This is a genomic window from Lentzea flava (genome assembly GCF_014648475.1).
GTDB classification, from domain to species: Bacteria; Actinomycetota; Actinomycetes; order Mycobacteriales; family Pseudonocardiaceae; genus Lentzea; species Lentzea flava.
Window position 1 is genome coordinate 1 of sequence record NZ_BMRE01000024.1, and the last position, 57,103, is coordinate 57,103.

The 57,103-nt window shown below is 69.1% G+C and carries 54 protein-coding genes and 1 pseudogene (1 of these 55 cut by a window edge); 32 read left to right on the forward strand and 23 right to left on the reverse strand.

Translation table 11 applies throughout. The features are described 5' to 3' along the window. Positions 1-89: 89 nt before the first annotated feature. Positions 90-1,424 carry a DUF349 domain-containing protein gene (locus IEZ09_RS25130; RefSeq protein ID WP_189256218.1) on the reverse strand — a complete coding sequence of 445 codons (1,335 nt, stop codon included), beginning with the start codon at positions 1,422-1,424 and terminating at the stop codon, positions 90-92. A 170-nt stretch (positions 1,425-1,594) separates the two neighbouring features. Here IEZ09_RS25130 and IEZ09_RS25135 point away from each other — a divergent pair, with 170 nt between their 5' ends. From IEZ09_RS25135 to dapF, 3 genes are read left to right on the forward strand one after another with little or no spacing between them, the layout of a single operon-like run. Next, positions 1,595-2,275, forward strand: coding sequence for a class III extradiol dioxygenase subunit B-like domain-containing protein (locus tag IEZ09_RS25135; protein ID WP_189256219.1), 681 nt, complete (start codon positions 1,595-1,597; stop codon positions 2,273-2,275). Beyond that, positions 2,272-3,180, forward strand: coding sequence for a tRNA (adenosine(37)-N6)-dimethylallyltransferase MiaA (miaA, locus tag IEZ09_RS25140; RefSeq protein WP_189256220.1), 909 nt, complete (start codon positions 2,272-2,274; stop codon positions 3,178-3,180). The genes IEZ09_RS25135 and miaA overlap by 4 nt, the downstream gene beginning before the upstream one ends. Beyond that, entirely contained in the window at positions 3,168-3,989 is an 822-nt protein-coding gene (gene dapF / locus IEZ09_RS25145) for a diaminopimelate epimerase (RefSeq protein ID WP_189256221.1), read from the forward strand. Before miaA ends, dapF begins: the two co-directional genes overlap by 13 nt. Positions 3,990-4,012: 23 nt before the next feature. Here dapF and IEZ09_RS25150 read toward each other — a convergent pair whose 3' ends face one another. Continuing rightward, positions 4,013-4,909 carry an SMP-30/gluconolactonase/LRE family protein gene (locus IEZ09_RS25150; RefSeq protein WP_189256222.1) on the reverse strand — a complete coding sequence of 299 codons (897 nt, stop codon included), beginning with the start codon at positions 4,907-4,909 and terminating at the stop codon, positions 4,013-4,015. Beyond that, positions 4,902-6,143 carry an MFS transporter gene (locus tag IEZ09_RS25155; RefSeq protein ID WP_189256223.1) on the reverse strand — a complete coding sequence of 414 codons (1,242 nt, stop codon included), beginning with the start codon at positions 6,141-6,143 and terminating at the stop codon, positions 4,902-4,904. Before IEZ09_RS25155 ends, IEZ09_RS25150 begins: the two co-directional genes overlap by 8 nt. Before the next feature lie 54 nt (positions 6,144-6,197). On the opposite strand from IEZ09_RS25155, the gene IEZ09_RS25160 reads away from it, so the two are divergent. The 3 genes from IEZ09_RS25160 to IEZ09_RS25170 are packed head-to-tail and all read left to right on the forward strand — an operon-like array spanning position 6,198 to position 9,134. Then, the gene (locus tag IEZ09_RS25160; RefSeq protein ID WP_229812935.1) at positions 6,198-6,698 is read left to right on the forward strand and encodes an ArsR/SmtB family transcription factor; all 501 of its coding nucleotides are present in this window, start codon (positions 6,198-6,200) and stop codon (positions 6,696-6,698) included. Positions 6,699-6,723: 25 nt separating this feature from the next. After that, positions 6,724-8,184: a GTPase HflX gene (gene hflX, locus IEZ09_RS25165; protein WP_189256224.1), complete on the forward strand. Its 1,461-nt coding sequence runs from the start codon at positions 6,724-6,726 to the stop codon at positions 8,182-8,184. 35 nt (positions 8,185-8,219) lie between these two features. Next, entirely contained in the window at positions 8,220-9,134 is a 915-nt protein-coding gene (locus tag IEZ09_RS25170) for an SdiA-regulated/phytase-like domain-containing protein (protein WP_189256225.1), read from the forward strand. Between the two features lie 35 nt (positions 9,135-9,169). On the opposite strand, the gene IEZ09_RS25175 is transcribed toward IEZ09_RS25170, so the two are convergent. Continuing rightward, positions 9,170-10,279 carry a cytochrome P450 gene (locus tag IEZ09_RS25175; RefSeq protein WP_229812936.1) on the reverse strand — a complete coding sequence of 370 codons (1,110 nt, stop codon included), beginning with the start codon at positions 10,277-10,279 and terminating at the stop codon, positions 9,170-9,172. A gap of 109 nt (positions 10,280-10,388) precedes the next feature. Here IEZ09_RS25175 and IEZ09_RS25180 point away from each other — a divergent pair, with 109 nt between their 5' ends. Further along, a complete protein-coding gene (locus IEZ09_RS25180) occupies positions 10,389-11,150 on the forward strand; it encodes a GbsR/MarR family transcriptional regulator (RefSeq protein WP_189256226.1) in 762 nt (253 codons plus the stop codon). Here the strand turns inward: IEZ09_RS25180 and lexA are convergent. Beyond that, positions 11,125-11,802: a transcriptional repressor LexA gene (lexA, locus tag IEZ09_RS25185; RefSeq protein ID WP_030464922.1), complete on the reverse strand. Its 678-nt coding sequence runs from the start codon at positions 11,800-11,802 to the stop codon at positions 11,125-11,127. The genes IEZ09_RS25180 and lexA overlap by 26 nt on opposite strands. Before the next feature lie 234 nt (positions 11,803-12,036). Here lexA and IEZ09_RS25190 point away from each other — a divergent pair, with 234 nt between their 5' ends. Further along, positions 12,037-12,309 carry a hypothetical protein gene (locus IEZ09_RS25190; protein WP_189256227.1) on the forward strand — a complete coding sequence of 91 codons (273 nt, stop codon included), beginning with the start codon at positions 12,037-12,039 and terminating at the stop codon, positions 12,307-12,309. A gap of 122 nt (positions 12,310-12,431) precedes the next feature. After that, complete coding sequence (locus tag IEZ09_RS25195; protein WP_189256228.1) at positions 12,432-13,787, forward strand: chymotrypsin family serine protease; 1,356 nt, start codon at positions 12,432-12,434, stop codon at positions 13,785-13,787. Positions 13,788-13,877: 90 nt separating this feature from the next. On the opposite strand, the gene IEZ09_RS25200 is transcribed toward IEZ09_RS25195, so the two are convergent. Next, the gene (locus tag IEZ09_RS25200; RefSeq protein ID WP_229812937.1) at positions 13,878-16,922 is read right to left on the reverse strand and encodes an AfsR/SARP family transcriptional regulator; all 3,045 of its coding nucleotides are present in this window, start codon (positions 16,920-16,922) and stop codon (positions 13,878-13,880) included. Continuing rightward, on the reverse strand, positions 16,895-17,314 hold the full coding sequence (locus tag IEZ09_RS25205; RefSeq protein ID WP_189256229.1) for a hypothetical protein: 420 nt from the start codon (positions 17,312-17,314) through the stop codon (positions 16,895-16,897). Before IEZ09_RS25205 ends, IEZ09_RS25200 begins: the two co-directional genes overlap by 28 nt. A gap of 307 nt (positions 17,315-17,621) precedes the next feature. Between IEZ09_RS25205 and nrdR the strand changes: the two genes are divergently transcribed. The 3 genes from nrdR to IEZ09_RS25220 all read left to right on the forward strand — a co-directional run bounded on the left by nrdR (position 17,622) and on the right by IEZ09_RS25220 (position 21,612). Further along, positions 17,622-18,098 carry a transcriptional regulator NrdR gene (gene nrdR, locus IEZ09_RS25210; RefSeq protein ID WP_189256230.1) on the forward strand — a complete coding sequence of 159 codons (477 nt, stop codon included), beginning with the start codon at positions 17,622-17,624 and terminating at the stop codon, positions 18,096-18,098. A gap of 64 nt (positions 18,099-18,162) precedes the next feature. After that, entirely contained in the window at positions 18,163-20,985 is a 2,823-nt protein-coding gene (locus tag IEZ09_RS25215; protein ID WP_229812938.1) for a vitamin B12-dependent ribonucleotide reductase, read from the forward strand. 75 nt (positions 20,986-21,060) lie between these two features. Then, positions 21,061-21,612, forward strand: a complete 552-nt coding sequence (locus tag IEZ09_RS25220) for a hypothetical protein (protein ID WP_189256231.1) — start codon at positions 21,061-21,063, stop codon at positions 21,610-21,612. On the opposite strand, the gene IEZ09_RS25225 is transcribed toward IEZ09_RS25220, so the two are convergent. Further along, complete coding sequence (locus tag IEZ09_RS25225; protein WP_189256232.1) at positions 21,587-22,375, reverse strand: LysR family transcriptional regulator; 789 nt, start codon at positions 22,373-22,375, stop codon at positions 21,587-21,589. The genes IEZ09_RS25220 and IEZ09_RS25225 overlap by 26 nt on opposite strands. Before the next feature lie 70 nt (positions 22,376-22,445). Here IEZ09_RS25225 and IEZ09_RS25230 point away from each other — a divergent pair, with 70 nt between their 5' ends. Both IEZ09_RS25230 and IEZ09_RS46755 read left to right on the forward strand, forming a co-directional pair. Beyond that, complete coding sequence (locus tag IEZ09_RS25230) at positions 22,446-23,123, forward strand: SDR family oxidoreductase (protein ID WP_189256233.1); 678 nt, start codon at positions 22,446-22,448, stop codon at positions 23,121-23,123. A gap of 49 nt (positions 23,124-23,172) precedes the next feature. Further along, positions 23,173-23,430: an ADP-ribosylglycohydrolase family protein gene (locus IEZ09_RS46755; RefSeq protein WP_229812939.1), complete on the forward strand. Its 258-nt coding sequence runs from the start codon at positions 23,173-23,175 to the stop codon at positions 23,428-23,430. Here IEZ09_RS46755 and IEZ09_RS25240 read toward each other — a convergent pair. Continuing rightward, on the reverse strand, positions 23,427-23,885 hold the full coding sequence (locus IEZ09_RS25240) for a CGNR zinc finger domain-containing protein (protein WP_189256234.1): 459 nt from the start codon (positions 23,883-23,885) through the stop codon (positions 23,427-23,429). The two genes, IEZ09_RS46755 and IEZ09_RS25240, sit on opposite strands and share 4 nt — an antisense overlap. A gap of 45 nt (positions 23,886-23,930) precedes the next feature. On the opposite strand from IEZ09_RS25240, the gene IEZ09_RS25245 reads away from it, so the two are divergent. Genes IEZ09_RS25245 through IEZ09_RS25255 form a run of 3 tightly spaced genes read left to right on the forward strand, consistent with a single transcriptional unit; the run spans position 23,931 to position 27,999 of the window. Beyond that, on the forward strand, positions 23,931-24,767 hold the full coding sequence (locus IEZ09_RS25245) for an alpha/beta fold hydrolase (protein ID WP_189256235.1): 837 nt from the start codon (positions 23,931-23,933) through the stop codon (positions 24,765-24,767). Between the two features lie 51 nt (positions 24,768-24,818). Then, on the forward strand, positions 24,819-27,314 hold the full coding sequence (locus IEZ09_RS25250) for a PEP/pyruvate-binding domain-containing protein (protein ID WP_189256236.1): 2,496 nt from the start codon (positions 24,819-24,821) through the stop codon (positions 27,312-27,314). 28 nt (positions 27,315-27,342) lie between these two features. Continuing rightward, positions 27,343-27,999, forward strand: a complete 657-nt coding sequence (locus IEZ09_RS25255; protein WP_189256237.1) for an EcsC family protein — start codon at positions 27,343-27,345, stop codon at positions 27,997-27,999. On the opposite strand, the gene IEZ09_RS25260 is transcribed toward IEZ09_RS25255, so the two are convergent. Then, positions 27,996-28,754, reverse strand: coding sequence for a bestrophin-like domain (locus tag IEZ09_RS25260; protein ID WP_189256238.1), 759 nt, complete (start codon positions 28,752-28,754; stop codon positions 27,996-27,998). The genes IEZ09_RS25255 and IEZ09_RS25260 overlap by 4 nt on opposite strands. A 318-nt stretch (positions 28,755-29,072) precedes the next feature. Between IEZ09_RS25260 and IEZ09_RS25265 the strand changes: the two genes are divergently transcribed. From IEZ09_RS25265 to IEZ09_RS25290, 6 genes are all read left to right on the forward strand, one after another. Next, on the forward strand, positions 29,073-30,029 hold the full coding sequence (locus IEZ09_RS25265) for a DUF6923 family protein (protein WP_189256239.1): 957 nt from the start codon (positions 29,073-29,075) through the stop codon (positions 30,027-30,029). 186 nt (positions 30,030-30,215) lie between these two features. After that, positions 30,216-30,377, forward strand: coding sequence for a hypothetical protein (locus IEZ09_RS25270; protein WP_189256240.1), 162 nt, complete (start codon positions 30,216-30,218; stop codon positions 30,375-30,377). Positions 30,378-30,519: 142 nt separating this feature from the next. Next, the gene (locus tag IEZ09_RS25275; RefSeq protein ID WP_189256241.1) at positions 30,520-30,948 is read left to right on the forward strand and encodes a CBS domain-containing protein; all 429 of its coding nucleotides are present in this window, start codon (positions 30,520-30,522) and stop codon (positions 30,946-30,948) included. 147 nt (positions 30,949-31,095) lie between these two features. Beyond that, entirely contained in the window at positions 31,096-31,866 is a 771-nt protein-coding gene (locus IEZ09_RS25280) for a Tat pathway signal sequence domain protein (protein WP_189256242.1), read from the forward strand. Next, entirely contained in the window at positions 31,866-32,831 is a 966-nt protein-coding gene (locus tag IEZ09_RS25285) for a DUF3500 domain-containing protein (protein ID WP_189256243.1), read from the forward strand. Before IEZ09_RS25280 ends, IEZ09_RS25285 begins: the two co-directional genes overlap by 1 nt. Next, positions 32,809-33,462, forward strand: a complete 654-nt coding sequence (locus IEZ09_RS25290; protein ID WP_229812940.1) for an endonuclease V — start codon at positions 32,809-32,811, stop codon at positions 33,460-33,462. The genes IEZ09_RS25285 and IEZ09_RS25290 overlap by 23 nt, the downstream gene beginning before the upstream one ends. On the opposite strand, the gene lspA is transcribed toward IEZ09_RS25290, so the two are convergent. From lspA to IEZ09_RS25305, 3 genes are all read right to left on the reverse strand, one after another. Beyond that, entirely contained in the window at positions 33,434-33,919 is a 486-nt protein-coding gene (gene lspA, locus IEZ09_RS25295; RefSeq protein WP_189256244.1) for a signal peptidase II, read from the reverse strand. The two genes, IEZ09_RS25290 and lspA, sit on opposite strands and share 29 nt — an antisense overlap. 38 nt (positions 33,920-33,957) lie before the next feature. After that, a complete protein-coding gene (locus tag IEZ09_RS25300) occupies positions 33,958-34,449 on the reverse strand; it encodes a YybH family protein (RefSeq protein WP_189256245.1) in 492 nt (163 codons plus the stop codon). A gap of 68 nt (positions 34,450-34,517) precedes the next feature. Next, entirely contained in the window at positions 34,518-35,813 is a 1,296-nt protein-coding gene (locus IEZ09_RS25305; protein WP_189256246.1) for a 6-phospho-beta-glucosidase, read from the reverse strand. A 313-nt stretch (positions 35,814-36,126) separates the two neighbouring features. Between IEZ09_RS25305 and IEZ09_RS25310 the strand changes: the two genes are divergently transcribed. Then, complete coding sequence (locus IEZ09_RS25310; protein ID WP_308202424.1) at positions 36,127-38,151, forward strand: helicase domain-containing protein; 2,025 nt, start codon at positions 36,127-36,129, stop codon at positions 38,149-38,151. On the opposite strand, the gene cutA is transcribed toward IEZ09_RS25310, so the two are convergent. Next, positions 38,134-38,448, reverse strand: a complete 315-nt coding sequence (gene cutA, locus IEZ09_RS25315) for a divalent-cation tolerance protein CutA (RefSeq protein WP_189256248.1) — start codon at positions 38,446-38,448, stop codon at positions 38,134-38,136. The genes IEZ09_RS25310 and cutA overlap by 18 nt on opposite strands. Further along, entirely contained in the window at positions 38,445-39,446 is a 1,002-nt protein-coding gene (add, locus tag IEZ09_RS25320; RefSeq protein WP_229812942.1) for an adenosine deaminase, read from the reverse strand. Before add ends, cutA begins: the two co-directional genes overlap by 4 nt. A gap of 107 nt (positions 39,447-39,553) precedes the next feature. On the opposite strand from add, the pseudogene IEZ09_RS25325 reads away from it, so the two are divergent. Both IEZ09_RS25325 and IEZ09_RS25330 read left to right on the forward strand, forming a co-directional pair. Beyond that, positions 39,554-41,350: pseudogene (locus tag IEZ09_RS25325) on the forward strand (Xaa-Pro dipeptidyl-peptidase); the annotation flags it as partial. 259 nt (positions 41,351-41,609) lie between these two features. After that, on the forward strand, positions 41,610-42,578 hold the full coding sequence (locus tag IEZ09_RS25330; protein ID WP_189256249.1) for a DUF4192 domain-containing protein: 969 nt from the start codon (positions 41,610-41,612) through the stop codon (positions 42,576-42,578). Here the strand turns inward: IEZ09_RS25330 and IEZ09_RS25335 are convergent. The 4 genes from IEZ09_RS25335 to IEZ09_RS25350 are packed head-to-tail and all read right to left on the reverse strand — an operon-like array spanning position 42,548 to position 47,424. Further along, positions 42,548-44,551, reverse strand: coding sequence for a S9 family peptidase (locus tag IEZ09_RS25335; protein WP_189256250.1), 2,004 nt, complete (start codon positions 44,549-44,551; stop codon positions 42,548-42,550). The two genes, IEZ09_RS25330 and IEZ09_RS25335, sit on opposite strands and share 31 nt — an antisense overlap. A gap of 6 nt (positions 44,552-44,557) precedes the next feature. Further along, a complete protein-coding gene (galE, locus tag IEZ09_RS25340) occupies positions 44,558-45,520 on the reverse strand; it encodes a UDP-glucose 4-epimerase GalE (RefSeq protein WP_189256251.1) in 963 nt (320 codons plus the stop codon). Between the two features lie 36 nt (positions 45,521-45,556). Then, positions 45,557-46,732, reverse strand: coding sequence for a galactokinase (galK, locus tag IEZ09_RS25345; protein ID WP_229812943.1), 1,176 nt, complete (start codon positions 46,730-46,732; stop codon positions 45,557-45,559). Continuing rightward, positions 46,729-47,424: an iron-dependent transcriptional repressor DtxR gene (locus tag IEZ09_RS25350; protein ID WP_189256252.1), complete on the reverse strand. Its 696-nt coding sequence runs from the start codon at positions 47,422-47,424 to the stop codon at positions 46,729-46,731. The genes galK and IEZ09_RS25350 overlap by 4 nt, the downstream gene beginning before the upstream one ends. Before the next feature lie 78 nt (positions 47,425-47,502). Here IEZ09_RS25350 and IEZ09_RS25355 point away from each other — a divergent pair, with 78 nt between their 5' ends. Beyond that, the gene (locus tag IEZ09_RS25355; protein WP_189256253.1) at positions 47,503-48,342 is read left to right on the forward strand and encodes a sulfurtransferase; all 840 of its coding nucleotides are present in this window, start codon (positions 47,503-47,505) and stop codon (positions 48,340-48,342) included. A gap of 22 nt (positions 48,343-48,364) precedes the next feature. Here IEZ09_RS25355 and IEZ09_RS25360 read toward each other — a convergent pair whose 3' ends face one another. Next, a complete protein-coding gene (locus IEZ09_RS25360; RefSeq protein WP_189256254.1) occupies positions 48,365-48,943 on the reverse strand; it encodes a DUF3558 domain-containing protein in 579 nt (192 codons plus the stop codon). Between the two features lie 191 nt (positions 48,944-49,134). On the opposite strand from IEZ09_RS25360, the gene IEZ09_RS25365 reads away from it, so the two are divergent. The 5 genes from IEZ09_RS25365 (at position 49,135) to IEZ09_RS25385 (ending at position 55,444) form a co-directional block, all read left to right on the forward strand. Next, positions 49,135-50,307 (forward strand): acetoin utilization protein AcuC, encoded by a 1,173-nt coding sequence (locus tag IEZ09_RS25365; protein ID WP_189256255.1) that lies wholly within the window; start codon positions 49,135-49,137, stop codon positions 50,305-50,307. A 6-nt stretch (positions 50,308-50,313) separates the two neighbouring features. Beyond that, positions 50,314-52,938, forward strand: coding sequence for a bifunctional acetate--CoA ligase family protein/GNAT family N-acetyltransferase (locus tag IEZ09_RS25370; protein ID WP_189256256.1), 2,625 nt, complete (start codon positions 50,314-50,316; stop codon positions 52,936-52,938). Between the two features lie 145 nt (positions 52,939-53,083). Further along, entirely contained in the window at positions 53,084-53,917 is an 834-nt protein-coding gene (locus IEZ09_RS25375; RefSeq protein WP_189256257.1) for a glutamate ABC transporter substrate-binding protein, read from the forward strand. Between the two features lie 31 nt (positions 53,918-53,948). Beyond that, positions 53,949-54,716 carry a GntR family transcriptional regulator gene (locus IEZ09_RS25380; RefSeq protein WP_189256258.1) on the forward strand — a complete coding sequence of 256 codons (768 nt, stop codon included), beginning with the start codon at positions 53,949-53,951 and terminating at the stop codon, positions 54,714-54,716. A 332-nt stretch (positions 54,717-55,048) separates the two neighbouring features. After that, on the forward strand, positions 55,049-55,444 hold the full coding sequence (locus IEZ09_RS25385) for a hypothetical protein (RefSeq protein WP_229812945.1): 396 nt from the start codon (positions 55,049-55,051) through the stop codon (positions 55,442-55,444). A gap of 63 nt (positions 55,445-55,507) precedes the next feature. On the opposite strand, the gene IEZ09_RS25390 is transcribed toward IEZ09_RS25385, so the two are convergent. The 3 genes from IEZ09_RS25390 to IEZ09_RS25400 all read right to left on the reverse strand — a co-directional run. Next, on the reverse strand, positions 55,508-55,993 hold the full coding sequence (locus IEZ09_RS25390) for a hypothetical protein (RefSeq protein WP_189256259.1): 486 nt from the start codon (positions 55,991-55,993) through the stop codon (positions 55,508-55,510). Next, entirely contained in the window at positions 55,986-56,579 is a 594-nt protein-coding gene (locus IEZ09_RS25395) for a hypothetical protein (RefSeq protein WP_189256260.1), read from the reverse strand. The genes IEZ09_RS25390 and IEZ09_RS25395 overlap by 8 nt, the downstream gene beginning before the upstream one ends. Positions 56,580-56,648: 69 nt before the next feature. Then, a protein-coding gene (locus IEZ09_RS25400) for an RtcB family protein (RefSeq protein ID WP_189256261.1) crosses the window boundary here: on the reverse strand, positions 56,649-57,103 show its end. 724 nt of this gene lie beyond the right edge of the window; 455 of the gene's 1,179 nt are visible here — the last part of the coding sequence; its start codon lies beyond the right edge, outside the window — the gene reads right to left on this strand; its stop codon occupies positions 56,649-56,651.

Here is a 57,103-nt window from a genome sequence, read left to right on the forward strand (position 1 = left end):
TCTCGAAGTCCATCGCAACCCCTCAACTGAGGTGTTGCGACGACCACTAGAACCCAAGCCCTGAGAGGGGGCCTCCGGCGTTGGACGGTCTAGCGGGTCGCCAGCGCCTGCTCGGCGGCGGCGAGCCACTCGCGCCACTGTGCGGCCTGCGCCTCGGCCTGCTCCGTGCGGCGCTTGTCGCCCGCGGCACGGGCCTTCGCGGCCTGCGCCTCGAACTGCTCCACGCGCTCGCGGAACTGCGCCACGCGGGCCTCGGCCTCGGGGTCGGAACGACGCCACTGCGCGTCGACCGCGCCGCGGACCTTCTCCTCGATCGCCCGCAGCTTGCCCTCGAGCTCGCGGATGCGCTCGCGCGGCACCTTGCCGATCGCGTCCCAGCGCTCCTGGATCTTGTAGAGGTGCTGGCGCGCGGCCTCGAGGTCGGTCGACGGGTCGATCGTCTCGGCCTCGGCGAGCAGCTCCTCCTTCAGCTTCGCGTTCGCCGCGAACTCGGCGTCGCGCTCGCTGAAGGCCTCGGAGCGCCGCTGGAAGAACGCGTCCTGCGCGGCGCGGAACCGCTGCCACAGCGCGTCGTCGGCCTCCTTGGGCGCACGCCCGGCGGCCTTCCACTCGACCATGAGCTCCTTGTAGCGACCGGCCGTGGGGCCCCAGTCGTCGGAGTCGACGAGCTTCTCGGCCTCCTCGACCAGCGCCTGCTTGGCGGACTTCGCCACCGAGCGCTGGCGGTCGAGATCGGCGAAGTGCGAGCCGCGACGGCGGTTGAACGCGTCGCGCGCCTTCGAGAACCGGCGCCACAGCTGCTCGTCGGTCTTGCGGTCGACGCCGCGGATGGTCTTCCACTCGTCGAGGATCGCGCGCAGCCGGTCGCCCGCGACCTTCCACTGGGTCGACTCGTTCGCGATCGTCTCGGCCTCTTCGACCAGCGCCTGCTTGCGCGCCACGGACTGGGCTCGGGCGGCCTCCTTGGCCTCCTTCGCCTTCTCCATGCCCGCCTCGGCCTGCTCGAGCACGAAGTCGACGCGCTTGGCCAGCGCCGCGAGGTCGCCGACCACGGCCGCCTCGGCGAGCTGCTCCTTGACGTGCTTCGCGCTGGTCAGGGCGTGCTTCGGGTCGCCGGCGCCCGACTGGAGCCGCGTCACCAGCAGCTCGACCTCGGTGCGCAGGTCGTCGAACCGGCGCGCGAAGTGCGCGAGGCCCTCGACCGGCTCGCCCGCCTGCCACGACCCGACGGCGCGCTCGCCGTCCTCGGTCTTCACGTACACGGTGCCGTCGGCGTCCACGCGCCCCCAGCGGTCAGGGTGGTCCGACGCCACGGGGACGGCCGGAGGCGTCGCCTGCACGGTCTCCTTCGGCGTTTCCTCGACTCCACCCTCGGCCGGAGCGGTCTCCGCCGCGACCTCCGGTGTGCTGTCCTGCTCCGACATCGCCGGTTCCTCCCATCTGACGCCCGTGCCTGCCACGGGCGCCCCGCCACTGGCGGGGCCGATGCAATACGGGCGCTGGAGGGTCTCCCGTCCCCAGTTCCCCGCGCGCATTCAAACAGGTCAGAGCTCGACTCGGTACTGGGAGTCCACGATAGGTAGCCTCATTCGTCGTGATCACCCGTGCCGCGGTGGTGCCGCACCCACCACTTCTGGTGCCAGAACTGGTCGCGGGAGCCGCCGCAGAAACCGAGCCCGTGCGGGCCGCAACCCTTGCCGCAGCAGGGAAATTGCCCGGTCCGTGGGTCGCCGTCGCAGTCGACGACAGCGGCCCGGCGACGGTCGTGCCACCGCTGTCGGGAACTTTTCTCGGTTATGGGGTCGACGTGCCCGTGTCACTCGGCGGTGACGGGATTCCAGACCCCCGGATTCCGTTGCCAGTGCTAATCACCGCGTGGCTGCGGGAACAGTGCGCAGCCGAGGTGTCACGCATTGAGCTCGTGCCCCGTGACCTGCCACCTTCCGACTGTGTCTCGTTTGGACAACAACTCGCTTCCGAGGACGCCGGACTGCTGATCCTCGGTGACGGCTCCACCAGACACGGCCTGCGTTCGCCAGGTTCCCACGACGAGCGTTCGGGACCTTTCGACTCGCACGTGCACGACCTGATGGCCGCCGCCGACACCGACGGCCTGCTCGACCTCGACCCCGAACTCGCCCGGGAGCTGGGCGCGCAGGGCCGTGCGGCGTGGCAGATCCTCGCCGGCGTGCCCGGACCGTGGCGCTGTGTCAGCGCCGAGTTCTTCGCACCGTTCGGCGTGGGCTACCACGTCGCCGTCTGGGAGCGTCCGTGATCACCCCCATCGCTGTCGTCGGCCCCACCGCGACCGGCAAGTCCGACCTGGCCGTCGCGCTCGCCGAACGGTTCGGGGGAGAGGTCGTCAACGCCGACGCCATGCAGCTCTACCGCGGCATGGACATCGGCACCGCGAAGATGACGATGGCCGAACGCCGCGGCATCCCGCACCACCTGCTCGACGTCCTCGACGTCACCGAGACCGCGTCGGTCGCCGCCTACCAGCGCGAGACGCGCGCCGTCATCGAACGCCTGCTCGCCGCCGGCCGCCCGCCGATCCTCGTCGGCGGATCCGGCCTCTACGTGCAGGCCGTGCTGGACGACCTGAAGTTCCCCGGCACCGACGACGCGGTGCGGGAGCGCTACGAGGCCGAGCTGGCCGCCGTCGGCCCCGAGGCGTTGCACCGGCGCCTGCAGGAGCTCGACCCGGCCGCCGCGATCGCGATCCTGCCCTCGAACGGACGCCGCATCGTGCGCGCGCTGGAGGTCATCGAGCTGACCGGCGAGCCGTTCTCCGCGAACCTCCCCAAACCCGGCCCCGCCCGCTACGGCACCGTCCAGATCGGCATCGACCGCGAGGTGTCCGAACTGGACACCCGCGTGGACCTGCGCGTGGACCTGATGTTCGCCGCCGGCCTGGAAGACGAGGTGCGCGCTCTCGTGAAGCTCGGCCTGCGCGAAGGCAAGACCGCCTCGCGCGCACTCGGCTACCAGCAGGTGCTGTCCGCAATGGACGGAGCGTGCACGATCGACTTCGCCGTGGAGGAGACCAAACGCGCCACCCGCCGGTTCGTGCGCAGGCAGCGGTCGTGGTTCCGGCGTGACCAGCGCATCACCTGGTTGGACGGTGCGCGCCCCGATCTCGTCGAAGCCGCCGGTAACCTGGTGCCGTGGAGTTCGTGAAGGGGCACGGCACGGAGAACGACTTCGTCATCCTGCCCGACCTCGATGACCAGCTGGACCTGACTCCCGCGCGCGTCCAGGCGCTGTGCGACCGGCAGCGCGGCCTCGGCGCCGACGGAGTGCTGCGCGTCGTGCGCACCAGTGGCGTTTCCGGCGGCAAGTGGTTCATGGACTACCGCAACGCCGACGGCTCCATCGCCGAGATGTGCGGCAACGGCCTGCGCGTCTTCGCCCGCTACCTCGTCGACGCGGGCCACCAGCCGCAGGGCGAGTTCGTGGTGGGCACGCGGGCAGGCGACAGGACCGTGGTGACCCATCCGGACGGCTCCGTCACGAACGACATGGGCCCCGCGCGGGTCACCGGCACGTCCATCGCCGCGGTCGACGGCCACGGCATCGGCGGCTTCGCGGTCGACGTCGGCAACCCGCACCTCGCCTGCGTCACCGACACCCCGGTCGACGGCTTCGACCTCACCGTGCCGCCCGGCTTCGACCCGGTGATGTTCCCGCACGGCGTCAACGTCGAGCTGATCAACGTCCTCGACCCCGACACGCCGCGGGGTGGTGCTCTCAGGATGCGCGTGTACGAACGAGGCGTCGGCGAGACCCGCTCGTGCGGCACCGGCACCGTCGCGTCCGTCGCCTCGTGGCTCGCGGGCCAGGGCAGGACGACGGGCTCCGCGACCGTCGACGTCCTCGGCGGCCAGGTGTTCGTCACGATCGAGCCGACGACGTCCACGCTCACCGGACCTGCCGTGCTCGTCGCGCGCGGCGAACTCGACAAGTCCTGGTGGGACGCCCTCGCCTGAACTGATATACCGCAGCCGGTATATCAGCCGAGGTCGTAGACCTCGATCTTCCCGAGCCGTTCCTGCTTGACCACGTCCGGATGCGAGTCCGGCGCCGTCAGGCACACGAGCGTGTCGCCGACGACCGCGACGGCGAAGCAGATCTGCGTCGTCTCCACCCGGTGCGTGACCTTGCCGCCCTCGGTGACGCGGAACGCCGCCGCCTGCAACGCCGGCGCCACCCACACCCCGTCGCCGCCCGTGCTCGACGTGTCCGCCGCGATCCCGTCCGGCGCGATCCCGAACTCCTTCACATCGGCCCACACCCTGCGGTTTTGCAACGATCCGTTTCGGTCGACCGAAAACGAAGTGAGCCTGAATGCAAGGGTCTCGGCGACGACCAGGATGGTGCCGCTCTCCGACTCGCCCGTCGGGTCGGGCAGCAGGGCCATGCCGTTGGGGAACTTGAGGTCCTCGGCGGCGACGCCGACGGAGCCGTCGGGCTGGACGAGCGCGAGCGCGGCGCCCTGTGGTTCGTAGTCCGGCTCCAGCAGGCGCGGAATGCCGACCTCGGTGATGAGGCCGTGCAGGTCGAAGCCGAAGTTGCCGACGTACGCGCGGCCCTCGCCGTAGACGAGCATGTCGTTCGCGTGGAAGGTCGCGACATCCGATATATCGGCGTGGAGGACGAGGTCGTCCCCTTCGAGGCGGCGCACGGTGTGGTCGAGCATGGACACGACGAGCATGCGTCCGTCGGGCAGCCAGCCGAGCCCGGACGGCTGGCCGTCGAAGGCGACGACGACCTCGTCGTCGCCCGTCGCGAGGTCGAGGGCGTGCACCTCGCCCGCGTAGAAGTCGGAGTAGTAGAGCCGGCCGTCGGGGCCGCGCCGTGGTCCTTCGCCGAAGTGGAGACCGTCGCGAACAACCTTCGTGTCAACCATGGGCGTCGACGCTAGTTACGGCCGGCAGGTCACGCATCGTCCGCAACGGTGAGAACAGCACCCACGCCACCCCGGCGATGGAGCCGATGAGCGACACCCACAGCGTCGGCACGATGCCGATCCACGAGCCGAGCCCGCCGCCCAGGAGCGCGCCCAGCGGCGTCGTGCCCCACACCACCCAGCGGATCGAGGCGTTCATCCGGCCGAGCAGGTGGTCCGGGCAGATCGCCTGCCGGTAGCTCACCTGGCCGATGTTGTAGACGACGATCCCGAACACGTTCACCGCGAGGCCGGCCATCGGGAGCACGAGGCCCCAGCCGTCCGAGATGAACGGCAGCGCGAGGGTGAGCGGCCAGGTCACCAGCGGGACGAGCCAGATCATCCTGGCCTGCCCGACCGCGAGGCCGATCTTGTTCGCGAACGCGGCGCCGAGCACACCGCCGACACCGCCCGCGCTGAGCACCAGGCCGGCCGTTCCCTCGCTCAGCCGCACGGTCTGCAGCAGGAACAACACCATTACGGCCTGCTGGATGCCGTGGAAGAAGTTCGACGTGCCGGTGCAGGCCACGATCTTGCGCAGGGTGGTGTTGCCGAAGACGAACCGCAGTCCCTCCATGACCTCGCGACGCAGGTGCGGGTCGGCGTGGCGTTCGGGCGCCGGCTCCACGGTCTTGATCCGGACCAGGAAGAACGCCGAGCTGAGGTAGCCGATCCCGGTGGCGAGAACGCTGTTCGCCGCGCCGAGGAACTGCGCCGCGTAGCCGCCGATCGCCGGTCCCGACACCTCCGCGACCGACAGGCTGGCCTGCAGCTTCGAGTTGCCCTCGAGGAGCTGGCCGCGTCCGACCAGCGACGGCAGGTACGACTGGTAGGCGACGTCGAAGAACACCGTGCACACACCCACCGCGAGGCTCACCACGATCAGTTGCGGCAGGTCGAGCAGGCCCAGCCACCACGCGACCGGCACGCTCAGCAGCAGTGCGGCGCGGGTGACGTCCATCGCGATCATCAACGGCTTGCGCCGCATCCGGTCGACCCACACGCCCGCGGGCAGTCCGATCAGCAGGAACGCGATCATGCTCGCCGCGGCGAGCAGGCCCATCTCGAAGGGTGTCGCGTTCAGCACACCCGCCGCGAGCAGCGGGATCACCGTCATGCCGACACTCGAGCCGAACTGGCTGATCGTGTCGCCCATCCAGAGTCTGCGGAAGTCGGGGTGCCCCCAAAGCGCCATGCCGAGGAGTCTGCGCTGAGTGATTGGAAACTGTCAATCACTTAGACTGGGTCCGTGCCTCTCTCCAGCAAGCGGCGTCCCGCGACGAAGGAAGAAGCCGCAGCTCTCAGCTCTGACCTGCGGCTGCGGATGATCCGCATGACGTTCGACCGGCCGTTGACGAACAAGGAGCTGGCGCAGCGGCTCGGCAAGGACCCGGCCACGACGCTGCACCACGTGCGCAAGCTCGTGGCCGCCGGGTTCCTCGAAGCCATGCCGCCCCGCGCGGGCAACCGGGGGGCCAAGGAGATCCCCTATCGGTCGACAGGCCTGTCGTGGCAGCTCGACAACAGCGAAAATATGGTCGCCGTCGGCGAAGCGATGCTGCACGCTTTTCTCGGCGAGGTTGCCGACATCGGGCTCGAGGACGTGGATCAGAGCCGCCTGGTCGTCACCGTCGACCCGGAGGAACTAAAGCAGCGGCTCGCGACGTTGATGGATGAGCTGGCCGCGCAACCGGTCAAGCCGGAAGTTCCCCGTGTGGCGATCTACCTCGCGGTGTATCCGGGGGACTGACGGTCCATGGGACGATGAAGGGCAAATGACGGAAAACATCCAGAGCACAGAGTTCGACCCGCAGTTCGACGACCCCACGTGGGAAGAGGACTTCTCGACGGGTGACTACGAACTCGCCGAACGCGCCGCACTGCGCCGTGTCGCCGGGTTGTCCACCGAGCTCGAGGACATCACCGAGGTCGAGTACCGGCAGCTTCGCCTGGAGCGGGTCGTGCTCGTCGGGGTGTGGACCGAGGGCACGGCCGCGGACTCCGACGCATCACTCGCCGAACTCGCCCGCCTCGCCGAAACCGCTGGTTCCGAGGTGCTCGAGGGCGTCGTGCAGCGGCGCGACAAGCCGGACCCCGCGACGTACATCGGCTCCGGCAAGGTGGCCGAGCTGCGTGACGTGGTGCAGGCGACCGGCGCGGACACGGTGATCTGCGACGGTGAGCTCTCACCTGGCCAGCTGCGTCAGCTGGAGGAGAGGCTCAAGGTCAAGGTCATCGACCGGACCGCGCTCATCCTGGACATCTTCGCGCAGCACGCGCGGTCCAAGGAGGGCAAGGCGCAGGTCGAGCTGGCCCAGCTGCAGTACCTGATGCCGCGCCTGCGCGGCTGGGGTGAGACGTTGTCGCGGCAGGCCGGTGGTCGTGCCGGCGGCGGCAACGGCGGCGTGGGTCTGCGCGGTCCCGGTGAAACCAAGATCGAGACCGACCGGCGCCGGATCCGCGCGCGCATCGCCAAGCTGCGCCGCGAGATCGCCGCCATCGGCGTCATCCGCGAGACCAAGCGGAGCCGCCGCACGGCGAACGAGATCCCGAGCGTCGCCATCGCGGGCTACACGAACGCGGGCAAGTCCTCGCTGCTCAACGCACTGACGAACGCCGGTGTCCTGGTGGAGGACGCGCTGTTCGCCACCCTCGACCCGACGACCCGCCGCGCGGTGACCCCGGAGGGCCTGCCGTACACGCTGACGGACACGGTCGGCTTCGTCCGGCACCTGCCGCACCAGCTGGTCGAGGCGTTCCGCTCGACGCTGGAGGAGGTCGGCCAGGCCGACCTGCTCGTGCACGTGGTCGACGGCTCCGACGGCATGCCGGAGAAGCAGGTCAGCGCCGTGCGCGAGGTCATCGCGGAGATCAACGAGGAGACCGGCACGCCGATGCCGCGCGAGCTGCTCGTCGTGAACAAGATCGACGCGGTGGGCGACCTGGGCCTCGCCCGGCTGCGGCACCTGTTCCCGGACGCGTCGTTCGTGTCGGCGCACTCCGGCCTCGGCATCGAGGAGCTGCGGGTCCGCATCGCCGAGCTCATGCCACGCCCCGAGGTCGTGGTCGAGGCCCTCGTGCCGTACGCGCGCGGCGAGGTCGTCGCCCGCGTGCACCGCGACGGCGAGGTGCTGTCCGAGAAGCACACGGAGTCGGGCACGCTGCTCAGCGCCCGCGTGCGCCCGGACCTCGCCGGCGTGCTCGAGGAGTTCGCGACGAACGGGACACCTGCTTGATCCCGCTTCCACCGGTGGACGTGTGCCCGGTAACCATGCAGGAGCTCTCCGGGCTCACGTCCGACGGCAAGCAGTTCTTCGCCGTCAGCGACAGCGACAACGGCACGCTGCGCATCCAGGTCCTCGGGCGCGACTGCGTCGTGAAACGCACGATCACCGCGCCCGTCGACCCGTTCGACGTCGAAGACCTGGCGATGACGCCGGACGGCACCCTCTGGGCCTCCGATACCGGCGACAACAACAAGTCCCGCTCCACGGTCGCCCTGCACAAGGTCTCGCCTTCGGGCGCCGTGGAGCGGTTCCGCGTCACCTATCCGGACGGCAAACACGACGCCGAGGCGTTGTTCATCGACAAGTCCGGCACCCCGTACATCGTCACCAAGGAGCCTCTTGGCTCCGCACTGGTATATCGCCCCACGGCCTCGCTCCGAACCGATATATCAGTCCCGTTGGAGCAGGTGGCGCGCGTGACGCTGTCCACCACGGACACCCCGGGCGGCCCCCTGGAAGGCACCCTCGACTCGCGCCTGGTGACCGGCGCCGCCTCCATGGCCGACGGCTCCGTCATCGCCGTGCGCACCTACACCGACGCCTACCTCTACCCGGTCCCCGACGGTGACGTCGTCAAGGCCCTGTCCGGCGACCCGGTCCGCGTCCCGCTGCCCAACGAACCCCAAGGCGAGGCCATCGCCTTCGACCCGGACGGCACCCTGCTCTCCGCCTCGGAAGGCGCGGGCACCCCGATCCGCGCGGTCGCCGGAGCCGCCGCGCTGGCCAAGCCACCCGCCCCGACGACCACCGCTCCGCCACCGGCAGCCGACCAGCCCCAGGCTTCCCCGCAGCCGACCTCCTCGAACGGCTGGCAGAACTGGCCCCTGGCCCTGACCCTCGGCGGCATCGTCCTGATCGCCGCCCTCGTCATCGGCCTGCGCCTCCGCCGCCGCGCCTGACCACGGGGGTGTTGGCTCGGCGGGCCTCCGGGTGATCAGTCCCAGGCGACCGGCATGCGTTCCAGGCCGCCGATCACGAGGCTCGCGCGGTGGGGGAGTTCGTCCTCGGGGACGGCGAGGCGCAGCTTCGGAAACCGGGTGAAGAGGCCGGGGAAGGCGATCTTCAGCTCGATCCGGGCGAGGTGCTGGCCGATGCACTGGTGGATGCCGTGGCCGAACGCCAGGTGCCCGGTTGCGCCGCGGGCGAGGTCGAGCACGCCGGGATCGGCGTAGCGGGCCGGGTCGTGGTTCGCGGACCGCAGTTCGACGAGGACGGTGTCACCTTTGCGGACGTGGACGCCGTCGACCTCGACGTCTTCCAACGCGGTGCGCACGGTGGCGGGCGTCAGACTGATATATCGCAGGAGCTCTTCGACGGCGGCGTCGGGATTCGCGAGCATCGCGTCCACCCGCGCCGGGTCGCGGAGCAGTTCCAGCGTGCCGAGTGACAGCATGTTCGTCGTCGTGTCGAGGCCGCCGCCGAGCAACGCCATGCCCATGGCCGCCATCTCGTCGTCGGTGAGATCGGTGCCCGCGTTGACGAGATCGCTCAGCACGTCGTCGGTCGGTCGCGCCCGCTTCGCCTCGACCATTTCCAGCATGAACTGCTGGAGCCGGCCGAAGGCGGCGAACATCGCCTCGGCCTCGCCGGCGTCCGCGCCGCTGCCGCCGGCCAGGAGCACGGCGTCCTGCTGGAACTCCGTGCGGCGCTCGTAGGGGACGCCCAGCAGCTCGCAGATCATCAAGGCCGGAACGGGCACCGCGAAGTGCTCCACCAGGTCCGCGGGCGAGCCCTGTGCCGCGAGCTCCTCCAGGTGGTCGGCCGTGATGGCTTCGAGGCGTTCGGCGAGCAGCCGCATCCGGCGGACCGTGAACTGACCGGTCAGCTTGCTGCGGTAGCGGGTGTGGTCGGGCGGGTCGTGGTCGGTGAACGCGCCGGGCGGTGACGGCGGCGCGTCGCCGGGGCTGCCCGGACCGAACGGGTTGTGCATCAGGTCCGGGCGGATGCTGAAGCGGTTGTCGGCGAGCACCGCGCGCACGGTTGTGTGGTCGTGCGCTCGCCAGCCGGCGTGCCCGTCCGGGTACGTCATCGGGCTGAGTGGCATTGCCTCCCCCTTGCAACGAGGTCTTTCCCCTTCTTGCAAGCTAAAAACGTTTGCGGACGAAGTCAAAAGACTCATTGCAATGGCTTGGAGTGCAAGGCACGATGAGGTTGTGCCTGGTAAGCGGCTAGATGAAGAAGAACGGCAGCTCATCGCCCAGTGGCTGTGGGACGGCCTGGGGTACTCCGAAATCGGGAGGCGGTTGCAAAGGCCGGCCTCGACGATCCAGCGCGAAGTCGTCCGCAACGGCGGCCACAACAACTACCGGCCGGCTGCAGCGCACCGGGCGGCAAGCGAGCGGGCGATGCGGCGGATCGCCGCCGTGGACGACCTCGACGTCGACGAGGAGGCGTACTCGTTCGGGCGCAGTCCCGGCGAGGTGCAGGAGTTCCACCTGAGGCTGGTCGCGTCGTTCGCGCAGACGGGCATCCCGAAGACGGCCGCGCGGATCCTGGCCGAGATCTTCATGGTCGACAAGGGCAGCCTGTCGGCGACCGAGCTGGTGCTGCGGTTGTCGGTGAGTCCCGGCACCGTGTCGCGGTCCACGAGGTACCTGCAGGACCTCGGTCTGCTGCGCAGCGAGCGCGACGGCAAGCGCATGCGCTACTTCCTCGACGACGACCTCTGGTACCGGGCGTGGCTGAGCAGCGCCCAGCGCAACTCCGTGTGGGCGAACACCGCGCTCGAGGGTGCCGAGATCTTCGGTGTCGACACCCCCGTCGGCGCGCGCCTCAAGGACATGGGGCAGTTCTTCGCGTTCGTCGTGGTGGACATGGAGTCCACCAGGAAGAAGTGGCTCGACTTCTTCGAGAAGAAGAAGGCCGCTCGCGAGAAAGCCGGGACACCAGCTACGGGAGACGCCGAAGCACGGTGACGACCTTGCCGAGGATCGTGGCCTCGTCGCCGTTGATCGGCTGGTAGGCCGGGTTGTGCGGCATCAGCCAGACGTGGCCGTCCTTGCGCTTGAACGTCTTCACGGTCGCCTCGCCGTCGATCATGGCGGCGACGATCTCGCCCTGGTCGGCGGTCGGCTGCTTGCGGATGACGACCCAGTCGCCGTCGGTGATGGCGGCGTCGATCATCGAGTCACCGACGACGCGCAGCAGGAACAGCTCGCCCTCGCCGACGATCTCGCGCGGCAGCGGGAACACGTCCTCGATCGACTCCTCCGCGAGAATCGGGCCACCGGCCGCGATCCGGCCGACCATCGGCACGTACGCGGGCGTCGGCTTGGACATCGGGTCGAGGCCCGGGTCGATCTCGGCGGGCAGCATGCCCACCGCGCGCGGGCGGTTCGGGTCGCGCCGCAGGAAGCCCTTCCGCTCCAGCGCGCGCAGCTGGTATGCGACCGATGAGGTCGAGGTGAGGCCCACGGCCTCGCCGATCTCGCGCACGCTCGGCGGGTAGCCGAAGCGGTCGACCCAGTCGCGGATCACGTCGAGCACCTTGCGCTGACGCAGGGTCAGGCCGGCGTTTCCCGCGATCTCGCTCACCTCTGTCTCCACAAGAGCGGGATCCGGGTCGATCGTCTTGCCTGCCACGGTCGCTGTCCTCCTCGCCGCCCCCAGTTCGAATGGGATTTCGGCCTCCGTCGATCTTCGTGGTCGACGGTAGTCGTGTTTGCTGCACAGATCAAACACCTGTTCGAGGTATTTGGGCGCGTGTTGTGGCGTCCTGCGGGTCGGTCTGGTAGAAATTCGCACGGACGTTCGATCGAACCCTTGTTCGATCATGGTGCTTGACCTGCGATGGAGGGCGTCATGGCGGTAGTCGTCGAGAAGCGGTTGCGCGTTGTCGAGGACGCGGACGTCGCAGCGGGACGTCCACTCCGTTCGGGTCCCCGTGTCATGCCGCGTCGCCCGGCGACCAAACCGCGCCCGGTCGCGGTGCCGTCCTCACGCGACTCCAGCTCGTGCGAGGTCCGGCCGAAGCGCGAGTCCGCGCTCGAACTCCTCGCCGTCGGCGTGCTGAGCGCGTTGACGATCATCGCTCTCGGCGTGCTCTACCTCCAGCAGGCCGGCGTCACCCCGTAGGACCGAAGCGAAACCGAAGCCTCACGGAAGTGGCCCTGTCCACCATTCGGTGCGACAGACGAGACCACCCCCGGAGGCATCATGGCGAGACAGACCCACCCCGGTGACCAGCTGACGTCGCGGTGAGACGCGCGATCGCCGGCGTGGTGCTCGCGGTGAGCGCCACCGGCGCCGTTCCCGCGCACGCCGCTCCCGTCACCGCGGATCAGCCCGCGACCGGTACCGCGGTCGCCGTCATCACGCACGATCCCCGTGAGGACGAGGCGCCGCTGCCGGACTCCACGCGCGCCGCCCTCGACATCGCGATGGACCGCGCGCTGGCCAACCCGGCCGAGTTCTCGGTGCCCTACGCGGAGTTCGACACCGTCGTCGCACCGGTGAGGACGACGGCGGCCCAGGCGGCCGTCGATGCCGCGAGCGCGGCCATGACCGTCGCGGCGAGCCCTCTGGGGTTGGGCTCGGACGACGGCAGCATTCCCGACGACGGCGTCGCCGAGAAGCCCGCCGCGGAGGCCAACGCGTTCTCCGCGCAGCAGGCCGGTCCGACGATGACGGTGCGTCCGCACGTGTCGAAGGTGCGCTACAGCCTCGCCGAGCTCGACCAGGTGCAGCAGGAGGTGCTGCAGACCTCCCTGCCCGGCGGCGACAAGCTGCGCACCGCGTACGTCGACGCGCCGAACAACCGCGTGCTGGTGAAGGCGTCGGAAGTGACGCAGGAACTGCGGGAGGCCCTGGCCGCGCGGTACGGAGCCGACCGGGTGGCGCTCTACCTGGTGCCGGGCATGGCCGAGCCGGTGCTCAAGGACAACCGGCAGGACGACTCCAGCCCGTACTACGGCGGTGCCTATTTCGATTACTGCACAACGGCTTTCGGCTGGGTGCACGAGGGCAAGTCGTACATCCTGACCGCGGGCCACTGCACGTCGCTGAACACGTCCGCGAGCAACAACAACGGCACCATGGGCACGGTCACCGCGGACAACTGGAACAACAACACCGGCTCCGTGAAATGGAACGGCCAGAGCTACTACTCGGGTGACGTTTCCACGATCAAGATGTCGTCCGGCAAAGCGTCGAGCCACCGCGTTTATCGCGGCGGCACGAATTCCGGGCAGTCCCGCGCCGTCACGGACAAGTGGCGCAACCGGTCCGGCAACGGCGACCGCTACTGCGTGAGCGGCCAGAGGACCGGCGAGATGTGCGGCTGGAAGGTCATCTCCACGTACGTCACCGTTCGCTTCAGCGGCAACAAGGTCCTGCGCAACGCCACCGAAGGCCACCGCGACGGCACGTGCACCAGGGGCGGTGACTCCGGCGCGCCCATCTACACGATCCGCAGCGACGGCGGTGTCGCGGCCAAGGGCGTGCTCAGCGGCGGCAGCTCCAACACCAGCGGCAGCTGCTGGGACTACTTCACCGACACCTCGCTCGCGGAGAAGGCGCTCGCCGGAGTGCTCCGCGTCCAGGCTCCCCGCTAGAAACACCGAGAGGGAAACGAGAATGAGCATCGGACGAGGCATGACCTGAACACGAGCACGGTCGTGGGCGGGTGGGTGCGCTGACCCCGCTCACGACCGCGCGGTGAGGCCTTCCAGGGTGCGCGTCGCGCGCGCGACGCCGGTGACGTGTCCGGTGTCGCGCCAGATGTGCAGGGCCTCCCGCGCCGCGTGTCCGGCCTGCGCGCCCCCTCCGGAGGCAGCCTCCACGGCGGCGACGGCGAGCAGGGCATCCGCCTCCAGGAGCCGGAACCCGCCTGCGCGCGCCACGTCGAGGGCAGCGGCCGCGTGCGGCCGCGCCGCCGCCGGATCGGTCCCGGCGAGGACGTGGGCGAGCGCGGCGGACGCCTCTGCCTCCAGACCGCGCAGGCCGGACCGCGTGGCGATCTCCAACGCCCGCACCAGGTGTTGCCGTTCGGACGTCGCGCGGCCGAGCCCGATCAGCGCGACGGCCTCTGCCTGCTGGTCACCGTCCTGCCGGGCGCACTCCAGCGCCTCGGCGGCGGTCCTGCGGGCGGTGTCGTGGTCGTCACGCGCCAGGTGCACGGCGCACAGCCCGCTGAGCGCCGTCGCCTCACCGAAGCGGGATCCCTGCTCGCGGAACGACTCCAGCGCGAGCAGCAGCGTGTGCTCGGCGTCCGCGACGTCGCCGAGCGCCAGCAGTACCGACCCCAGGTCCGCCAGGTTGGCGGCCTCCCAGAAAGCGAGAGAATCCTTGCGACACAACCGGACCGACTCGTCGAGGCACTTCCTGGCCTCGGTCAGCCTGCCGAGCTGCCGGTAGTGACAGCTCAATGAGTTCAGCGCATGACTCTCACCTGACCGGTTGCCGAGCTCGCGGAACAGCTCGATCGCGCGCTGGCTGTGCTCGACCGCCTCGGCGAGCCTGCCCGTCCAGTCCAGCATCGACCCGAGGTTCGACACGGCCGTCGCCTCGCACTCGCGCCAGCCGCACCTGCGACTGGCCCGCGCCGCCTCCTCGGTGTGCGCGACGCCGTCGGTGTGCCGTCCCTCGCGGAACGCGGCGCCGCCCATCGTCAGGCGCAGCAACGCTTCCGCGGCGTGCGCCCCGTGCCTCCTGGCCGCGGGCAGCAGCACCGACGCGAGTTCCAGCCACTCCGCGCGCCTGCCGTGGTCGTGGAAGAACCGCCGCACCGCGTCGGCCAGGTACCACACCTGCGGGCGCGGACCGATCAACGCGGCCTTCCGCAACGCCGCCACCAGGTTGGGCGCTTCCAAGTCCAGCCACGCCACGGCTTCCGCGCTGGTCGCGAACCGCACAGGGCTCTGGGCGGGTTCGTCGTCGCGGGGCAGCGACACGACTCGCTTGCCCAGCTCCGCAACGGCCGCGTCGGCGGTCGCGAGGTAGCCGGCGAACAACCTCTCCCACGCGGGCGTGGTCTCCTCTGTGTCCGAGCGTTCCTCGGCGTAGCGGCGCACCAGGTCGTGGAACCGGTAGCGGCCCGGCGCATGCGCCTCGACCAGGTTCGCGGCACTCAGACCGCGCAGCAACCGCGTCGCCACGCCGGCGCCGGTGCCGAGCAGCGCGGCCGCGTCGTGCGGCGTGAAGTCCGGTCCCGGCACGACGCCGAGCAGCCGGAACAGCCGCTGCTGGTCGGCAGGAAGTGCTTGGTAGGACACGGAGAACGCCGTGGCGACCGCGCTCTGCTCCGCGCCGTCGAAGGCGAGCAGCGGATCGGCGCGCAGCTCCGCGACAGCTGAAGCGATGCTCGTGCCCACGTTGGCCGCGGCGATGCGCAACGCCAGCGGGTGGTGCCCGCACACCTCGGCGAGTTCCGCCGCGGCAGCGGGTTCGGCGGCCACGCGGTCCGCGCCGAGCGCCGCGACGAGCAGCGCGTGCGAGTCCTGGCCGGGGAGCTGCGTCAGGGTGATCGTGCGGGCACCGGTGCGGGCGACCAGGTCGCTCAGCCGGTGTCTGCTGGTCACCAGCACGCGGCCGGACGACGGCAGCAGCGGCAGCACCTGGGCGGCGTCACGCGCGTTGTCCAGCACCACCAACGCCTTGCGGTCCGCGAGCAGCGACCGGAACAGTCCACTTTGGTCGTCCGATTCGGACGGTGCGGCGCCGAGCGCGCGCAGCAGCTGCGCCAGTGCGGCGGTCGGGCTGAGCGGTTCGTCGTCGGCGTCGAACCCGCGCAGGTTCACGTACAGCTGCCCGTCGGGGTAGCGGTCGCGGGCCGCGTGCGCCCACCGCACGGCGAGCGCGGTCTTCCCGACCCCGGCGGTGCCGGTGATCAGCCACACGCCGTCCCCGCCGTCCTCCAGCGCGGCCAGCTCGGCGGCCCGGCCGGCGAAACCCCTTGCGGCCAGCGGGAGTTCGGCTGGCCGGACCTCGGTGAACGCTTGGACGGGAGCCCGTTCCTCGCCGCGCAGGACGCGCTGCTGTGCGTCCCGCAGCGCCTGTCCCGGCTCGATGCCGAGCTCGGACACCAGCAGGTCGTGTCCCCGCGAGTAGACGTCCAGCGCCTCCGCGGTCCGCCCGCACCGGTGCAGCGCGAGCATCAGCGCCGCGCGCGGCCGTTCCCGATACGGGTGCTCGTCGACGAGCTTGCGCAGGTCACCGATCGCTTCCGCGTGGCGGCCCTCGGCGATCTGGAGCTCGTGCAGTTCCTCGACGACCGCGAGCCGTCGTTCGACCAGCGCGGGGCGTTCGAGTTCGGCCAGCTCGTCGCTCACGCCGTCCAGCGGCGTGCCCGTCCACAACGTGAGCGCCTCGCGCAGCCGTGCAATGGCGGCGTCGCCGGTCAGCGTCCTGGCGTGGGCGACGGCCTCGTCGAACAGGTCGAGGTCGCGTTCGCCGGGCGCGACCTCGATCGAGTAGCCGGACGCACCGCGCGTGATCACGTCGGCGCCGAGCAGCTTGCGCAGGTCCGACACGTGCACCTGCAGCCGCCCGCGGGCGCTGCGCGGCGCCTGCTCACCCCAGGTCAGGTCGATCAGCCGGTCCTCCGGCACGACCCGGCCGGGGCTGAGCAGCAGCGCCGCCAGCACCGACGCCTGTTTCTGCCCGGCCGGGCGCACCGGCCCGGCCGGACCGAGGACCGTGACCGGTCCGAGCAGGAGATACCTCAGCGCAGGTCCGCCTCGGCCGTGCACTTCTCACCGCTGCGGTCGGCGAACCTCACCTCGAGCCACGCCCGTCCCGACCGCGGCACCTTCGTGCCGTTGACGGGCACCTCGCCGGCCTCGTCCGAGCTCAGCCCGGTCGTCGACCGCGTGAACAGCGTGGTCTGCGCCGTGCCGACGCGGTGGTGGACCTGGACGTGCATCGCGCCGGTGTCGGCGATGTACGGGCCGGCCGCGCCCCTGCCCTTCCGCAGCCGGTACTCCGTGCCGATGTCGTAGGTCAGCGTGAACCTGCCGCTGAAGGCTCCCTCCGTGCACTTGGCGGTCACCGAACCGGTGGCGGCCTGTGCCGCCGGTGTCAGTGCGCCGCCCGCGGCGACCAACAGGGCCAGCAGAGCGGCCCTCTTCACCCCAGACCCCAAGACGATCTCCCTCATCTCGTTGCGCCACCCGAGTGACGTGTCACAGGAATATCACGCGGGCGGGGGCTGCTGGGGTTGCTCGTCAGTCACGCGCCGGTGTCGGTGCGTAGTAGCCGCAGTTCACCTCGGATTCCTCCATCCGAGTGTCGCCCGACACGCCGTGTCGAGTTGCAACCTCTTGCGTTGCGATCTAGGTTCTACCCCTACATCTAGTGGTTACACCGTTGTAAGTAGTCCACAGGTTGTGGGTAACCCAACCACGTGCGGCTGCTGCGGCCGGTGCTGCGCCGGGGAGGGGTGAACAGGCGTGCGGTGTCCGTTTTGCCGTCATTCGGACTCACGGGTGGTCGACTCCCGTGAGGTCGACGAGGGACAGGTGATCCGTCGCCGGCGCTCCTGCAACAGCTGCAGCCGCCGGTTCACCACGGTCGAGGAGGCGGTCCTCGCCGTGGTCAAGCGCTCCGGGGTGACGGAGCCGTTCAGCCGCGACAAGGTCGTCGTGGGCGTGCGCAGGGCGTGCCAGGGCCGCCCGGTCGACGAGGACGCGTTCCAGCAGCTCGCCCAGCGAGTGGAAGAGTCGATCCGGTCGACGGGATGTGCGGAAATCCCGAGTCACGAGGTGGGCCTCGCCATTCTCGGCCCCCTGCGCGAGCTCGACGAGGTCGCCTACCTCCGCTTCGCGAGCGTCTACAGGTCCTTCTCGTCCGTCGAGGACTTCGAGAAGGAAATTCTTGATCTTCGCACTGCTCGGGCTCGAGCGGCCTCCGAACAGCCCGAGCAATGATGCGCGCGCAGCGATGCGCGCGAACCAGCCTTTTGTCTACGCACCAGCACGAGGGAGATCCACCGTGACCGAGACGGTCGGCGGTTCAGCCAAGAAGACTGCCGCACGGGCGGCTGCCAAGCCTGCCGCGCTGAAGGTCCAGCGCGTCTACACCACCGAAGGCCGCCACCCCTACGACGAGGTCACCTGGGAGCGCCGCGACGTCGTCATGACGAACTGGCGTGACGGGTCGGTGAACTTCGAGCAGCGCGGTGTCGAGTTCCCCGAGTTCTGGTCGGTGAACGCCACCAACATCGTCACCAGCAAGTACTTCCGCGGTGCCGTCGGCAGCGAGAAGCGCGAGCAGTCGCTGCGCCAGCTGATCGACCGCGTGGTGAAGACCTACGTGGGCGCGGGCAAGGAGCACGGCTACTTCGCCTCCGAGCAGGACGCGGAGATCTTCGAGCACGAGCTCACCTACATGCTTCTGCACCAGGTGTTCAGCTTCAACTCGCCGGTGTGGTTCAACGTGGGCACCAGCTCGCCGCAGCAGGTCAGCGCGTGCTTCATCCTCGCGGTCGACGACACGATGGAGTCGATCCTGAACTGGTACCGCGAGGAGGGCCTGATCTTCAAGGGCGGCTCCGGTGCCGGCCTGAACCTCTCGCGCATCCGTTCCTCCAAGGAGCTGCTGTCCTCCGGCGGCACCGCGTCCGGCCCGGTGTCGTTCATGCGCGGCGCCGACGCGTCCGCGGGCACCATCAAGTCCGGTGGCGCCACCCGCCGTGCCGCGAAGATGGTCGTGCTCGACGTCGACCACCCGGACGTCGAGGAGTTCATCGAGACGAAGGCGAAGGAAGAGCACAAGATCCGCGCTCTGCGCGACGCCGGGTTCGACATGGACCTCGGTGGCGCGGACATCGTGTCGGTGCAGTACCAGAACGCGAACAACTCCGTGCGCGTCTCGGACGAGTTCATGCACGCCTACGAGAACGGCACCGACTTCGGCCTGCGTGCCCGCCAGACCGGCGAGGTGATCGAGCGCGTCGACGCGAAGTCGCTGTTCCACAAGCTCGCGCAGGCCGCGTGGGAGTGCGCGGACCCCGGCATCCAGTACGACGACACGATCAACGACTGGCACACCTGCCCCGAGTCGGGCCGCATCACCGCGTCCAACCCGTGCTCGGAGTACATGCACCTGGACAACTCCAGCTGCAACCTCGCGTCGCTGAACCTGATGAAGTTCCTCGGTGACGACGGCAAGTTCGACGCCGTCACGTTCGCCAAGGCCGTCGAGCTGATCATCACCGCGATGGACATCTCGATCTGCTTCGCGGACTTCCCGACCGAGCCGATCGCGGACACCACCCGCAAGTTCCGCCAGCTCGGCATCGGCTACGCCAACCTGGGCGCGCTGCTGATGGCGACGGGCCACGCCTACGACTCCGAGGGTGGCCGCGCGCTCGCCGCGACCATCACCTCGTTGATGACCGGTGTGTCCTACCGCCGTTCCGCGGAGCTCGCGGGCATCGTCGGCCCGTACGAGGGCTACAAGCGCAACGCCACCGCGCACCAGCGCGTCATGCGCAAGCACGCCGCCGCCAACGACCTGATCCGCACCTACCACGCGAACGACTCGTCGGTGCACAAGGTCGCGACCGAGGCGTGGCAGCAGGCGCTGGAGATCGGCGCGAAGAACGGCTGGCGCAACGCCCAGGCGTCCGTGCTGGCGCCGACCGGCACCATCGGCCTGATGATGGACTGCGACACCACCGGTATCGAGCCGGACCTGGCCCTGGTCAAGTTCAAGAAGCTCGTCGGCGGCGGCTCGATGCAGATCGTCAACCAGACCGTGCCGCGCGCGCTGAAGGCGTTGGGCTACCAGGAAGAGCAGATCGAGGCGATCGTCGAGTACATCGGCGAGCACGGCCACGTCGTCGACGCGCCGGGCCTGCGCCGCGAGCACTACGAGGTCTTCGACTGCGCGATGGGCGAGCGTTCCATCGCCCCGATGGGTCACGTGCGGATGATGGCGGCCACGCAGCCGTTCCTGTCCGGCGCGATCTCCAAGACGGTCAACATGCCGGAGTCGGCGACCGTCGAGGACGTCGAGGAGATCTACTACCAGGGCTGGAAGCTCGGTCTGAAGGCGCTCGCGATCTACCGCGACAACTGCAAGGTCGGCCAGCCGCTGTCGGCGGGCAAGTCCGCGAAGGCCACCGACGAGAAGAAGTCCTCGGAGACCGTCGTCGAGTACCGCCCGGTCCGCAAGCGCCTGCCGAAGAAGCGCCCCTCACAGACCGTGTCGTTCACGGTCGGTGGCGCCGAGGGCTACCTGCACGCCGGCTCCTACCCTGACAACGGCCTCGGCGAGATCTTCGTCAAGCTGGGCAAGCAGGGCTCGACGCTGGCCGGCGTGATGGACGCGTTCTCGATGTCCATCTCGGTGGGTCTGCAGTACGGCATCCCGCTCGAGTTCTACGTCTCGAAGTTCCAGAACCTGCGCTTCGAGCCGGCGGGCATGACGGACGACCCGGACGTGCGGATCGCGACCTCGGTGCTGGACTACCTGTTCCGCCGCCTGGCGCTGGACTACCTGCCGTACGACAAGCGCGCGCAGCTCGGCATCTTCACCGCCGACGAGCGTTCCGCGCAGGTGGCCGGCGAGTACGGCGCGCCCACGTCGTCCGAAGTGGACATCGAGGGCCTGCGCGGGTCGGTGGAGGCCGCTCCGGCCCAGACCGAGACCGCTGCGCCGAAGCAGGTCGGCAGCTCGACGGAGCTGCTGGAGCTGCACCTGGGCAAGGCCGCTGACGCGCCGCTGTGCATGACCTGCGGCACGAAGATGCGTCCGGCCGGGTCCTGCTACCTGTGCGAGGGCTGCGGCAGCACGTCCGGCTGCAGCTGATCTGATCGCTTCATGAATGGGCGGCTCCTCCGGGCCGCCCATTCGCCTTTTCCGCCGGGTGATAGAACAACGGGAATGCGCTCGTTCGACGATTTACGCGGCTACCTGCTCGGCCAGCTGAACGCCGCTGTCCGCCGACCCGGCATGTACGGCGGCGAACCGGTGATCCTTACCCTGCTCGACGCGCTGGCGTTCGCCGACGACCGCACGGACCGCTGGCAGGCCGAGCTCGACGCGCTGGTGAAGCGGGGCGCGGCCAACGCGGCGATGGTGAGCGGCGCCGTGCACGAAGTGCTCGGCCACCGCAGCGAGGACGTCATGGCGTCGGTGTACGCGGATCTCGCGCACCGGCAGGGCTGGTTGTCGCTCGACGCGGACAGCCGGATTCCCGGTGTGCTGGGCGAGTCGGACTGCGTGCTGGACGACGTGATCGCGGAGTACGGCGAGCCGCCGTTGTGGTTGGGCGGCACCAATCCCAAGTACTCGAAGACGCTCGGCTATCCGGACCGGTCGGGGTCGCTGGTGTTCTTCCACTTCATGCCGGAGCTACGGCTGATGGCGACGCGGCGCGGTGACGGCGCGTTCCGCGACAGCTTCGTCTTCACGCCTGCCGGGCAATCGCGATGAACTCGGCGATGAGCGGCGTGTGCCGGTGTTCGGCCCACGCCAGCGCCACCTCGTTCGGCGCGATGTCCTCGATCGGCACGTGCACCAGGTCGTCGCGCGAGTAGAACACCGCGGCCGACAACGGCAGGATCGCCACCCCGCCGTGCAACGCGACGTGCTCCAGCTTCTCCTCGACGGACCGGAATCCCGGCGGGTCGGTGTGCTGCACGCGCCGCTCGCCGGTCAGGTCCGCCTCCAGCACGCTTTCCTTGCCCGCCAACCGGTGCGTCGCGGGCACCACGGCCACGCGCGGTTCCGTGAACAGCGGCGTGAACCGCAGTCCCGCCGTGGGGACCGGCAGGCGCACATAGCTCACGTCGACGCGTCCGTCGTGGATCACCTCGACCTGGTCCTCCCACGTCGTGCGGACCACGTCGATCCGCAGACCGGGGTGCCGCGACGCGAGGACACGCACCGCGGGCGTCACGATCAGGCCCGGCATGAACCCGACCGTGAACGTGTCCGCCACGCCCACCCGCCGCAGCAGGGCCGAGGCCTGCGCGAGCAACGGCCGCGCGTCGGCCAGCAACTGCTCACCGGCCGGCGTGAGCGCCGTGCCCTTCGGCGACCGGTCGAACAGCCGCACCTTCAGCTCGGTCTCCAGCGCGCGGATCTGCCGGGACAGCACGGGCTGCGCGATGTGCAGCGCCTCGGCGGCGCGCCCGAAGCTCAGGTGCTCCGCGACCGCCACGAAATAGCGCAGCTTCCGCAGGTCCAGGTCCATACCTGAAGGGTATGGCACACGACCGAGCAGGTCTTGGACCGCGAACCCGCCACGCGAGCAGGCTGGAGCCATGAAATCCACACTGGACGGACAGCGGGTCGCGGTGCTCGGCGGCTCCTCGGGAATCGGTCTCGCCACGGCTCGGGCAGCACGAGACGCCGGCGCGAAAGTCACCGTCGTCTCGCGGAAACCCCAGCCCGAACCCGGCATCGAGACGCACGCCGCCGACCTCACCGACCCCGGCGCCATCACGGACGCTTTCGCCGCGATCGGCGAGATCGACCACCTCGTGTACACGGCGGGGGAGCCGCTCGCGTTGATGGAGATCGGCAACCTCGACCGCGACGCCGCTCGACACTTCTTCGGCCTCCGGTACTTCAGCGTGCTCGACACCGTGAAGGCGGCCGACGTCACCACCTCGATCACGCTCACCACCGGCATCGCGAAGGACCGGCCGGGCCCTGGCTGGGCGGTCGCGGCGAGCATCTGCGGCGCCGTCGAGGCGTTGACCAGGGCGCTGGCGGTCGAGCTCGCCCCGGTCAGGGTCAACGCGGTCAGCCCCGGCGTCGTGCGCAGCCCGCTGTGGGGGCCGGACGCCGAGCAGGTCTACGCGGACGTCGCGCGGACGTTGCCGCTCGAGCGGGTCGGTGAGGTCGAGGAGATCGCCCAGGCGTACCTGTACCTGATGACGCAGCCGTGGTCGACCGGCACGATCCTCACGGTCGACGGAGGAACCACGGTCGCCTGAAATTCGTTGCGAGGCAAGGTAAAATGGCAGGTGATGCGCATAGTTCTGCATGCGCGTGCGCGTCTGGACCTCGCTCTCCGACCTCGTGGCCGGCAAGTCGCCGCGAGACCCCTGGGAGTGGACCGACGAGCCGGAAACCCTGACCGCACAAGCGATCAGGGCCAGCGAGGTCACCCACCAGCACCCGGAGGGCATCGTGGGCGGAGACGTCGACACCACCGCCGCGATCGTCGGTGGCATCGTCGCGAAGCCACCGCAGCAGTGGGTCGCCGAACGCGAAGACCTCCCGGACCGGGTGCGCCGCTAGTCCTTGTGCCGCTGGTAATACCGCGCCACCCGCACCCGGTTCCCGCACGTCGCGGGATCACACCACCGGCGTCGCGGGTGCGCGGGCACGAACAGCAGCCGGCACCCCGGCGCCTCGCACGTCTTCACCTTCCGCACGGCCGGTGACGCCAGCAACTCCGCCGCCGCGCCCGCCAGCACCGCGAGCGCCCGCGCGACCTCGTCGCCCTCCCGTTCCCGGGACATCTCCACGGCACCCGACCACGTCAGCACGTCGTACGCCGGAGCACCGCGCAATGCCGCGTTCAACGGTGCCAGGTCGGGCTCGTGGCCGTCGCGCGCCGCGAGCACCGCTGCCTCGACCTGGCCGCGCAGCTCTCTCAAGCGTTCCGACCAGGGCAAACCCTGCGACGACACCCACTCCTCCAGGTGGTCGTCCTCGGACGTCAGCGTGTTGACGAAGTCGATCGCGAGCACGAACTAACTGTACATCACGCGAAGTATCCATTAGCCTAATGCGTCATGACCACAAAGACGCATGTGACAGGGCACCGGTTCGCGGACGTGGACGGCATCAAGGTCTTCTACCGGGAGGCAGGCGACCCGGACGCGCCCAGACTCCTGCTGCTGCACGGTTTCCCGTCCGCCTCGCACCAGTACGCGCGGCTCATCGAGGAGCTCCGGGACGACTTCCACATCGTCGCTCCGGACCACCCCGGCTCCGGCCACAGCGACGCCCCCGAGCGGCCCCACACGTTCGACTTCCTCGCCGACACGATCGAGAAGTTCCTGGAGACCATCGGCTTCACGGGTTTCTCCCTGTACGTCTTCGACTTCGGCGCCCCGGTCGGCTTCCGCATCGCGACGCGCCATCCCGAGTGGATCAAGGGGTTGATCGTCCAGAACGGCAACGCCTACGAGGACGGCCTGTCGGAGCTCGCCAGGAACTTCATCGCCAACCGCGACCCGCAGGGCGCCCGCGACATGCTCGCGCTGGAGTTCACGAAGTTCGGCTACCTCGAGGGCGTACGTGACCCCGAGGCCATCTCGCCCGACACGTGGACCCTCGACCAGCACTACCTCGACCTGCGTCCACAGCCGCAGATCGACCTCGCCCTCGACTACCACACCAACGTCGCCAAGTACCCGGAATGGCAGGCCTACCTGCGCGAACACCAGCCGCCGACGCTGATCACGTGGGGGCGCGGCGACCCGTTCTTCCTCGAGCCCGGCGCCAAGGCGTACCTGCGCGACCTGCCCGACGCCCAGCTGCACCTGTTCGACACCGGCCACTTCGCGCTGGAGGAGGACCTCACCGAGATCGCCACGCTGATCAGGGCGTTCGTCCCGCGCGGGTGATTTATTCATCACGTGTTGAGTTTTTCGCCGTACGGTCGTAACCTCGGCGTCATGGACGCCTACTGCGTGGATTTCGAGGCCATCGACGGCACGATGCTCGCCGTCGTGGGAGGCAAGGCCGCGAACCTGGGGGAGCTCACCAGGGCGGGACTACCGGTGCCGCAGGGTTTCTGCGTCACCACCGACGCCTACCGCGCTGTGGCGGTGGCCGACGAGCTGGCGAGCACGACTCCGGAGAACGCCCGCAGGACGTTGCTGGAAACCGCTGTGCCGCAGGAGATCCGGGACGCGATCGTGACGGCGTACCGCAAGCTCGGCGACGGCACCCCGGTCGCGGTGCGGTCCAGCGCGACGGCCGAGGACCTGCCGTTCGCGAGCTTCGCGGGCCAGCAGGACACGTTCCTCAACGTCGTCGGCGAGGACGCCGTGGTCGACGCCGTGCGACGGTGCTGGGCGTCGCTGTGGACCGACCGCGCCGTCAGCTATCGCGAGACGAACGGCATCGACCACACCACGACGTACCTCGCTGTTGTCGTGCAACGGATGGTGCAATCCGCGGTCTCCGGCGTGATGTTCACGGCGAACCCGGTCACGGGCAAACGCGACCAGATCGTCATCGACGCGAGCCCCGGTCTCGGCGAGGCGGTCGTGTCCGGCGCGGTCAACCCCGACCACTTCGTCGTCGACGGGTCCGAGATCGTCGAAAGGCGCCTGGGGGACAAGAAGTTCGTCATCCGCTCGCTGCCCGGCGGTGGCACCGAGCACGTCGAGGTGGGCGAACCGTGCCTGACCGACGGGCAGATCCACGCGCTCGCCGTCCTCGGCCGCAAGGTGCAGCAGCACTACGGCGCGCCGCAGGACACCGAGTGGGCGATCGACGCCGACGGCGAGCTGCACCTCACCCAGGCACGGCCGATCACGACGCTGTTCCCGTTGCCGGACAACCCCGACGGCGGCGCGCACGTCTACTTCTGCTTCAGCCTCGCGCAGGGCCTCGAGCGTCCGATCACGCCGATGGGGCGCGCGGCGTTCCGGGAGATCTCCAAGTCGGCCTTCGAGATCGTGATCGGTGACCCGCAGAGCAAGTCCTATGTGGAGGCCGGTGAGCGGATCTTCTTCGACGCCACCAAGGTGTTGCAGAGCAAGGTCGGCCGCGAGTTCGTCACACGGCTGCTCGGGGTGATGGAGGCGCGCTCGTCCGAGGTGCTGCGCGGCCTGTTCGACGACCCGCGCTTCGCGATCACAACCTCCTCGCCGATGCCTGCCGTCAAGCGCGTGCTGCGCCTCGCCCGCCGGTTCCACGCACCCGTGACCGTCATGAAGGCGTTGGCAGATCCGGAGAAGGCCGCGCGGAACGCGGTCAAGATGGAGCAGGAGGTCCTCGACAAGGCCGCGGCCCTCTCGATCGAGCAGGCGCTGCGGGATTGCACCGTCCCGGTGCTGCCGAGGCTCGCGCCGACCGCGCTGGTCGGGTTCGCGCTGCTCTGGCTCGTCAGCAAGGTCGTGAAGACCAGGCCGGGGGAGCTGCAGACCGTCCTGCGCGGCCTGCCGAACAACATCACCACCGAGATGGACATGGCGATGTGGGACCTCGCGCAGGAGATCAGGCGTGACCCCGTCGCGCTGCAGCAGTTCCAGAACGGCGAACGCCCCGCCGCGTTGGACAAGTTCCTCGCGAAGTGGGGCCACCGGGCCGTGGCGGAGATCGATCTCGGTCTGCCCAGGTGGTCCGACGACCCGACGCACGTCATCGGCGTCGTGCGCAACTTGCTGCGGCTGGAGGACGAAAACGCGTACCCGGACGTGGTGTTCGCCCGCGGTGCCGCCGAAGCCGAAGCGATGATCGAGACCCTGGCACGTCGCGCCCGGGGCCGCGGCTGGTTCGTGCGCTTCGCGTTGCGCCGCACCAGGTTGCTCGCGGGCCTGCGGGAGTACCCGAAGTACCTGATCATCACCCTGTTCGGCGCCCTGCGGAAGCGCATCGCGGAGGGCGGTGCCCAGCTCGTCGCGGACGGTCGCCTCGACAGCGCCGACGACGTGTTCTTCCTGAACTTCGAGGAAATGCGCTCCACACAAGGAGATCTGCGCTCGCTCGTGGCGCAGCGCCGTGAGGTCTACGACCGCGAGATGCGGCGCCGGCACATCCCGCGCGTGCTGCTGTCGGACGGCACAGAGCCGGAAGCGGTGCACAACGGCGTTGCCGCCGAGGGTGATCTCGTCGGCACACCGGCGTCGGCGGGCACGGTCACCGGCATCGCGCGGGTCGTCATGGACCCGGTCGGCGCGCACCTCGAACCCGGCGAGATCCTCGTCGCGCCGTCGACGGATCCGGGTTGGACGCCGTTGTTCCTGACGGCGGGCGGACTCGTGATGGAGATGGGCGGCGCGAACTCGCACGGCGCGGTCGTCGCCCGCGAGTACGGCATTCCCGCGGTGGTGGGCGTGCGTGAGGCCGTGACGCGGATCAAGACCGGCGAACGGATCACCGTGGACGGCAGCACGGGCGCGATCACCGCGGTCGCCGACTCACCGGTTGAGGTCTCATAGCGCCGTCCGGACGCGTAATGTCGGGTTTGTGGCTGAGTCCAAGGGTGAGCTGAACAAGGTCCAGCAGGGAATCGCCGACTACCTGCTGCGAGCCGGGGTGGACGGGTTCGGACCGTTCAAGAGCGCACGCGAGGCCGCGTCCGACGCGCTGGTCAAGAAGGGCAGCGAGGCCGCCGCGATCAAGCACCTCGTCCGCACCCACGTGGCGCTGGCCGGCGCGCAGGGCTTCATCACGAATCTCGGCGGCCTGATCACGCTGCCCATCTCGCTGCCGTCCAACGTCGCCGCGGCCTACGTGATCCAGACGCACCTCATCGCGTCCATCGCGTCGGTCCGCGGCCACGACGTCGACAGCGAGGAGGTGCAGACGGCCATCCTGCTGTGCCTGCTCGGCAATGCCGGAACCGAGCTGTTCAAAAAGGTCGGCATCAAGCAGTTCACCAAGAAGGCCGCCTCGGCACTCATCACAAAATACGGTACGAAAAAGCTCGGCACGGTCGCGGTGAAGGGTGTTCCGATCCTAGGCGGCGTCATCGGCGGTGGCGTCGACGCCGCGTCCACCAGAGCGGTCGGCGCATTCGCGAACCGCTACTTCACCCAGGCGGACCCGTTGCCGGGCGTCATCGACGGCGAGGTCCTGTCCGTGGAGATCGAGGAAGCGGACGGAACGGCCGATTCGCGTTAGCTCAGCCGGTCCAGTGCGGAACTGAACGCGTCCGGCGGGATGTGCACACCACCGCTGAACGGGTTCTGCATCTGGTAGATGGCGAACAAGAGCAGAACCAGTGTCGAACTGAGCGTGACGGTGATCAGCAGCTGCGAGATCAGGTTCGGCCCGCCGAACAGGTACGGGAACAGCAGCGACAGCGCGGTGCCGATCAGCAGTGCGAGCCACACGACCGGGTTCACGCCGTTGCCCGCCGCGTCCAGCCGCTCCTGCCTGGCCTGGTAGACCTCCCACAGCTGGTTCGCCGCCTCGGTCTTGCGGTCCTCCTGCCAGTCGCCGTCCGGCGCCGCCGCGGCGATGGTCTCCCTGAGCTGGTTCAACGTGGTCCAGCCCTTGTTGTCCACGTCCTCGCCCTCGCGCATGCGCGGCCATTCCTCGTCGACGACGGTCGAGACGTAGGTGCGGATCAGCTGCTCCACTTTGGACTTCGCGGGTTCCGGTAGCGAGTCGGACGACCAGTCGACGGCGACGAGCGCGTTGGCCTCCCGCTGCACCTGTTCCTCGGCGGTGTTGGACGCGTCGAACAGGGAGATGAGGATGAAGGCGACCAGGACGGCGTGCAGTCCCGCGACGATGCTGAACACCGAACCGCCGGCGCCGAGGTTCTTCTCGCCGACTTCCTCCGAGCCGAACCGCCGTGTGATGACGACGATGATGGCGGACAGGACGGCCGCACCGAGAACCCAGAGCAGGCCGGAGACGTAAATGCTCAATTCGGCTCCTTTCTGGTGTGGGATTAGACCACGGTCTACTGTGGCCGGTACAGCACGGTCTGGTTAACGAGTAATGGTCAGGTGGGAATGCGCGGCAACAGCAGGAATACCCGGTTGTCGTATCGGACTGCTCCATTCCGGTGGCGGGGGAATATGCTTGCGTTGAGCACCATCTCGTCTCTTTTGGTGCTTTCCGCGCCGTTCACCAGCGCCGTTGCTCATGCTGCACCGCCGAACTGCGACGCGTTTCAAGTCCGTTCGTCGCACCGAGGCGCGCTGTCGACGTTCACGAAACTCGACGTGTCATCCGGTGGGGTGATGGAAGTAGCCCACCTCGACTACGCGGTGAACGCGCTGGGGTACTCGGCGGCGTTGGGCCGTTTGGTTGGTCTCACGTCCAAGGGGCACCACTGGTGGAAGAACCCGTCGCACGTCGTGCTGATCGACGCGAAGGGCGTCGTCAGCGACCTCGGACCCGTTGACGCGCATTGGTTCCGCACCGACGACGTGTCCGCCGGCGCGGTCATCGGCACGACGTTCTACGTCCGGGACAACGCCCGCCTGCACGCGATCGACATCGACCCGGACAGCGCCTCCTACCTCGAGATCGTGCGGACCGTCGTGCTGGACTGGCCCGCTCTCGCGCTCGACGACTTCACCGTCGACGCGGCAGGGAAGCTGACCGGTGTGTCGGCCGCGGGCTGGGGGCCGGGCGAGGTCGTGTCGTTCGACCCGGCGTCGGGGCGGGTGCTGAGCAGGACGGAGATCGTGGACCTGCCCGGCAGATCCACGTACGGCGCTGTGGTGATCGACTCCGCGGGCACCGTCTACGCGACCAACAACGGCTACAAGGGCCGCAGCCGCGTGTACCGGATCAGTGGTGCGACCGCGACGGAACTGTCGGAAGGCCCGCAGCTGGGCATGATCGACGCGGCGGGCTGCCTGCCGAACCCGATGCCGCCGCGCGTCGAACCTCCCGCGCCGCGCCCCGAAGTTCCACCGCCCCCGCCTCCTGCCCCGAAACCGGCCCCGATCCCGGCTCCGGCGCCCGCCCCCGTCGTTCCGCCGCCTCCCGCAACCACGACGACGCCTCCGCCGTCCGCGCCGCCGCGGCCGGTGCCGGTGCGGGCGGCGCGGCAGAAACCCGCGCCGCGCAAGGACCTTCCGGTGGCGGCCGAGACCACGCCGCTCACGAAGTCCCGCAAGTGGGCGATGGTCACGATCGTCCTGGTGATGCTGGGCGCCGGCGCGGCAGCCGCCCGAGCCCGCGGATAAATCGGTTGGCGTGCCGTGACGGTCTCGCTACCGTTGCGGCATGTACTTCATCTGATGAAGCCCAGCGGCGCTCTTGACGCCGCTCTCGCGACCTCGCTGTCGTCTCGGTGACCCTTCCGCGGGTCCTTCTCCCACGGCCTCGTTCTGCCGTGTCCTTGCACGCCCTCTTCGCGAGGAGGCTTTCGCATGCCTGCCACCACTCCGCCCGAGCCGTCCAACCGCGCCGCACGTCGTGCGAACAAGCGCGGTAAGCAGGACCAGAACGCGCACTTCCAGCTGCCACAGCAACGTGTTCCGGTGGTCCAGCCGCGCCAGTTCGCGACCCGTCGCCGCGGAGGAACCGCGTAGCCGACGCCGAACCAGGCGCGACACCGCAGGGGACGCATTCACTCGAATGCGTCCCCTGCTCCCTTCGGGGTGTGATCTCCCGTTCTGTCCGGATCCGATCTAGCCTGAGGTGCTACCGGACCGACAGGATCGGAGGCGCCAGATGAGGATCGCTGACGTTTTGCGCACGAAGGGATCGGCGGTCGCGACGATCGACCCCGACGCACCGGTCACCGAACTGCTCAGAGCGCTCGCCGAACACAACGTCGGCGCGATCGTCGTGGTCGGCCCGTCCGGCGTCGCGGGGATCGTGTCCGAGCGCGACGTGGTCCGCCGCCTGCACGAGTCCGGCGCTGACCTGCTGTCTTCCCCGGTGTCCGCGATCATGACCACCGACGTGTTCACGTGCTCGCCGTCGGACACGGTCGACAGCCTCACGGTCGTGATGACCGAACGACGCTTCCGTCACGTACCCGTGGTCTCCGACGGGCAGCTGGTCGGGATCGTCAGCATCGGTGACGTCGTGAAGAGCCGCATCGGGCAGCTGGAGCAGTCGCAGGACCAGCTGCAGGCCTACATCGTCCAGGGCTGATCGCCCTTGACAGGGTGAAACCTGCTGCCGGCTGGCCCGACGGGTTACTGAATGTTGACTCTCGGGTCAGTCGGTGATGTGATCACGCCCGCACTGGTGCAGACCATTCCCTCAATCCGCCGCCATGGATGCTGGGGAGGAACGGGCGTGGAGATCACTCGGCGTTCGGCGTTGATCGGTGGAGTGGCGGCTGTTCCGCTGCTCGTGGGCGGTTCCGGGTTCGCACAGGCGGCCACCTGGAAGCTCAAGTGGAGTCCGCAGGCGAACAAGGACGGGCTCGGCGCCTTCGAGGGCGTCGAGGACGACAGGGCCGGCTCGCATCCCGGCACGAAGCACATCTACGTGTCGGGCAACGACTACCGGTTCGACATGCACACCCGCGACCGCGACACGTCCACGGACCGGCAGCGCAACGAGGTCCGCGGCATGAAAGCGGGCGGGCAGAACATCGACATCGGCGACGGCGAGACGTGGAAGTGGACCTACTCCATGTTCATCCCGAGCTCGTTGAAGTCGACGACGTCGTTCACCCACATCATGCAGACGAAGATGCCCGGTCTCGGCTCCGCACCCGTGACGGTCATGTCGCTGCGCCGCACCGGCGGTGTGCAGAAGATCGAGTTCAAGGTCACCGAGGGCAACGTGCTCGTCGGCAACGTCGACCTCGAGCCGTTGCACAACAAGTGGATCGACACCGAGGTGGAGATCAAGGTCGGCAACGGCACCGGCCGCGTCCGCTGGGTCGTCCGCGAGGGCGGACGCACCGTGCTCGACGCGACGAAGACCAACGTCGACACATGGCTCGACGACCGGTTGCGCCCGAAGTGGGGCATCTACCGCTCACTCGGCGACACGTCCGGCTCACTGCAGAACTGCTACCTGCTGCTCCGCAACCTCAAGGCCTATAAGTTCGAATGATGCTGCACGACGTCGCCGACGCCACGCACCAATATATTGGTTCGCTCGACGGTGACCAGCGCGAACACGCCATTCGCGCGGTCACCGACGACGACCTCCGCCACCGCTGGGCATACACACCCGGCACACGACCGGGCCTGGTGCTCGGCGAACTACGACGCGATCAGCGCAAAGCCGTGCACGGCATGCTCGCAACCGTGCTCAGCCCACACGCCTATGCCCAGGCCGCCGCCGTGATGGCGCTCGAGGACGTGCTCGACCACCGCGAGGGCGGCCACCGCGACCGCCACAACGGCGACTACTGGACGGTGCTCTTCGGCACGCCCGGCGGCGACGAGCCGTGGGGATGGCGCGTCGAGGGACACCACCTGTCCGTGAACGTCGTCGTCGCCGACGGCCGCGTCTCCGCGACACCGTTCTTCCTCGGCGCGAACCCCGCCCGCGTCACCTACCGCGGCCGCGTGGTCGGCCAGCCGCTGCGACTCGAGGAAGAACTGGCTCGCGAACTCCTCGACCGCATGGGCCCGACCGCGCGCCGCCTGGCCGTCGTGTCGGACACCGCACCCCACGACATCCGCAGCGGCAACTCCCCGCGCGTGAGCCCCTCCGAACCGGTCGGCGTGACGCCCGCGCAGCTGGGCAAGTCAGCGGGGGAGATGCTCGTCGACATCGTCCGCTTCTACCTCGACCGCCTCGCCTTCGAGCTGGCCGACGAGGAGTTCGCACGCATCGACCCGGAACGCCTGCACTTCTCGTGGGAGGGCTCGCTGCGCCGCGGCGAGGGCCACTACTACCGGATCCAGGGCCCCGAACTGCTCATCGAGTACGACAACACAGCCAACGAGGCCAACCACGTCCACACCGTCTGGCGTCGTCATTCGGGTGACTTCGGCGACGACCTCCTCGCCGCCCACTACGACGCGTCACGGCACACTGTCGCGCGTGGAGTGGCCCAGAACGGTTGACGACGCCGTCGCCCTGCAAGAGCGCCTGCGCACCCAGGTGATCACCACCAGCGCCCCTGACCTGCACATAAACACCGTCGCAGGCCTGGACGTCGGCTACCGTAGCAACGACACAGTTGCGGGCGTCTGCGTGGTGTTCGATGCAAAGACGCTGGTCGTGCTGGACGAAGTGGTCGTCGAGGACACGACGGACTTCCCATATATCGCCGGGCTCTTCGCGTTCAGGGAGATGCCGGTGCTGCTGCGCGCTCTCGATCGGGTGACGGTCGTACCGGACCTCCTGGTCGCGGACGGTCAGGGCCTCGCCCACCCGCGCAGGTTCGGTCTGGCGTGCCATCTCGGGGTGCACACGGGCATCCCGAGCATCGGCGTCGCGAAGAACGCGATGGGCCGGTTCGAGGAGCCCGGCCACGCACGCGGATCGATGAGCGACCTCGTCATGGACGACGAGGTCGTCGGCAGGGCGTTGCGAACGCAGGACGGCGTGAAGCCGGTGTTCGTGTCGGTCGGCCACAAGATCGACCTGGACCGGGCGTGCGCGGAGGTCCTGCGACTCGCTCCGCGCTACCGCCTGCCCGAGACGACTCGCCGCGCGGACACGCTCACGAAGCAGGCTGCTTCGACGGGGTGAAGCTGAGCAGCACGAGCAGGATCGCGCCGCACACCAGCGCGATGTCCGCGACGTTGCCGACGAACCAGCCGTTGTAGTCGATGAAGTCGACGACGTGCCCGCGCGCGAAACCGGGCGGCCGGAACAGCCGGTCGAGCAGGTGCGTCGTCGCTCCGCCCAGCATCATCGCGAGCGCGGCCGCCCGCAGCTTGGTCTGCGGCTGCAGGCCGTACCGCGCGAGCAGCACGACCGCGACCGCCGCGACGATGGTGAAGACCCACGTCGACCCCGCGCCGATGGAGAACGCGGCACCGGGGTTGTAGAGAAGCCTGAGCTGCAGGAACTCCCCGAGCACGGGAATGGGTGCGCGACCGGTCAGCGCGCTCTCGGCCCAGAACTTCGTGGCCTGGTCCAGCAGCAGCACGAGCACGGCGATGCCCATGACGAGCGGCACGCGGCGAGAGGTGGTGGTGTCCATTTGTGGACGAGCGTAGTTAAGGACGACGCCACCCGGCATCAGGCCCCGGAATCAGACACTGCCCCCGTCCCGAACACCTCGACGTCGTCGACATCGACCGCAGCGAGGAACTCCTCCTCCAGCGTCGCGGACCGTTCGTCGGTGTCGTAGTCCATGCAGATGCGCCAACGTCCATCGGTGCGTCGCGCACATGTGTGGAAGCGGCCGTAGAACGTTCGCTCGTCGTTCTCGGAACGCTTCGACACGATCTGGAAGATGCCGCGCTCGCTCGCGAGGTCGCGCGAGGCGATGCGCTCGACGAACCGGAACGCGATGGTCACCGAGCTGCCGCGGTTCGCGAGCTCGGCGAACCAGTCCTCGATCTGGTCCGAGTACTCCGCCAACCCCAGCACCTGCTTCGCCGGCCCTCCGGCGCGGATCAGCTCAGGCGCGTACAGGTCCAGGAACGCCGGTGCGTCCAGCTTCGCGTAGGCGAGCCGGAACGGGTGCCAGATTTGGTCGTTGAGCTGCCGCAACAGGTCGATTTCCACGCCTCGGAAGCTAGCGCGGCCACCGCGTCGACTTCACTCCTTGTTCCACTTCGAGCACGTTCCCCGGATCAGCGAGTGCCGAATCGCCCGGCCAGATGGGGATGGCTGTCGATGATCTTGCGGGCGACGGTGACCGAGTCGACGAGCGGGTGCAGCGCCAGCGCCTTCACGGCATGCGCGCGCTCACCGCTGATCGCCGCCTGGATGGTGGCGCGCTCGACGACCTTGAGCGTGGTGACGAGACCGACACCCTCGTCCGGAACCTGGCTCACCGCGACGGGCCGGGCGCCGTTGGCGTCGACGAGGCTGGGCACCTCGACCACGGCATCGGCGTCCAGGCACGACAACGTCGTCCTGTTCGGCACGTTGAGAATCAAGGTGGCCCGCTTGTCGGACGCGATGGCGTGCATCAGGTCGAGCGCGACCTTCTCGTAGCCGCCGCCATCCAGGTCGTTGGTATCGCGCTCGTCGTCGCGCGTCTCCGCCATGTACGTCTGCTCGCGTTCAAGGCGTGTCCGCTCCCAGCTCTCCAGCGATGGCTCCGCGTAGAACTGCTTCTGCTGCCCCAGCAGGAACGCCCCGCGCGACGCGCCGGCCTCCACCGCCTCGCGCGTGAAGTAGTAGTAGTGCAGGTATTCGTTCGGAATGGCGCCCAACGTGCGCAGCCACTCGGCACCGAAGAGCTTGCCCTCCTCGAACGACTCCAGCCGTTCCGTGTCGGCGAGCAGGTCTGGTAGCACATCGCGCCCGTGCACGTGGACACCCCGCAGCCACCCGAGGTGGTTGAGGCCGGCGTAGTCGAGCCACGCGTCTTCAAGGCGAACGCCGACGGCACGCGCGACGCGCCTGCCGAGCCCGACGGGGGAGTCGCAGATACCGATCACGCGGTTGCCGAGGTGCGCCGACATCGCCTCCGTGACCATGCCCGCCGGGTTGGTGAAGTTGATGACCCAGGCGTCAGGAGCGTGAACTGATATACGGCGTGCGATGTCGAGAGCGACGGGCACGGTACGCAATCCGTAGGCAACGCCACCGGCTCCGACGGTCTCCTGCCCGAGCACACCGCACCCCGCGGCGACGCTCTCGTCGGTCGCGCGTCCGTCGAGCCCGCCGACCCGGATCGCGGAGAAGACGAAGTCGGCGCCGCGCAGTGCCTCGTCGAGGTCCGTCGAGGTCGTGACGACCGGTGCATCCGATATATCAGCGGCGAGTTCGGCCAGGACGCCGCTGACGGCCGCGAGCCGCGCGGAGTCCAGGTCGTGAAGGGCGACCTCGGTGACGCGGCAGGGCGACCGGTCGGCGAGCAATGCGCGATATACGAGTGGCACGCGGAATCCGCCGCCGCCCAGGATGACCAGCTTCATGCTTCCACCACGTCCACTCCGCTTTCCCGCACTGCCGGCCGCGTCGCCAAATCGTACCTTTCCAGGCGTCGTGCGCGACCAATTGTGCCAACGGCACTGGCGCCACGGATTGCGGTGATTCGGCAAAGATCGAACTTCTGTGCCGAGGGAGTCTGCAGAGCGGATCATGCAGCTCAGAAGCCTGGCGAACGCGATTTCACCCTGGTTCGCACCAGGGGTGCCGTGCGCGGCTGATCTGTGATACAAAGAATGGCTTTGTATTTTCGGAATGAATTTTCCGGGAAGACAGAATCATTGTATCACAGGGGGCAAGGTGTTGGCGAGCGAACAGGCACGGATCACCTCGCTGTATGAAAAGCTCGACCAGGAACGGAACAAAGCGACCGCAGACCTTGCGGCCGCACTGCGGGACACCGTCACCCAGAGGCTGGACCGCGAAGCCGCCGTCCACGTGCTGACCAGGCAGGTCGGGAAGTACCGGGCGGCGGAGGAGGGGCTGGTCTTCGGTCGCATCGACTCGGAGAAAGGCGAACGCACCTACATCGGACGCGTCGGCTTGTTCGACGACGACTTCGAACCGCTGCTGCTGGACTGGCGGGCACCGGCGGCGCGACCGTTCTACACCGCGACCGCCGCGAACCCGGAAGGCCTGGTGCTGCGCCGCCACTTCCGCGTCCGCGACCGCGAGCTGTGCGATTTCCACGACGACGAACTGCTGACCGACACGACAGCACTGCTCGAGGCCCTCAACGCGCCGCGGACCGCGACGATGCGCGACATCGTCGCGACCATCCAGGCCGAGCAGGACGAGATCATCCGCTACTCGGGCCCCGGCGTGCTGGTGATCGAAGGCGGACCCGGCACCGGCAAGACCGCCGTGGCCCTGCACCGGGTGGCATACCTGCTGTACACGCGTCGTGAACGTCTGTCGCGGCACGGTGTGCTGATCGTCGGCCCGAACACGGGCTTCCTCCACTACGTCGGCGACGTCCTCCCGTCGCTGGGGGAGACCGATGTCGTGTTCGCGACGCCCGGCGAGCTCTATCCGGGCGTCTGCACCGACGTGGAAGACACCCCGCCGTTGCAACGGCTGAAGGGCGATATATCAGTTCTGGACCTGCTGGCCGTCGCCGTCGCCGACCGGCAGGAACTTCCCGACGAGCCCATCGAGATCGAGCTGGAGGACGTCGTCGTCCCGCTCGACGCGCACATCGCCGCCGTCGCGCGGGAGAAAACGCGCTACTACGGGCTGCCGCACAACGCGGCCCGCAAGTACTTCTTCCTCGCACTCGCCGAGGAACTCGTCGCGCCGGCGATGCGGCTCATCGGCGTCGACTGGCCGGAGATCGAGGAGGACGTGCGCCACGAGCTGCGCCACAGCGCCGAGCTGCGCGACGCCGTCGACAGGTTGTGGCCTCAGCTCACGCCCGAGCAACTGCTCGCCGACCTGTACGCCGGCCGGTGCTTCCGGATCGGCGTGCCGGAGCTGTACCGGGAGGACGCCGACGCGTGGACGGTGTCCGACGTGCCCTTGCTCGACGAACTCGCCGAACTGCTCGGCTCCGACGGCGCCGCGGAACGCGAGGCCAAGCGCGAAGAGGAGGAACAGCTCGAATACGCCCGCGGCGTCATGGACGTCCTGTCGATCGACGAACGCGCGGACGACGACGAGTACATCGTCACCGACTTCGTCGACGCCGAGGTGCTGGCCGTCCGGCACGAGGTGCGCGATCACCGCTCTCTCGCCGAACGGGCAGCCGACGACCGCACGTGGACATACGGCCACGTCGTCGTCGACGAAGCACAGGAACTGTCTGCAATGGACTGGCGCGTGCTGCTGCGTCGCTGCCCCAACAGGTCCATGACCGTCGTCGGCGACCTGGCCCAGCGCCAGGCCGCAGGTGGCGTCCGGAGCTGGGGTTCGGTGTTCGACCGGTTCACCTACCGTCGCCTGGAGGTCAACTACCGCACGCCCGGCGAGATCATGGCCGTCGCCACCCCGGTCCTGAAGCTCGTAGACCCCGACGCCTCGGCGCCCGTGTCGGTGCGCAAGACCGGCATCCGGCCGTGGGCCCGGCGCGTCACTGATATATCGGCAGCGGTGCGCGACGAACTCGACGCACACGCCGTTGCACACAACGGCCGCACTATCGCCGTCATCGGCGAGGGCTGGATGTCGCCGCGTGCGTCGAAGGGGTTGGAGTTCGACGTCGTCCTCGTCGTCGAACCGCAACGCATGTCGCCCAGCGAGCTGTACGTGGCGTTGACGAGGGCGACGCAACGGCTCGGCGTCCTGCACACCGAGCCGTTGCCGCGTCACCTAAGAGGTCTCCTCTGAGACCCATGCGAGGTAGTCGTCGTTGCCCCCGACCACCGGGGAGACGATGACCTCGGGCACGTCATAGGTGTGGTGCGCCTTGATGTGCGCGACGAGTTCGTCGGCGCGGATGGCGGACGTCTTCACGACGCACTGCCATTCCGCGTCGACGCGCATCTCACCCTCCCACCGGTAGACGCTGCGAATCGGCACGATCTGCACGCACGCGCCAAGCCGTGCCTCGACGATGCCCTTCGCCAACGACTCCGCGGCTTCTTCGGAGTCAACGGTCGTCGTCACCACGCTCGCACCACTCATAGGGCGTCGATCTCCTTCAGCAACTGATCCTTGAGTTCGGCCGGGGCGAACGACGCCCGCACCGCCGCCCGCGCGAGGCCGGCGAGTTCGTCGCGACCGAACCCGAACTGCTCGTGGCACACGAGGTACTCGCGGTCGAGGTCGGTGTGGAACATGCCGGGGTCGTCGGTGCTGATCGTCACCGGCACCCCGGCCTCCACGAGCCGCGGCAGGTGGTGTTCGTCCAGCGACTTCACCGCGCCGGTGCGGATGTTCGACGTCGGGCACACCTCGACGACGACGCCCTCGTCAGCGAGATGCCGCAGCAGCTCCGGATCCTGCACCGCGCTGACACCGTGCCCGATCCGCTCGGCACGAAGATCGTGCAGCGCGGCCCAGATCTCGCTGGGCGGCGTCGTCTCGCCCGCGTGCGGCACCATGTGCAGCCCGGCGTCGCGCGCCATGGCGAACGCCTCCCGGAACTTCGCCCTCGGCGAATCCGACTCGAAGCCGCCCAGCCCGAACCCGACGAGCCCTTCCGGCCGGTACTCGGACGCGAACCGCGCGCTCGTCATCCCCCAGTCCCGGTCCCAGATGCCGGGCACGTCGAAGATCCACTGCAGTGCGACGCCGTGCGCGGCGAGCGCCTCTTTGCGTCCCGCTTCGAGTGCCTCGACGAGTTCGTCGGGATCGATGCCCGCCCGCAGGTGGCTCGTCGCGCTGATCGTCAGCTCCGCATATCGGATATTGGTCCGCGCGGCGTCACGGGCGTATCCGACGACGAGAGTGCGGACGTCCTCTCCGGTCGTGACGAGGTCGTTGACGACGCCGTACACGTTGATGAAGTGCCGGAAGTCCGTGAACTCGTAGAACTTCCGCAACGCCTCCTCGTCGGTGGGTACCGGCCCGTCGGGGTGGTTGCGGGCGAGCGCGAGGACGGTGTCGAGGGAAGCCGCGCCCACGAGGTGGACGTGCAACTCGGCCTTCGGCAGCGCGTGGACGAAGTCGGAAATGTGCACGGCCCATGCTCTCAGGTCAAGAGCCGATCGACGGGTGACATGGCTTGCAGTCAACGGGAAGGGTGCAGGGCGAATCCCTGTACCTGGCCTTGCATAGGGGGTGCCTCGTGAGGGGCGCACGAAGAGTCGCACTGCTGACAGCGGTGCTTGTCCTGCCTTTCCTGCCGACGACGGCCCAGGCCGCCGAAGGACCGGTGTTCAAGGATGGCGAGGCGCAGCCCGTCTTCGACCCGAAGGACGTGGTGAAGGAAAGCCTCTGGGTCCGGGCACCTGTCGACAGCGACCGCGACGGCAAGGACGACGAGGTCTACACCGAGGTCGTCCGGCCGCGCGCCACCGAACGCGGCCTCAAGGTCCCGGTCGTCTACATGGTCAGCCCGTACTTCTCGGGTGGCAACGACGTCGCGAACCACAACGTCGACGTTGAGCTGTACGTGCCGGACAAGCGCGATGGCCGTCTGCTGAAGGCCTCCGCTGACGAACGCGTCACCGCCGCCCTCGGACCGAACCCGATCACGTCGGGTCGCTACGAGGCCTACTTCATCGCACGCGGGTATGCCGTCGTCTACGCCGAATCGCTCGGCACCGGCAAGTCGACGGGCTGCCCGACGACGGGCGACGTCAACGAGACGATCGGTGCGCGTGTCGTCGTCGACTGGCTCAACGGCCGTGCGTCGGCGCGTACCGCCACAGGCGAGACCATCAAGGCGACGTGGTCGACGGGCAAGACCGGCATGATGGGCGTCTCCTACAACGGAACGTTGCCCAACGCCGTCGCCTCCACGGGTGTGCGCGGTCTGGAAGCCATCGTGCCGATCGCCGCGATCTCCAGCTGGTACGACTACTACCGCGCTGACGGCGCCGTCGTCGCACCCGGCACGTTCCAGGGCGAGGACGCCGACGTGCTGGCCGAGTACGTCTACACCCGCGCGGACAGGGAGATCTGCAAGCCGATCATCGCCGAGATCGCGAAGGCCCAGGACCGCATCACCGGTGACTACAGCGAGTTCTGGGACAAGCGGAACTACCTGAACGACGTCCACAAGGTCCGTGCGGCAGTGCTGGCGGTGCACGGGCTCAACGACTGGAACGTCAAGATGACGCACGTCGAGCAGTGGTACTCGGCGTTGAAGAAGGTCGGTGTCCCGCACAAGATCTGGCTGCACCAGTCGGGGCACACCGACGCCGACACGCTGCGCTCGGTCGAGTGGCGGCGCACGCTGAACCGCTGGTTCACGCAGTATCTCTGGGGTCACCGCAACGGCATCGACAAGGAGCCGAAGGCGACGCTGGAGCGCGAGGACAAGACGTGGGTCGACGAGAAGGACTGGCCGGCTCCCGGCACGTCCGACGTGCGGCTGCGGCTGTCTCCTGGCGGATCTGCCAAGGGAGGCCTTGGGGTTCTGCCTGGGCGCGGCGTGGAGAAGCTGACCGACGACGCGACGAAGACGGCGGAGTCGTTGATCGACCAGGCGACCTCGCCGAACAGGCTGTCCTACACGTCGGAGCCGACGCGGAAGCCGTTGCGGCTCTCGGGCAAGTCGACCGCGCACCTGCGCATCGCCTTCGACCGGCCCGCGGCCAACGTGACGACGCTGCTCGTCGACCGCGCTCCCGACGGCAAGTCGCACGTCATCACGCGCGGTTCGACCGATCCGCAGAACCGTCAGCGGCCGGACAAGACGTCGCCGATCAAGCCGGGCAAGTTCTACGACGTCAGCGTGCCGATCGTGCCTGACGACCACATCCTGCAGACCGGTCACCGGCTCGAGTTCGTGCTGATCTCCAGCGACTACGACTACACGCTGCGCCCGAAGCCGGGCGTCGGCCTGTCACTGGACCTCGCCCGGACGTCGGTCGAACTGCCGGTCGTCGGCGGCTGGCGCGCGCTGTTCCAGACGTTCTGCCCTGACGCCGCGCTTCGGTCCCCGAACCCTGGGGGGGGCCGAAGCGCGGCAACCTACCACCCAACCCCGACAAAACCCCGCTCCCGAGCACTCCAAGATCTCAACCTGTCCACACCCTCCGAGTTGTCCACAGCTTCGCGTCATCCCCGAACCCCGCCCCGCCCCACCCGCCACAGTGGGCCCCATGCCCACAACCCTCCCGAAACCGATCCGCGTCCGGGGCGCCGGCGACCTCTACGCCGCGATCCCGCACCTGATGGGGTTCCACCCGGCCGACTCGCTCGTAGTGCTGGTGCTGAAGGACTGCGTGGTCAGCATGACCATGCGCGTCGATCTACCGCGTCCACGACATAGAGGAATGCTTGCGGCCCAACTGGAAGCGCCGCTGCTCGAACACGGCGCCACAGACGTGATCCTCGCGGTCGTGTGCGGTCCGTCCGAGCACATGCCCGAGGAACTGCCGCACGAACCGCTGGTCTCCGCGCTCATGCACAAACTCGGTGGCGTGGGCATCGAGGTCGTCGAAGCCGTGTGGCTGCCGTCGTGCCAGAAGGACGCGCCCTGGCTCTGCTACCTCGACCTCGACTGCCACGGAACCCTGCCGGACCCTCAGCTGTCCGCGGTGGCCGCCGCGTCCGCGCACGAGGGCAACGTGACGTTCGAGTCGCGCGCTGCCCTCGCAGCGATCGCCGCACTGGACCCGCCCGAGGCGCTGGAACGCAGATCCGCGTTGCTCGACGAGCTCATTACGCACTCCGGCGAACCTGATCCGGGCACCGAACTGCGTCGTGTGCGCGATGCGATCGACGCCGTGGAAGAACGCAAGGGGCCGCTGCCCGACGCGGAGATCGTCGCGCTGGCGAGGGCTCTGATGATTCCCGAGGTCCGCGACGCGAGCCTGGCGTTCGCGACGCAGCCGAGGTCCAGACTGGCCGAGCGCTTGTGGCTCGAACTCACCAGATCATGCCCGGCACCGGAACGCGCCGAGCCCGCGTGCCTGCTCGCGTTCTACGCCTACCAGCGCGGCGACGGCGGGATCGCGTCCATCGCGCTCGAAGCGGCGGAGGACGCCTGTCCCGGCCACGCGTTGACCAAGCTCCTGCGTGCCGCGCTGAGCGCCGCGTTCCCGCCGACGGAGCTGCGGGCGTTGTCCACCGAATACCTGGACGACGCCCGCAGGCTCCTCAGCACCGCTCAGAGCAGTTCGGGCCTTTCCCAGTCCTGATCCAGGACGTGCTCGGCCAGGAACGCCCACACCGTCTCGTACCAGACCCGAGAGTTCCCGGGGGTGAGGATCCAGTGGTTTTCGGTTGGGTAGTAAAGATATTTCGCGGTCACCCCGTGCCGGACGAGGTCGAAGTACAGCCGGTGCCCCTCACCGATGGGAACCCGGTAGTCCTTGTCCCCGTGGATGACGAGCATCGGGGTCTTGATGTCGGCAACCCGCAGGTGCGGGGAGTTGGCGGCGATCCGCTCCGGGTGGGTGAGGGGGTCGCCCATCTCCCGCATCCAGAAGTAGGAGCTGTCGGTGCCACCGGAGAACGCGTCGAGGTGCCACAGCGAGGCGTGCGTGACGATCGCGCGGAACCGGTCGGTCTGGGTGGCGATCCAGTTGGCCATGTAGCCGCCGAAGGAACCGCCCATGGCCGCGGTCCGGGAAGCGTCGATGTCGGCTCGCTCGACCGCGACGTCCGTGATGGCCATGAGGTCGGTGAAGGGCTCGGCGCCCCAGCGGCCCCACCCGGCCTTGATGAAGTCCGGTCCGTACCCGGTGGACAGCGCGGGGTCGGGCAGCAGGATGGCGTAGCCGCGAGCGGCCATCAGCCAGGGGTTCCAGCGCCAGGTCCAGCCGTTCCAGCTCATGACCGGACCGCCGTGGATCCACAGCACCAGCGGAGCGGGGGAGTCAGCGGAGGCGCCTTCCGGCAGCACGAGCCACGAACGGACGGTCCTGCCGTCGGCGACGACCGTCGAGATCTCGGTGAGAGTGCCGGGCACGGACTCGAGTGCACCGGGTGCGCGCAGGCGTTCCGGGTCCTGGTCTGCCCCGGTGGCGGCGAACCGCACGGGCTGTGGCGGGTGGTCGATCGAATTGCGCAGTGCGTACAGCGTCTTGCCGTCCGGGCTCACGACCACGTCGCTGTAGTAACCGGAGACCGTCAGCTTCGTGATCTCACCGGTCGCGAGGTCCAGCCGCCACACCGGCTGGTGTCCGAGGTGGCTCGCGGTGAAGAAGACCGCAGACCCGTCCGGGCTCACCACGGGGTGGTCCGGTTCCTCCTGGAAGTCGGGCGCCAGTGGCGTGATCGAGTCGTCCGCCAGATCGATGCGCACCAGATCGCGGCGATACGGAGTGTCCGCAGTGGACTCCCGGAACCGGATCGCGATCACGGCGGTGCCGTCGGGGGTGAATGCGGCGTCGAAGAAGGAGAAACCGTCCTCGGAGGCGATGGCGCGCGACGTGCCACCGTCCGTCGCCACGAGTCGCAGTTCGGTCCTGCGGCCATAGGAGGCGCTGACGTCGACGCCGTGGCCGTGGACGGCCCACTTCCCGTCCGGGCTCAGCGCGATGTCTTCGTCGCTGAGCCTGCTCTCGGCGTCCTCGCTGAGGGTTGTGACCTTCTCGGTGGCGATGTCCCCGAGGGAGACCGAGAACAAGCGCGGGTAGGCGGGACCGAGGTCCGCGTCCCAGTACCGGATCGGGTACGACTCGTGCAGGATCGCCGTCACGCCGGCGTCCTCACGGGCTTTGCGCTTGGCGTCGTCCTGATCGCCGAATTCCGTGAAGCGGTACGCCGACGATGTGAAGAGCAGTGTCTCGCCCGCGGCACGGATGTGACCGACTCCGCCGCCCGGCCGCAGGACCTCGGCGGCCTCACCCCGGACCGGAAGCCGCCACAGCGCCTTCTGCTCCTTGGTCTCGCCCGGCTTCGCGAGTGGGTTCGGGCGCGCCGACAGGAACAGCAGCGACCCGTCCGGTGCGAAGACGGGGGAGGAGTCTCCCTTGGCGGAGCGGGTGAGCCGGACGGCGTCCCGCTCGCCGGTGGGGTCGACCTCCCAGAGAGCGCCCTGCCACGTCTTGCCGTCAGGGGCGAGCGTGGAGACGACGGTGACGAGTCGCGTGCCGTCCGGGGACAGCGCGAGCGACGTGAGCCTCGGTGTGGCGTTGTAGCTCTCGAAGGAGGCGAAGTCGGTCATGCCGGCTCAGGCCCCGTGCCGGGCGCGAGTGAACTCCCACGCGTCGCGGACGATGCCGGCGAGGTCGGCGCGCTCGGGCTTCCAGCCGAGTTCGGTGCGGGCTCGCTCGGCGGAGGCGACGAGGACGGCGGGGTCGCCGGCGCGCCTCGGGGCGACGACGGCGGGGATCGGGTGGCCCGTGACCTCGCGGCACGTGTCGATGACCTGCTTGACCGAGAAGCCGGTGCCGTTGCCGAGGTTGTAGATCCGGTGCTCGCCGGCGGTGGCGTGGTCGAGCGCGAGGAGGTGGGCGTCCGCGAGGTCCGTGACGTGGATGTAGTCGCGGACGCAGGTGCCGTCCTCGGTCGGCCAGTCCTCGCCGTAGATCGAGATGTGCTCCCGCTGCCCGAGAGCGACCTGCAGGACGAGCGGGATGAGGTGGGTCTCGGTCGCGTGCCGCTCGCCGATGCTGCCGTAGGCGCCGGCGACGTTGAAGTACCGCAGGCTCGTCGCCGCCAGGCCGTGCGCGGCGGCGTACGACGTGATGGCGTGGTCGATGGCCAGCTTGGTGGCGCCGTAGGTGTTGGTCGGAGCGGTCGGCGCGGTCTCGGGGATCGGCACCTCCCGCGGCTCGCCGTACGTCGCGGCAGTCGAGGAGAAGACGAGCTTCGGCGTGCCGTGATCCTTCATCGCATCGAGCAGGCGAATCGCGGTGAGGACGTTGCCCGTCCAATACTTGCCGGGGTCCTGCATGGACTCGCCGACGAGCGACTTCGCCGCGAAGTGCAGCACGCCGTCGAACCCTTCCGCGAGGACGTCGCCGATCACCTCGGCGATGTCACCCCGGATGAAGCGCGCTCCCGAGGGGACGGCGTCCTCGTGCCCGGTCGAGAGGTCGTCGAGGACGACGACTTCGTGTCCGGCTTCGAGCAGCCGCGCAGCGCACACGCTGCCGACGTATCCGGCCCCGCCCGTGACGAGCAGCTTCACCACAGTCCTCGCATTCCTGATCAGGATCGTTGTTCGCTACCGGTCCCTGCCCGCGCCCGCGGACGGAACCGCCGTGAAGAGCCTCGGCCGCGTGAGCGAGCGCGAGGAGAAACCGGCGAGCACGGACCGCTCGACCGCGTCGTGCCGTTCGACAGGCACGAGGGCGATGGCCGAGCCGCCGAAACCGCCGCCGATCATCCTGGCGCCGAGAGCGCCGGCCTCCATCGCGGAGTCGACGGCGACGTCGAGCTCCAGGCAGGAGACCCGGTAGTCGTCCCGCAGGCTCGCGTGGGAGGCGGAGACGAGGGGGCCGATGTCGGCGAGCTTGCCCGCGCGGAGCAGGTCGACGGTGCGCAGGACCCTGTCGTTCTCGGTCACGACGTGCCGCACCAGCGGACGCAGCTCTTCGGGCAGCCGGACGAGCGCGTCGTCGAGCTCGGCGATGTCGACGTCGCGCAGCGCCGGGACGCCGAGGATGCCCGCGGCGCGCTCGCAGCCGGCCCGGCGGGCGCCGTAGCCGCCGTCGACGTGGGAGTGGCTGGCGCGGGTGTCGACCACCAGCACCTCGAGGCCGCTGGCAGCCGCGTCGAACGGGATCTGTTCCGACTTGCCGGAGCGCACGTCGTAAAACAGGGCGTGCGCTTCGACGCAGCACAGCGATGCCGTCTGGTCCAGAATGCCTGTTGGCGCGCCCACGAAGGCGTTCTCGGAGCGCTGCACCCAGCGCGCGATGTCAGGCCGCTCGGCGTCGACGCCGGCGAGGCCGAGCAGAGCCAGCGCGACGGCGCACTCCAGGGCGTGCGACGAGGAGAGACCGGCCCCCGCGGGCACGTCGCCCGCGATGACGAGGTCCGCGCCACTGGTGACGCCGATCCCCTGCTCGCGCAGGGCCCAGGCGACGCCGCTGGGGTACGCGGCCCACCCCTTGACGGTGCCCGGGACTAGGTCGGCCACCACGGCCGGGGCCGCGTCCTGCACCCCGCCGTCGTCGCCGAGCGTGCTGACGGTCAGCACGCCGTCCGCACGGGGCGACGCCGCGACCGCGATGCGGTGGGGCAACGCGAACGGCAGCACGTAGCCGTCGTTGTAGTCGGTGTGCTCACCGATGAGGTTGACGCGGCCGGGCGCCGACCAGACCCCCTCGGGAGTGCGTCCGTGCAGGCGCTGGAACGCCTCGGCCGCCTTCGCCGCGGGGATCGCCGCCTGGGTCACCGGGCGAGCACCAGGACGGCGTGGGCGACCGCGGGGTCGAGTTCCGCCACGTTGCCGTTGCCGCCGCGCACCTGGACGACCTTGGCGCCGGCGAGCGCCTCGACGTCCACGGTGCCGCCCGGCACCACACCGGCGTCCTTCAGCTCGGCCATGAGGTCCGGGTCGAGCTGGACGTGCTCGGCGATGCGGCGCACCTCGACGCGGCCTCCGCCGCGGCGGGCCACCTCGTCGACGCGCACCAGGTCGGCCTCGGCGGGCGGGGCGGGCTCGCCGTCGCCCAGCTTGTCGAGGCCGGGGATCGGGTTGCCGTAGGGGGAGGTGGTGGGGTTGCCGAGCAGCTTGACGAGCTTGCGCTCCACCGCCTCGCTCATCACGTGCTCCCAGCGGCACGCCTCGCTGTGCACGTGCTCCCACTCGAGCCCGATGATGTCCACGAGGAGGCGCTCGGCGAGCCGGTGCTTGCGCATGACGGCGATCGCGAGGTTGCGGCCCTGCTCGGTGAGCTCGAGGTGGCGGTCCTCGGCCACGACGACCAAGCCGTCGCGCTCCATGCGGCCGACGGTCTGGCTCACCGTCGGTCCACTTTGGCCGAGACGCTCGGCGATGCGGGCGCGCAGTGGCACGACGCCCTCTTCTTCGAGCTCGTAGATCGTGCGGAGATACATCTCCGTGGTGTCGATGAGGTCGTTCACACCCGCTCCCCTTCGTATGGTGTCAATGGTAGTCGTGCCGGGGGACACAGGTGTCCGCGCGGGTGCAGGATGTGAGTCGTGCATCCCTTGATCACTCCTGAGGCCCTCGCCGACGCGCTGAGTGCGCGACCGGCCACCGTCGTGCTGGACGTCCGGTGGCGTCTCGGCGGACCACCCGGACGCCAAGACTACGAGGTCAGCCACGTGCCCGGCGCGGTGTACGTGGATCTCGACACCGAGCTGTCCGCGCCGCCGGGAGTCGGCGGCAGGCATCCGCTGCCGGATCCGGAGCGGTTGCAGGAGGTGCTGCGCCGCGCGGGCGTGCGCGAGGACAGCCAGGTGGTGGCGTACGACGCGGGTGACGGTTCGGTCGCCGCGCGAGTGTGGTGGCTGCTGCGGTGGGCGGGCCATGACGAGGTGGCGGTGCTGGACGGAGGGTTCGCCGCGTGGGAGGCCGCGGGCCTGCCGGTGACGGCGGAGGAGCCGGCACCCCTGACTGGTGACGTGGTGGTGCGGCCCGGCCAGATGCCCGTGCTGGACGCGGACGAGGCGGCGGCGCTCGCTCAGGAGGGCGTGCTGCTCGACGCGCGGGCCGCGGCGCGTTACCGCGGGGAGACGGAGCCCGTGGATCCCAAGGCCGGGCACATCCCAGGCGCGCTCAACGCGCCGACGACCGGACACGTCGGCCCGGACGGCCGGTGGCTCGGTGCGGCGGAGCTGGCGGAGCGGTTCGCGGGCCTCGGCGTGTCGAGCGACGTGGCTGTGGGCGCCTACTGCGGGTCGGGTGTGACCGCCTCGTCGGTCGTGCTGGCGCTGGAGGTCGCGGGGATCACGTCGGCCGAGAAGCCGGCGGCGCTCTACGCCGGGTCCTGGTCCAACTGGTGTGCGTTGGACCGGGAGGTCGCTACCGGCGGCTGACGCGCGTGGGGCCGGGTCGGGGTCAGGCGTTCGGGATGCGGTCGAAGCCCTGGGTGGCGAGCTTCAGGGCGGTGGCGCAGGTGTCCAGTTCCTCGATGGCGAGCACGCTCACGGAGAAGGCCGGGGTGATGGCTGTCGGGTCGTCGGTCAGCATGACGGTGACCTGGCAGTCCTCCTTCGAGGCGCTGACCTGCCACGCCGTGTTGCCACCGATCTCGATCTTCTTCTTCTCGCCCTCCTGGTCCGCCACCTCGGGGACGGTGACCATCTGGGTGATGACGGTCGAGGGGCCGGTGGTGCTGTGGATGCAGCCGCCGTCCGCCGACGACTTGCCGCCGGTCGCGGCTTCGATGTCCGCGGCCTTGAGCACGCCGCAGGTTTCGAGGCCGGTGACCTTCTTCTTGGTGGTGATCTTGACGTCGCCCTGCTGCTTCGGAGCGGTGGGGTCGGCCGGCTTGGACGCCGAGGTGCTGGTGGAAGGCTTCTTCGAGGTCGCGGGAGCGGTGGCAGGAGCCGCGTTGGGGTCGGCCGAGGCTGAGCCCTTGACCTGCTCGCTGCAGCCTGTGACGGCGGCGAGGGTCAGGCCCAGGGACAGGCACATCGCTGGGAGGGTGGCCGCTGGTCGCAGGTGCATGTCGCCTCTGACCCCTGTTCGGTTGGATCGGTTCCGAGTTCCGGCGTTCGTGTTCTGTGCCGGCGGGGTGCGACTGTAGGCGGCGCGAGGGCGGTCAGCACGTGCGGCGACCAACACGTGATCACCGCACGGGCCGATCGGTGGGTAGGTTGCTGGACATGGGTAAGCCAGCCGCTGTTGTCTGGGATCGGTCCTTTCTGGGATACGACCTCGGTGGCGATCATCCGCTGAATCCTGTCCGGCTCGATCTGACCGTCCGGCTCGCCACCGCGCTCGGGGTGCTCGAGGGCGTCGAGCTGCGGGTGCCCGAGCGGGCGACCGACGAAGAGATCGAGCTGGTGCATCTGCCGGGGTACTTGAGCGCGGTGCAGGCGGCGCCCACGGCCGGGTGGGACGTCGGGCACGGGCTGGGGACGCCGGACAACCCGGTTTTCGAGCGGATGCACGAGGCGTCGGCGTTGGTGGTCGGTGGGTCGCTGGCGGCGGCTCGGGCCATTGCGTCCGGTGAGACGGATCGGGCGGTCAACATCGCCGGCGGGTTGCACCACGCGATGCCGGACAGTGCGGCTGGGTTCTGCGTTTACAACGACTGTGCGGTGGCCATCGAGTGGTTGTTGCGCAACGGGGTGGAGCGCATCGCGTACGTGGATGTCGACGTGCATCACGGGGACGGGGTGCAGACGGCGTTCTGGGACGACTCGCGGGTGTTGACGATCTCGTTGCATCAGCATCCGATGAGCCTGTGGCCGGGGACCGGGTGGGCCGGTGAGGTCGGGGGCGCCGGGGCCGAGGGGAGCGCGGTCAACGTGCCGTTGCCTGCGGGGACGCGGGACGGCGCGTGGTTGCGCGCGTTTCACGCGACGGTGCCGGCGTTGCTCCGGGCGTTCAGGCCGCAGGTGCTCGTCACGCAGTGCGGTGTGGACACGCACCGGGAGGATCCGCTCGCGGACCTGGCGTTGAGCGTGGACGGGCATCGGGCGATCTACCAGGCGTTCCGCGACCTGGTGAACGAGCACGGCTTCAAGTGGCTGGCGCTCGGGGGCGGCGGGTACGAGCTGCTCAGGGTCGTGCCGCGGTCGTGGACGCACCTGCTCGCGACGGTGCTGGACCGCGATGTCGACTCGAACCGGCCGTTGCCGGCGGAGTGGGTGGCGCATGCGACACGCGTCGCACCTGACTGGCCTTTGCCTGCGTCGATGACCGATGAGTGCGACCCTGTGCACCAGCCGTGGGGCGGGGACGCGGAGGAGCCGGTGGACAAGGCGATCCGCGACACGCGTCGTGCGGTGTTCCCCCTGCACGGACTTGATCCCGACGACCCCAGGGACTGAAGGCCAGTGGGCGCTGCCAGAGATCCGTTCGACTTCCCGCGGCACTGGGAGGCGGACGTCGTCCTCAGCGACGGCGGCACCGTCCACCTGCGACCGATCACGCCCGACGACGGCGAGAAGCTCAGGGAGTTCCACGGGAGACTCTCCGAACGAACGCGGTATTTCCGCTACTTCGGTCCGTACCCACGGATCCCGCAGAGGGACCTCGAACGGTTCAGCACGGTCGACCACCACGACCGGGTGGCGCTCATCGCGCTGCTCGGCGACGACATCGTCGCGGTCGGCCGGTTCGACCGGTTGCACGGCGGTGAGTCGGCCGAGGTCGCGTTCGTCGTCGAGGACGGGCACCAGGGACGCGGGCTGGGCAGCATCCTGCTCGAACACCTCGCCGCGGCCGCCAGGGAGGTCGGGCTCACGCGGTTCGAGGCCGAGGTGCTGGCCGAGAACGGGCAGATGGTCCGGGTGTTCCGCGACGCCGGCTACCAGGTCAGCAGGGCGTTCGAGGAGGGGGTCCTGCACCTGGAGTTCGCGATCGACCCCACCGACGAGTCCGTCGCCGTAGCCAGGGCCCGCGAGCAGGCCGCCGAGGCCCGCAGCGTGCACAACCTGCTGCATCCGAGGTCGGTCGCGGTCATCGGCGCCTCCACGGACCCGACCAAGATCGGGCACGCGGTCCTCAAGAACCTCCTCGAAGCCGACTTCAACGGGCCCGTCTACCCGGTCAACGCCGAGCACCGCGCCGTCCGGGGCGTCCGGGCGTACCCGACCGTGCTGGACATCCCCGACGACGTCGACCTCGCCGTCGTCGCCGTGCCCGCGGCCAGCGTCGACGAGGTCATGGACGCATGTCTCGCCAAGGGCGTGAAGGCGCTCGTCGTCGTCAGCTCCGGCTACGGCGAGACGGGGCCCGACGGTCTGTCTGCCGAACGCAGGCTCGCGGCCGAGGCGAGAGCGCACGGCATGCGTGTCGTCGGCCCGAACGCCCTGGGCGTGCTCAACCTCGACCCCAAGGTCAGGCTCAACGCGAGCCTCGCCCCGAAGCTTCCGGCACGCGGCCGTGCGGGCTTCTTCTGCCAGTCAGGCGCCCTCGGCACGGCCATCCTCGCCAACGCCGCGGGCTGGGGCCTCGGCCTGTCCACGTTCGTCTCGGCGGGCAACCGCGCCGACGTCTCCGGCAACGACCTGCTGCAGTACTGGGAGACCGACCCGGCCACCGACGTCGTGCTGCTCTACCTGGAGTCGTTCGGCAACCCGCGCAAGTTCGCGAGGCTCGCGCGACGGCTCGGCCGCACCAAGCCCATCGTCGCGGTGAAGTCGGGACGGCACGCCGTCGTCCCCGGCCTCGCCGCCACCGGCACGAAGGTCGACGAGGCGAGCGTTCAGGCGTTGTTCGAGCAGGCCGGCGTGATCAGGGTCGACTCGCTGGCCCAGATGTTCGACACCGCGCTCCTGCTGGCCCACCAGCCGCTGCCCAAGGGCAAGCGCGTCGCCGTCGTCGGCAACTCCACCGCCATCGGCCTGCTCGCCGCCGACACGCTGCTCGCCCAGGACCTCGAGCTCGCGGGCGACCCCGTCGACGTCGGCGCCCAGGCCACGCCGGAGGAATTCGCCAAGGCCGTCCAGGAAGCGCTCAACCGTCCCGACACCGACGCCCTCGTCGTCGTCTTCGTCCCACCGATCGCCGTCCCCGGCACGGCCTATGCCCGCGCCCTCAAGGAGGCCGTGCACAGCGCGAAGCCCATCGTCTCCACGTTCCTCGCGGTCGAAGGAATTCCGGAGGAGCTGAGGGTTCCCGGCAAAGGCTCCGTCCCCAGCTACGCGAGCCCGGAACGCGCCGTCCTCGCGCTGGCCCGCGTGATCCGCTACGCCCGCTGGCGCGCCGCACCCCAGGGCCACTTCACCCGCCCCGAAGGCATCGACGCCGGACGAGCGAGGTCCATTGTGGACAACACTGAGACGGAAAGCCTGCTGGACGACGACAAAGCTGTGGAACTCCTGAACTGTTACGGCATCGACGTCGTCCCGTTCCGCATCGCCCACAGCGCCGAGGAAGCAGCGGAAGCCGCCGACGAACTCGGCTACCCGGTCGCGATGAAGGCCACCAGTGAACGGCTCCGCCACCGCACCGATCTCGTCGGTGTGCGGCTCGACATCGCGCAACAGGAATCGGTCAAGGCGGCCTACCACGACCTCGCCGCGCTGAGCGGCAAACCGGACGTGTACGTGCAACGCATGGCGCCCAAGGGAGTGAGCTGCGTTCTCGGCCTGCAGGACGACCCGAGCTTCGGCACGTTGGTCTGGTTCGGACTGTCGGGCCTCGTCAGCGATCTCCTCGGCGACCGCGCCTACCGGGCGGTACCCCTCACCGACACCGACGCCGCGGAACTCGTTGCCGCGCCGAAAGCCGCGCCGCTGCTCACCGGTTACCGCGGCGACGAACCCGCGGACCTGAAAGCACTTCAGGACCTGGTACTCCGTTTGGCCGCATTGGCGGAGGACCTACCGGAGGTGCGCTCGCTCAAACTCGAACCCGTTCTTGCTTCTGCCGCAGGGGCTTTCGTCAGCAGCGCGCGCATTGTCATCGGCCCACCTCCGTCGCTGCACGACGTCGGTCCACGCCGCTTGCGCTGACCTGGGCACCGCAACGATTCCGATGTCTCATTCGCTCCGAGGTATGGACATGCGCCGGATCGCCGCCTAGGTTTCCGGAATCGCCGAGCAACGCTGCCAAGGTGCATCGGCGCATGCCCGTGGAATAACGCTGTAAGAGGGACGAATGACGCCGAGAGCGCTCCTCCGACTGGTAGCGACAACATGTGCGGCCGTGCTTCTCCTCGCCTCGTGCGCGGGTGGCGACGAGTCCACCATGGTGGGAAAGGTCAGCGCGAACGACCGCATGACCATCGCCGTGTCGTACGACCAGCCGGGTCTCGCGGTGCGCAGGCTCGACGGCACCTACCGCGGTTTCGACGTCGACGTCGCCAAGTTCATCGCGAACGAGCTGGGCGTCAAGGAGCAGAACATCGTCTGGAAGGAAGCGCAGCCCGGCAACCGGGAGACGCTGCTGACCAGCGGTGAGGCCGACATGGTCGTCTCCACCTACTCGATCACGGACAAGCGCAAGGAGCTCGTCGACTTCGTCGGCCCGTACTTCGTCGCCGGTCAGGACCTGCTGGTGCGCATGAACGAGAGCCGCATCGAGGGCCCGAAGTCCCTCAACGCCAGCCTCCGTCTGTGCTCCACCGCCGGTTCCACGTCCGCCGCGTACGTGCGCGACCAGTTCGCGAACGATGTGAAGATGGTCGAGTACGCGAAGTTCAGCGACTGCGTCACGGCCCTGCTCGCGGAGAACGTCGACGCCGTCACCACCGACGACGTCCTGCTCGCCGGTTACGCCGCCCAGAATCCGGAACTCCTGCGGGTCGTCGGCGACCCGTTCAGCAAGGAGGAGTACGGCGTCGGCCTGCGCCGCAACGATCCCACCAGCAAGGCGAAGGTCCAGGCGGCGCTGCAGAAGATGATCGACTCGGGCGCCTGGCGCAAGTCGCTGGAGGTCAACATCGGATCTTCCGGCTACAAGATCCCCGACCCGCCGAAGCTGGCGCCCTGATCACACAGAAGGTGACGTATGCTCACGCCACGTGAACCGCGTCCCGCCGCACCGTGCTGATCGCCCCGTTCGCGCGGGCATTCCCGAACACGGCCGAGTCCCGCGTTACTACGCGGTCAAGGCCGAACTCTTCGACCTCGTCGAGACCCTCGGAGAAGGCACCGTCCTGCCGTCCGAACGCGAGCTCGCCGAACGGTTCTCCGTGTCGCGCGTCACGCTCCGCCAGGCCGTCAGCGAACTGGTGCTCGAAGGCAAGCTCATCCGCCGCCAGGGCAGCGGCACGTTCGTCGCGCCACCCAAGCTCGTCCAGCCCCTGTCGCTGGTCAGCTACACCGAGGGCATGCGCCGTCAGGGCGTCGAGCCGACCCGCACGGTGATCACGATCGAGGAGATCACCGCCGACGACGGTCTCTCCCGCGACCTGATGCTCGAGCCGGGCGACCCGGTCGTGCACCTCGAACGGGTCCTGCTCGCCGACGACGAACGCATCGGCCTCGAATCGACGTATCTGAGCAGCCGCCGCTTCCCGGATCTGATGGACAAGCTAGACCCCGCCGGATCGCTCTACGCGTGTCTCACCGAACGGCTCGGCGTGCGCTTCGCCGAGGCGGAGGAGCGCGTCGAGACGGTGCTCGCCACGCCCCGCGAAGCACTGCTGATCGGCACGAACCCGGCACTGCCGATGTTGCTGCTGCACCGCGTCTCCTACGACGTCGACGGCCACCCGATCGAACGCGCCCGATCGCTGTACCGGGGCGATCGGTTCAGCTTCGTCGCACGGCTGCACGCAGACCGCTAGCGCGCCGTCCGTCCAAAGTGGAGCAACCGGCGAAGGCTCATCTTTCGGGCCCCAACGGACACATCGTGCACTTTGAGTGACTTCCCGTGCGCGTCCGGGAGGCTGACGCTCGTCCGGCCAGGCGCGAGCGGCCTGCCAGGCGCCGGCCCGGCCGACGAGCTGGTCGAGGGCCAGATCGTCAAGCTGGACAACGGTTTCCTCGTGTCTCGACACGTCACGCACGAGGGTGCGCAGCGGATCCGCGAAGTGACTGCCGGTCACCGGATCCCGTTCCCGCGCGGGAAGATACCGCCCGTTCGCACTCGTTTCCCGGACAAGTCGCGGAGGTACTGTTGACGGTACGAACTCTGGATGTCCGCAACGGTGCGGAGGAGCGGGGGTGTGCCGTGTCCTTCAAGGCGGAGTTCCTCGCTGAACTCGAGGACTGTCTGCGCGGCTACGGCGCGGTCCCGGTGAGCAATCCCGACGCACTCGCGCTGTTCATCGAGTTCGTGCGAGCTCTTCCGGCGAGCGATCAGAGGCTGCGTTGCCTCGAAGGTGTCGACCAGGGGTCCGGTTCCTTCTGGAACAACCCGGCGGTGTGGTGGGAGCAGGTGCCGAGGTTCGGTGCGGGGCTGCCGCGCTGCGGATCGGCGGAGTGCCGCAAGTTGCTGGACGACATGCTCGACGAGGCCATCAGCGACGAGATCGACGTGCTGGAGATGGAGATCCGCGAGCTGCCCAGCTGATCGGGCCCGGACATGCCTGCCGGCGCCGCCACCTGTTACGGCCACGGCGCCGGGGCTTCCAACTCACTTCGCGGCAACGAGTGTCTTGAAGAGTTCCCGATAGCGGTGGAGAGCCAGTCGCAAGTCCTCGGTCTGCGGATCACCGTTTCCCTCGAGCTGCTTCGCGAGTGAACGGTGACGGGCGGTGAGTTCCTCGATCGCCCGCGTCACGAGGTCGTCTGCCTTGCGGACGGCCGCTTTCGGGTCGTCGACGAACTCGTACTGCACGGCCTGCCACTCGTCCTCGAGCCGCCCGGCCGGTCGTTCCTGCCGCTCCTGTCGTTCCTGTCGTTCCTGCTGCTGGTGTTGCGCGGGGACCTGCCGTTCCTGCTGCTGGTGCTGCGAGGGAATCGGCTGCTGTTCCTGGCGCTGTTCCTGGCGCGGGTCCTGCCGCACGTCCTGGCGGACGTCCTGACGCTGGTCGTGCTCACCCTGCCGCTGCTGAGGCTGCGGTGGAGCCGACGCGGGGTCGTTCGTCACCGGAGCCTTCCTCACAGGTGCCTCAGACATCCGTCTTCTCCTTCCGTTCCTTCCGTGCGGCCTCACGGTCCTTGTCGGGAGCCGCACCGCGCTCGAGCAGGTCGGTGAACAGCTCGCGGTAGTGCACCATCGCGGTGCGCAGGTCCTCGGTGCTCGCCTCGCCGATCTCCTGGCGTTCCGAGATGTCGTGCGCCTTGCGGTAGTGCTCGAGGGTCCGGGCGTGTTCCACGGACAGGACGCTGAGTTGCGCCTCGTAACCCTCAGTGGGATAGCCGCGTTCGGCCATCAGATCCGTGACCAACCGGTCGGCGTCCGCGATCGCCTTGTCCGGCGAATCCACGAACTTCGCCTGCACACCCGCCCAGTGCCGCCGGTAACTCTCTTGTGCCGAAGGGGAAAGCGGCTTCAGGTCGAACTCGCTGTGGCGGTGCTCCCGCTCCGCGAGCTCCTTCTCCGCCGCGGTTCTGCTGTCGCTGTGGGAGACCGCGCGGTCGTACTCGGGGCCGAAGCGGTCGCGCAGCCTCTTGCGCTGCATGGCGGGCCTCACCACGAACACGAGGACAACCAGCACCACGAGAACCGCGACCACCAGACCGATGATGGCGCCCGTTGACATGGAAACCCTCCAAGACAGGCAAAATCTCTGCTGTCCTGGAGGCTTGCCCCGTGCTCAGATCGGGAAACATCAACCCTTGATACAAACCACCTGCTTGAGCTTGGCGACCACCTCGACCAGGTCGGACTGGTTCGCCATCACGGTGTCGATGTCCTTGTAGGCGGCCGGGATCTCGTCCACCACACCGGAGTCCTTGCGGCACTCGACACCACTTGTCTGGGCGGCGAGATCCTGCTCGGTGAACGTCTTGCGGGCCTTGGTGCGCGACATCTTCCGGCCGGCGCCGTGCGACGCCGACTCGAACGAGTCCGGGTTGCCGAGCCCGCGCACGATGTACGAGCCGGTGCCCATCGAGCCCGGGATGATGCCCAGCTCGCCACGTCCCGCCCGGATCGCGCCCTTGCGGGTCACCAGCACGTCCTCACCGAAGTGCGTCTCCTCCGCAACGTAGTTGTGGTGACAGGAGATCGGCTCCTCGAACTGGATGTGCGGGAACTCCACACGCAGCACGTCGCACACCAAAC

What these genes read in the sequence shown, in the direction of transcription:
- IEZ09_RS25130 (WP_189256218.1), bottom strand. Translation starts at nt 1,424, where the DNA reads ATGTCGGAGCAGGACAGCACACCGGAGGTCGCGGCGGAGACCGCTCCG.
- IEZ09_RS25150 (WP_189256222.1), bottom strand. Translation starts at nt 4,909, where the DNA reads ATGGTTGACACGAAGGTTGTTCGCGACGGTCTCCACTTCGGCGAAGGA.
- IEZ09_RS25155 (WP_189256223.1), bottom strand. Translation starts at nt 6,143, where the DNA reads ATGGCGCTTTGGGGGCACCCCGACTTCCGCAGACTCTGGATGGGCGAC.
- hflX (WP_189256224.1), top strand. Translation starts at nt 6,724, where the DNA reads ATGACGGAAAACATCCAGAGCACAGAGTTCGACCCGCAGTTCGACGAC.
- IEZ09_RS25170 (WP_189256225.1), top strand. Translation starts at nt 8,220, where the DNA reads ATGCAGGAGCTCTCCGGGCTCACGTCCGACGGCAAGCAGTTCTTCGCC.
- IEZ09_RS25175 (WP_229812936.1), bottom strand. Translation starts at nt 10,279, where the DNA reads ATGCCACTCAGCCCGATGACGTACCCGGACGGGCACGCCGGCTGGCGA.
- IEZ09_RS25190 (WP_189256227.1), top strand. Translation starts at nt 12,037, where the DNA reads ATGGCGGTAGTCGTCGAGAAGCGGTTGCGCGTTGTCGAGGACGCGGAC.
- IEZ09_RS25220 (WP_189256231.1), top strand. Translation starts at nt 21,061, where the DNA reads ATGCGCTCGTTCGACGATTTACGCGGCTACCTGCTCGGCCAGCTGAAC.
- IEZ09_RS25225 (WP_189256232.1), bottom strand. Translation starts at nt 22,375, where the DNA reads ATGGACCTGGACCTGCGGAAGCTGCGCTATTTCGTGGCGGTCGCGGAG.
- IEZ09_RS25230 (WP_189256233.1), top strand. Translation starts at nt 22,446, where the DNA reads ATGAAATCCACACTGGACGGACAGCGGGTCGCGGTGCTCGGCGGCTCC.
- IEZ09_RS46755 (WP_229812939.1), top strand. Translation starts at nt 23,173, where the DNA reads ATGCGCGTGCGCGTCTGGACCTCGCTCTCCGACCTCGTGGCCGGCAAG.
- IEZ09_RS25245 (WP_189256235.1), top strand. Translation starts at nt 23,931, where the DNA reads ATGACCACAAAGACGCATGTGACAGGGCACCGGTTCGCGGACGTGGAC.
- IEZ09_RS25250 (WP_189256236.1), top strand. Translation starts at nt 24,819, where the DNA reads ATGGACGCCTACTGCGTGGATTTCGAGGCCATCGACGGCACGATGCTC.
- IEZ09_RS25265 (WP_189256239.1), top strand. Translation starts at nt 29,073, where the DNA reads ATGGAAGTAGCCCACCTCGACTACGCGGTGAACGCGCTGGGGTACTCG.
- IEZ09_RS25270 (WP_189256240.1), top strand. Translation starts at nt 30,216, where the DNA reads ATGCCTGCCACCACTCCGCCCGAGCCGTCCAACCGCGCCGCACGTCGT.
- IEZ09_RS25275 (WP_189256241.1), top strand. Translation starts at nt 30,520, where the DNA reads ATGAGGATCGCTGACGTTTTGCGCACGAAGGGATCGGCGGTCGCGACG.
- IEZ09_RS25285 (WP_189256243.1), top strand. Translation starts at nt 31,866, where the DNA reads ATGCTGCACGACGTCGCCGACGCCACGCACCAATATATTGGTTCGCTC.
- lspA (WP_189256244.1), bottom strand. Translation starts at nt 33,919, where the DNA reads ATGGACACCACCACCTCTCGCCGCGTGCCGCTCGTCATGGGCATCGCC.
- IEZ09_RS25305 (WP_189256246.1), bottom strand. Translation starts at nt 35,813, where the DNA reads ATGAAGCTGGTCATCCTGGGCGGCGGCGGATTCCGCGTGCCACTCGTA.
- cutA (WP_189256248.1), bottom strand. Translation starts at nt 38,448, where the DNA reads ATGAGTGGTGCGAGCGTGGTGACGACGACCGTTGACTCCGAAGAAGCC.
- IEZ09_RS25330 (WP_189256249.1), top strand. Translation starts at nt 41,610, where the DNA reads ATGGGGTTCCACCCGGCCGACTCGCTCGTAGTGCTGGTGCTGAAGGAC.
- IEZ09_RS25335 (WP_189256250.1), bottom strand. Translation starts at nt 44,551, where the DNA reads ATGACCGACTTCGCCTCCTTCGAGAGCTACAACGCCACACCGAGGCTC.
- IEZ09_RS25360 (WP_189256254.1), bottom strand. Translation starts at nt 48,943, where the DNA reads ATGTGCCTGTCCCTGGGCCTGACCCTCGCCGCCGTCACAGGCTGCAGC.
- IEZ09_RS25365 (WP_189256255.1), top strand. Translation starts at nt 49,135, where the DNA reads ATGGGTAAGCCAGCCGCTGTTGTCTGGGATCGGTCCTTTCTGGGATAC.
- IEZ09_RS25375 (WP_189256257.1), top strand. Translation starts at nt 53,084, where the DNA reads ATGACGCCGAGAGCGCTCCTCCGACTGGTAGCGACAACATGTGCGGCC.
- IEZ09_RS25390 (WP_189256259.1), bottom strand. Translation starts at nt 55,993, where the DNA reads ATGTCTGAGGCACCTGTGAGGAAGGCTCCGGTGACGAACGACCCCGCG.
- IEZ09_RS25395 (WP_189256260.1), bottom strand. Translation starts at nt 56,579, where the DNA reads ATGTCAACGGGCGCCATCATCGGTCTGGTGGTCGCGGTTCTCGTGGTG.